Source organism: Flavobacterium sp. UMI-01 (assembly GCF_019656315.1).
Taxonomy (GTDB): Bacteria; Bacteroidota; Bacteroidia; order Flavobacteriales; family Flavobacteriaceae; genus Flavobacterium.
Genome location: NZ_BPLU01000007.1, coordinates 13,313 through 70,983 on the forward strand (window position 1 = coordinate 13,313; position 57,671 = coordinate 70,983).

At 35.4% G+C, this 57,671-nt stretch carries 49 protein-coding genes and 1 tRNA gene (1 of these 50 cut by a window edge); 25 read left to right on the top strand and 25 right to left on the bottom strand.

Features of this window, described 5'->3' with window-relative positions; translation table 11 throughout:
* Positions 1 to 61: 61 nt before the first annotated feature.
* Positions 62 to 135: transfer RNA gene (locus K5R64_RS03350), tRNA-Ala, on the bottom strand.
* Positions 136 to 262: 127 nt separating this feature from the next.
* Here K5R64_RS03350 and K5R64_RS03355 point away from each other — a divergent pair.
* A complete protein-coding gene (locus tag K5R64_RS03355; RefSeq protein ID WP_220760889.1) occupies positions 263 to 1,030 on the top strand; it encodes an enoyl-CoA hydratase/isomerase family protein in 768 nt (255 codons plus the stop codon).
* A gap of 84 nt (positions 1,031 to 1,114) precedes the next feature.
* Here K5R64_RS03355 and K5R64_RS03360 read toward each other — a convergent pair whose 3' ends face one another.
* From K5R64_RS03360 to K5R64_RS03370, 3 genes are read right to left on the bottom strand one after another with little or no spacing between them, the layout of a single operon-like run.
* Positions 1,115 to 1,861, bottom strand: a complete 747-nt coding sequence (locus K5R64_RS03360; protein WP_220760891.1) for a succinate dehydrogenase/fumarate reductase iron-sulfur subunit — start codon at positions 1,859 to 1,861, stop codon at positions 1,115 to 1,117.
* 52 nt (positions 1,862 to 1,913) lie between these two features.
* Positions 1,914 to 3,914 (bottom strand): fumarate reductase/succinate dehydrogenase flavoprotein subunit, encoded by a 2,001-nt coding sequence (locus tag K5R64_RS03365; protein ID WP_220760893.1) that lies wholly within the window; start codon positions 3,912 to 3,914, stop codon positions 1,914 to 1,916.
* Between the two features lie 12 nt (positions 3,915 to 3,926).
* Positions 3,927 to 4,592 (bottom strand): succinate dehydrogenase cytochrome b subunit, encoded by a 666-nt coding sequence (locus K5R64_RS03370; RefSeq protein WP_220760895.1) that lies wholly within the window; start codon positions 4,590 to 4,592, stop codon positions 3,927 to 3,929.
* 426 nt (positions 4,593 to 5,018) lie between these two features.
* Here K5R64_RS03370 and K5R64_RS03375 point away from each other — a divergent pair, with 426 nt between their 5' ends.
* Entirely contained in the window at positions 5,019 to 6,311 is a 1,293-nt protein-coding gene (locus K5R64_RS03375; protein WP_220760897.1) for an aminopeptidase P family protein, read from the top strand.
* Positions 6,312 to 6,512: 201 nt separating this feature from the next.
* Positions 6,513 to 7,313: a TIGR00266 family protein gene (locus tag K5R64_RS03380; RefSeq protein WP_220760899.1), complete on the top strand. Its 801-nt coding sequence runs from the start codon at positions 6,513 to 6,515 to the stop codon at positions 7,311 to 7,313.
* A 157-nt stretch (positions 7,314 to 7,470) separates the two neighbouring features.
* Here K5R64_RS03380 and K5R64_RS03385 read toward each other — a convergent pair whose 3' ends face one another.
* Positions 7,471 to 7,995, bottom strand: a complete 525-nt coding sequence (locus K5R64_RS03385) for a ferritin (protein WP_220760901.1) — start codon at positions 7,993 to 7,995, stop codon at positions 7,471 to 7,473.
* 86 nt (positions 7,996 to 8,081) lie between these two features.
* Positions 8,082 to 8,438 (bottom strand): hypothetical protein, encoded by a 357-nt coding sequence (locus tag K5R64_RS03390; protein ID WP_220760903.1) that lies wholly within the window; start codon positions 8,436 to 8,438, stop codon positions 8,082 to 8,084.
* A gap of 227 nt (positions 8,439 to 8,665) precedes the next feature.
* On the opposite strand from K5R64_RS03390, the gene K5R64_RS03395 reads away from it, so the two are divergent.
* A complete protein-coding gene (locus tag K5R64_RS03395) occupies positions 8,666 to 9,448 on the top strand; it encodes an alpha/beta fold hydrolase (RefSeq protein WP_220760905.1) in 783 nt (260 codons plus the stop codon).
* A gap of 69 nt (positions 9,449 to 9,517) precedes the next feature.
* Here K5R64_RS03395 and K5R64_RS03400 read toward each other — a convergent pair whose 3' ends face one another.
* The 3 genes from K5R64_RS03400 to K5R64_RS03410 form a co-directional block, all read right to left on the bottom strand.
* Complete coding sequence (locus tag K5R64_RS03400; protein ID WP_220760907.1) at positions 9,518 to 12,280, bottom strand: PD-(D/E)XK nuclease family protein; 2,763 nt, start codon at positions 12,278 to 12,280, stop codon at positions 9,518 to 9,520.
* A gap of 63 nt (positions 12,281 to 12,343) precedes the next feature.
* Positions 12,344 to 13,768, bottom strand: a complete 1,425-nt coding sequence (locus K5R64_RS03405; RefSeq protein ID WP_220760909.1) for an OmpA family protein — start codon at positions 13,766 to 13,768, stop codon at positions 12,344 to 12,346.
* A gap of 263 nt (positions 13,769 to 14,031) precedes the next feature.
* Positions 14,032 to 17,301: an exodeoxyribonuclease V subunit beta gene (locus K5R64_RS03410; protein ID WP_255580287.1), complete on the bottom strand. Its 3,270-nt coding sequence runs from the start codon at positions 17,299 to 17,301 to the stop codon at positions 14,032 to 14,034.
* 170 nt (positions 17,302 to 17,471) lie between these two features.
* On the opposite strand from K5R64_RS03410, the gene rbfA reads away from it, so the two are divergent.
* Both rbfA and K5R64_RS03420 read left to right on the top strand, forming a co-directional pair.
* Positions 17,472 to 17,864 carry a 30S ribosome-binding factor RbfA gene (gene rbfA, locus K5R64_RS03415; RefSeq protein WP_220760911.1) on the top strand — a complete coding sequence of 131 codons (393 nt, stop codon included), beginning with the start codon at positions 17,472 to 17,474 and terminating at the stop codon, positions 17,862 to 17,864.
* A gap of 3 nt (positions 17,865 to 17,867) precedes the next feature.
* A complete protein-coding gene (locus K5R64_RS03420; protein ID WP_255580288.1) occupies positions 17,868 to 19,067 on the top strand; it encodes an FtsX-like permease family protein in 1,200 nt (399 codons plus the stop codon).
* Between the two features lie 9 nt (positions 19,068 to 19,076).
* Here K5R64_RS03420 and K5R64_RS03425 read toward each other — a convergent pair whose 3' ends face one another.
* Together K5R64_RS03425 and dusB are read right to left on the bottom strand one after the other, a co-directional pair.
* Positions 19,077 to 19,664 (bottom strand): DUF3575 domain-containing protein, encoded by a 588-nt coding sequence (locus tag K5R64_RS03425; RefSeq protein WP_220760913.1) that lies wholly within the window; start codon positions 19,662 to 19,664, stop codon positions 19,077 to 19,079.
* Between the two features lie 153 nt (positions 19,665 to 19,817).
* A complete protein-coding gene (dusB, locus tag K5R64_RS03430) occupies positions 19,818 to 20,810 on the bottom strand; it encodes a tRNA dihydrouridine synthase DusB (protein ID WP_220760915.1) in 993 nt (330 codons plus the stop codon).
* Between the two features lie 430 nt (positions 20,811 to 21,240).
* Between dusB and lepA the strand changes: the two genes are divergently transcribed.
* Both lepA and thiL read left to right on the top strand, forming a co-directional pair.
* On the top strand, positions 21,241 to 23,037 hold the full coding sequence (lepA, locus tag K5R64_RS03435; protein WP_220760917.1) for a translation elongation factor 4: 1,797 nt from the start codon (positions 21,241 to 21,243) through the stop codon (positions 23,035 to 23,037).
* Positions 23,038 to 23,197: 160 nt separating this feature from the next.
* A complete protein-coding gene (gene thiL / locus K5R64_RS03440) occupies positions 23,198 to 24,244 on the top strand; it encodes a thiamine-phosphate kinase (protein WP_220760919.1) in 1,047 nt (348 codons plus the stop codon).
* Between the two features lie 71 nt (positions 24,245 to 24,315).
* On the opposite strand, the gene K5R64_RS03445 is transcribed toward thiL, so the two are convergent.
* The 5 genes from K5R64_RS03445 to K5R64_RS03465 form a co-directional block, all read right to left on the bottom strand.
* Positions 24,316 to 24,999, bottom strand: a complete 684-nt coding sequence (locus tag K5R64_RS03445; protein ID WP_220760921.1) for a response regulator transcription factor — start codon at positions 24,997 to 24,999, stop codon at positions 24,316 to 24,318.
* A gap of 2 nt (positions 25,000 to 25,001) precedes the next feature.
* Complete coding sequence (locus tag K5R64_RS03450) at positions 25,002 to 27,065, bottom strand: tetratricopeptide repeat protein (RefSeq protein ID WP_220760923.1); 2,064 nt, start codon at positions 27,063 to 27,065, stop codon at positions 25,002 to 25,004.
* 119 nt (positions 27,066 to 27,184) lie between these two features.
* On the bottom strand, positions 27,185 to 27,466 hold the full coding sequence (locus tag K5R64_RS03455) for a hypothetical protein (RefSeq protein WP_220760926.1): 282 nt from the start codon (positions 27,464 to 27,466) through the stop codon (positions 27,185 to 27,187).
* 177 nt (positions 27,467 to 27,643) lie between these two features.
* Complete coding sequence (locus K5R64_RS03460; protein WP_220760928.1) at positions 27,644 to 28,477, bottom strand: LytTR family DNA-binding domain-containing protein; 834 nt, start codon at positions 28,475 to 28,477, stop codon at positions 27,644 to 27,646.
* Between the two features lie 357 nt (positions 28,478 to 28,834).
* Positions 28,835 to 30,376, bottom strand: coding sequence for a glycine--tRNA ligase (locus K5R64_RS03465; RefSeq protein WP_220760930.1), 1,542 nt, complete (start codon positions 30,374 to 30,376; stop codon positions 28,835 to 28,837).
* Positions 30,377 to 30,470: 94 nt separating this feature from the next.
* Between K5R64_RS03465 and K5R64_RS03470 the strand changes: the two genes are divergently transcribed.
* Entirely contained in the window at positions 30,471 to 31,154 is a 684-nt protein-coding gene (locus K5R64_RS03470; protein WP_220760932.1) for a ComF family protein, read from the top strand.
* A 121-nt stretch (positions 31,155 to 31,275) separates the two neighbouring features.
* Positions 31,276 to 31,884, top strand: coding sequence for a superoxide dismutase (locus K5R64_RS03475; protein WP_220760934.1), 609 nt, complete (start codon positions 31,276 to 31,278; stop codon positions 31,882 to 31,884).
* Positions 31,885 to 32,241: 357 nt separating this feature from the next.
* Here K5R64_RS03475 and K5R64_RS03480 read toward each other — a convergent pair whose 3' ends face one another.
* The 4 genes from K5R64_RS03480 to K5R64_RS03495 form a co-directional block, all read right to left on the bottom strand.
* Complete coding sequence (locus tag K5R64_RS03480) at positions 32,242 to 34,140, bottom strand: amidophosphoribosyltransferase (protein WP_220760936.1); 1,899 nt, start codon at positions 34,138 to 34,140, stop codon at positions 32,242 to 32,244.
* 78 nt (positions 34,141 to 34,218) lie between these two features.
* Positions 34,219 to 35,142 (bottom strand): PfkB family carbohydrate kinase, encoded by a 924-nt coding sequence (locus K5R64_RS03485; RefSeq protein WP_220760938.1) that lies wholly within the window; start codon positions 35,140 to 35,142, stop codon positions 34,219 to 34,221.
* Positions 35,143 to 35,217: 75 nt separating this feature from the next.
* Positions 35,218 to 35,697, bottom strand: coding sequence for a ribonuclease HI (gene rnhA / locus K5R64_RS03490; protein WP_220760940.1), 480 nt, complete (start codon positions 35,695 to 35,697; stop codon positions 35,218 to 35,220).
* Between the two features lie 48 nt (positions 35,698 to 35,745).
* Complete coding sequence (locus tag K5R64_RS03495) at positions 35,746 to 36,315, bottom strand: phosphoribosylglycinamide formyltransferase (protein ID WP_220760942.1); 570 nt, start codon at positions 36,313 to 36,315, stop codon at positions 35,746 to 35,748.
* 175 nt (positions 36,316 to 36,490) lie between these two features.
* Between K5R64_RS03495 and K5R64_RS03500 the strand changes: the two genes are divergently transcribed.
* The 5 genes from K5R64_RS03500 to pyk all read left to right on the top strand — a co-directional run bounded on the left by K5R64_RS03500 (position 36,491) and on the right by pyk (position 40,951).
* Positions 36,491 to 36,727 (top strand): acyl carrier protein, encoded by a 237-nt coding sequence (locus K5R64_RS03500; RefSeq protein ID WP_007137004.1) that lies wholly within the window; start codon positions 36,491 to 36,493, stop codon positions 36,725 to 36,727.
* A 180-nt stretch (positions 36,728 to 36,907) separates the two neighbouring features.
* On the top strand, positions 36,908 to 38,161 hold the full coding sequence (gene fabF / locus K5R64_RS03505) for a beta-ketoacyl-ACP synthase II (protein WP_220760945.1): 1,254 nt from the start codon (positions 36,908 to 36,910) through the stop codon (positions 38,159 to 38,161).
* Positions 38,162 to 38,169: 8 nt separating this feature from the next.
* Positions 38,170 to 38,913: a ribonuclease III gene (rnc, locus tag K5R64_RS03510; protein WP_220760947.1), complete on the top strand. Its 744-nt coding sequence runs from the start codon at positions 38,170 to 38,172 to the stop codon at positions 38,911 to 38,913.
* Between the two features lie 113 nt (positions 38,914 to 39,026).
* Positions 39,027 to 39,515, top strand: coding sequence for an IPExxxVDY family protein (locus tag K5R64_RS03515; protein WP_220760949.1), 489 nt, complete (start codon positions 39,027 to 39,029; stop codon positions 39,513 to 39,515).
* Positions 39,516 to 39,520: 5 nt separating this feature from the next.
* Positions 39,521 to 40,951, top strand: coding sequence for a pyruvate kinase (gene pyk / locus K5R64_RS03520; protein WP_220760951.1), 1,431 nt, complete (start codon positions 39,521 to 39,523; stop codon positions 40,949 to 40,951).
* A 101-nt stretch (positions 40,952 to 41,052) separates the two neighbouring features.
* Here the strand turns inward: pyk and K5R64_RS03525 are convergent, their stop codons facing one another.
* Complete coding sequence (locus tag K5R64_RS03525; protein WP_220760953.1) at positions 41,053 to 42,117, bottom strand: PAS domain-containing sensor histidine kinase; 1,065 nt, start codon at positions 42,115 to 42,117, stop codon at positions 41,053 to 41,055.
* A gap of 247 nt (positions 42,118 to 42,364) precedes the next feature.
* Between K5R64_RS03525 and K5R64_RS03530 the strand changes: the two genes are divergently transcribed.
* From K5R64_RS03530 to feoB, 5 genes are all read left to right on the top strand, one after another.
* A complete protein-coding gene (locus K5R64_RS03530; protein ID WP_220760955.1) occupies positions 42,365 to 43,189 on the top strand; it encodes an NAD-dependent epimerase/dehydratase family protein in 825 nt (274 codons plus the stop codon).
* Complete coding sequence (locus K5R64_RS03535; RefSeq protein WP_255580289.1) at positions 43,189 to 44,133, top strand: DMT family transporter; 945 nt, start codon at positions 43,189 to 43,191, stop codon at positions 44,131 to 44,133. The genes K5R64_RS03530 and K5R64_RS03535 overlap by 1 nt, the downstream gene beginning before the upstream one ends.
* Before the next feature lie 254 nt (positions 44,134 to 44,387).
* Positions 44,388 to 45,068: an SCO family protein gene (locus tag K5R64_RS03540; protein WP_220760957.1), complete on the top strand. Its 681-nt coding sequence runs from the start codon at positions 44,388 to 44,390 to the stop codon at positions 45,066 to 45,068.
* A 163-nt stretch (positions 45,069 to 45,231) separates the two neighbouring features.
* Positions 45,232 to 45,471, top strand: a complete 240-nt coding sequence (locus tag K5R64_RS03545) for a FeoA family protein (protein WP_220760959.1) — start codon at positions 45,232 to 45,234, stop codon at positions 45,469 to 45,471.
* 1 nt (position 45,472) lies between these two features.
* Complete coding sequence (gene feoB, locus K5R64_RS03550; protein ID WP_220760961.1) at positions 45,473 to 47,572, top strand: ferrous iron transport protein B; 2,100 nt, start codon at positions 45,473 to 45,475, stop codon at positions 47,570 to 47,572.
* Between the two features lie 212 nt (positions 47,573 to 47,784).
* On the opposite strand, the gene K5R64_RS03555 is transcribed toward feoB, so the two are convergent.
* The 4 genes from K5R64_RS03555 to K5R64_RS03570 form a co-directional block, all read right to left on the bottom strand.
* Positions 47,785 to 48,453, bottom strand: coding sequence for a hypothetical protein (locus K5R64_RS03555; protein ID WP_220760963.1), 669 nt, complete (start codon positions 48,451 to 48,453; stop codon positions 47,785 to 47,787).
* 55 nt (positions 48,454 to 48,508) lie between these two features.
* A complete protein-coding gene (locus K5R64_RS03560) occupies positions 48,509 to 49,162 on the bottom strand; it encodes a metal-dependent transcriptional regulator (protein ID WP_220760965.1) in 654 nt (217 codons plus the stop codon).
* Between the two features lie 94 nt (positions 49,163 to 49,256).
* Positions 49,257 to 51,128: an Nramp family divalent metal transporter gene (locus K5R64_RS03565; RefSeq protein ID WP_220760967.1), complete on the bottom strand. Its 1,872-nt coding sequence runs from the start codon at positions 51,126 to 51,128 to the stop codon at positions 49,257 to 49,259.
* 68 nt (positions 51,129 to 51,196) lie between these two features.
* The gene (locus K5R64_RS03570) at positions 51,197 to 51,580 is read right to left on the bottom strand and encodes a Fur family transcriptional regulator (RefSeq protein WP_220760969.1); all 384 of its coding nucleotides are present in this window, start codon (positions 51,578 to 51,580) and stop codon (positions 51,197 to 51,199) included.
* A gap of 94 nt (positions 51,581 to 51,674) precedes the next feature.
* On the opposite strand from K5R64_RS03570, the gene K5R64_RS03575 reads away from it, so the two are divergent.
* The 5 genes from K5R64_RS03575 to K5R64_RS03595 all read left to right on the top strand — a co-directional run.
* Positions 51,675 to 52,022, top strand: coding sequence for a hypothetical protein (locus K5R64_RS03575; protein WP_220760972.1), 348 nt, complete (start codon positions 51,675 to 51,677; stop codon positions 52,020 to 52,022).
* 202 nt (positions 52,023 to 52,224) lie between these two features.
* The gene (locus tag K5R64_RS03580) at positions 52,225 to 54,609 is read left to right on the top strand and encodes a TonB-dependent receptor domain-containing protein (RefSeq protein WP_220760974.1); all 2,385 of its coding nucleotides are present in this window, start codon (positions 52,225 to 52,227) and stop codon (positions 54,607 to 54,609) included.
* Positions 54,610 to 54,642: 33 nt separating this feature from the next.
* The gene (locus K5R64_RS03585; RefSeq protein WP_255580291.1) at positions 54,643 to 55,239 is read left to right on the top strand and encodes a type 1 periplasmic binding fold superfamily protein; all 597 of its coding nucleotides are present in this window, start codon (positions 54,643 to 54,645) and stop codon (positions 55,237 to 55,239) included.
* Positions 55,240 to 55,261: 22 nt separating this feature from the next.
* Positions 55,262 to 56,470, top strand: coding sequence for a hypothetical protein (locus K5R64_RS03590; protein WP_220760976.1), 1,209 nt, complete (start codon positions 55,262 to 55,264; stop codon positions 56,468 to 56,470).
* A gap of 74 nt (positions 56,471 to 56,544) precedes the next feature.
* A protein-coding gene (locus K5R64_RS03595) for a GTP-binding protein (RefSeq protein ID WP_220760978.1) crosses the window boundary here: on the top strand, positions 56,545 to 57,671 show its 5' portion. It continues 91 nt past the right edge of the window; only the first 1,127 of its 1,218 coding nucleotides appear in the window; it begins with the start codon at positions 56,545 to 56,547; its stop codon lies off the right edge, out of view.

The following is a 57,671-nucleotide window of genomic DNA, read 5'->3' on the forward strand; positions in this document are numbered from 1 at the left end:
GCTCTAGTCATTTTTCAATTAAAAAACAAAAAAACTCAAGCCAAATAACTTGAGTTGCTAGTGGAGAATACCGGATTCGAACCGGTCGCCTCTACGCTGCCAGCGTAGCGCTCTAGCCAAATGAGCTAATCCCCCAAACAGTTGCAAATATACTACATTAAATCATTCTCCAAACAACTTTTTTAGTTTACACTAGAAACTTTTGGAAAAGAATCATTTTCATTTTAAATTTCTAACTTTACATCAAACTCCTAGACATATTATGGCACCATCAGACAACAAAGGAACAGTAACAACTACAATAAAAAACACTATCGCGACCATTACTTTTGGTCACCCTGCCAGTAATTCGTTCCCGATAGCTTTATTAAATGCACTTATTTCAGAATTCCACACCCTTAGCAATAACACAGAGGTGAATGCAATTCTTTTACAAAGTGAGGGGGAAAAGGTATTTTGCGCAGGAGCTTCATTTGACGAACTTTTAGCCATTGAAACAACAGCACAAGGAATGACTTTTTTCTCTGGTTTTGCCAATTTAATTAATGCCATGCGCAACTGCTCCAAGATTATTGTGGGTCGCATTCAGGGAAAAGCTGTAGGAGGCGGTGTGGGACTAATAGCAGCTTGTGACTATGCTATAGGAACCGAAGCTAGTATTATAAAATTATCCGAACTATCCATCGGAATGGGTCCATTTGTCATTGAACCAGTAGTAAGCCGCAAAATAGGCAAAACAGCACTTACGGAAATGACTTTAGCCCCACACGCATGGAAGTCGGCACAATGGGCGTACCAAAAAGGTTTGTTTGCCGAAATCACTCCAGATATCGAAAGTTTAGACCAATCCGTGACAACATTCGTAACCCAACTAGCGTCATACCATCCTGAGGCCTTAGTTGAAATTAAAAAAATGATTTGGGAAGGAACGGACCATTGGGAAACGCTATTACCAGAACGCGCACAAATCACAGGCCGACTAGTACTTTCGGATTTTACCAAAAACGCATTGAAGCAATTTAAGAAGTGATTTTCTCTTTATACAAAAAACCGCATTCAAATCAATGAATGCGGTTCTTATTATTTGAACTCCCTTTGGGGACGAGTGAGATTATTATCCTTTCAAACTAGCAGAAAGATATTCTCTATTCATACGAGCAATGTTCTCTAGAGAAATTCCTTTTGGACACTCGATTTCACAAGCTCCAGTGTTGGTACAATTACCAAAACCTTCTTCGTCCATTTGTTTCACCATATTCAGTACACGCTCAGTAGCTTCTACTCGACCTTGAGGCAATAAAGCAAATTGAGATACTTTAGCTCCCACGAATAGCATCGCTGAAGAGTTTTTACAAGTAGCCACACAAGCTCCACATCCAATACAAGTAGCCGCATCAAACGCTTTATCAGCATCGTTTTTATTTACTGGAATCGTATTAGCGTCAATCGTGTTCCCTGAAGTATTTACTGAAATAAATCCTCCTGCGTGTTGGATTCTATCAAAAGAACTTCTGTCCACCACTAAATCTTTTACCACTGGGAAAGCCGCAGCACGGAAAGGCTCAATAGTAATAGTATCTCCGTCTTTGAACATACGCATGTGCAATTGACAAGTCGTTACACCACGGTCTGGTCCATGAGCTTCTCCATTAATAAACAACGAACACATTCCGCAGATTCCTTCACGACAATCGTGGTCAAAAGCTACTGGCTCTTCACCAGCATTGATTTGTTGTTCGTTGAATACATCAAGCATTTCAAGGAATGACATATCAGGCTCTATTCCGTCGATTTTATAATCGACCATTCTTCCTTTATCTTGAGCGTTTTTTTGACGCCATATTTTTAATGTAAGTTTCATCTTCTCTAAGTATTAAGTATTAAGATTAAAGTTTTAAGACTTTTTCAAAATACTATTTATAACTACGTTGTACTAATTTAATGTTTTCGTAATTCAGAGGTTCTTTGTGTAATACCGCATCACTTGGTTTTCCTTTGTATTCCCAAGCTGCTACATAGGCAAAGTTTTCGTCATCACGAAGGGCTTCTCCTTCTTCTGTTTGGTATTCTTCACGGAAGTGACCTCCACAAGATTCTTTACGGTGTAAAGCATCTTTAGCAAATAATTCCCCTAATTCTAAGAAATCGGCAACACGAATTGCTTTTTCTAATTCTTGGTTGAATTCTTTATCTGTTCCAGGCACTTTTACATCTTTATAAAACTCTTCACGTAAAGCAGCAATCTCTTCAATAGCTTCTGTTAGTCCTTTTTCGTTACGAGCCATACCTACTTTATTCCACATAATTTTACCTAATTTTTTGTGGAAATAATCAACAGAATGTGTTCCTTTATTGTTGATGAAGTTAGCGATTAATTCTTTCACTGATTTTTCAGCCTCTTCAAACTCAGGTCTATCTGTAGAGATAGGTCCCATTTTGATATCTGGAGCTAAATAATCACCAATAGTGTAAGGCAATACGAAATATCCATCAGCCAAACCTTGCATCAAGGCCGAAGCTCCAAGTCTGTTCGCTCCGTGGTCAGAGAAGTTAGACTCTCCAATTGAGAAACACCCAGGAATCGTAGTCATTAAGTTATAATCTACCCATGTTCCACCCATAGTATAGTGAACTGCTGGATAAATCATCATTGGTGTAGTATAGGGATCCTCGTCAACGATTTTGTAATACATTTGGAATAAGTTTCCGTATTTACTTTTTACGATTTCAGTACCTAATTTAGTTACCAAAGCTTTATCGTCAGCATTTAATCCTTTTACATAAGCCGCTTCTTTACCGTAACGTTGAATCGCTGCAGCAAAGTCTAGGTAAACTGCCTCACCCGTTTTGTTTACACCAAAACCAGCATCACATCTTTCTTTTGCAGCACGAGAGGCTACGTCACGAGGTACTAAGTTACCAAATGCTGGATATCTTCTTTCTAAGAAATAATCTCTATCTGCTTCAGCAATATCAGTTGCCTTTTTCTTTCCTTCACGAATCGCTTGTGCATCTTCTAATTTTGCAGGAACCCAGATACGTCCGTCATTACGTAATGACTCAGACATCAATGTTAATTTAGACTGGTGGTCACCTGAAACTGGGATACAAGTTGGGTGAATTTGTGTATAACAAGGGTTTGCAAAGAATGCCCCTTTTTTGTGGATTTTCCATGCTGCAGTAGCATTCGAACCCATAGCATTTGTTGATAAGAAGAATACGTTTCCATAGCCTCCAGAGGCAATAACCACAGCATGCGCTGAATGTCTTTCTATTTCACCAGTAATCAAGTTACGAGCGATAATTCCTCTTGCTTTTCCGTCAATTTTCACTAATTCAAGCATTTCGTGACGGTTGTACATTTTAATTTTTCCACGTCCAATTTGACGGTTCATTGCAGAATAAGCCCCTAACAACAATTGTTGTCCAGTTTGTCCTTGTGCATAGAACGTACGAGAAACCAAAGTTCCTCCAAAAGAACGGTTATCTAGTAATCCACCATACTCACGAGCCAATGGCACCCCTTGAGCCACACATTGGTCAATAATATTAGCAGAAACCTCAGCTAAACGGTACACGTTTGCCTCACGAGCACGGTAATCTCCTCCTTTTACAGTATCGTAAAACAATCTGTGGATAGAATCCCCGTCACCTTTATAATTTTTTGCTGCATTGATTCCCCCTTGTGCTGCGATAGAGTGCGCACGACGTGGTGAATCTTGAAAACAAAATGCTTTTACGTTATATCCTAACTCTGCCAATGTAGCAGCCGCTGAACCTCCAGCTAATCCTGTTCCTACAACGATAATATCAAGATTACGTTTGTTAGCAGGGTTCACTAAATTAATATGATCTTTATAATTTGTCCATTTGTCCGCAATTGGGCCAGCTGGTATTTTTGAATCTAATGCCATTATAATTGAATATTAATGATTGAAATGATGAAAAAGTGCTATAAATACAAATCCTAAAGGAATGATGATGGAAAACCAAAATCCAAATCCTTTTAAACCTTTAGTGTATTTATTGTTTTGCCCAATGGATTGAAAAGAAGAGCTAAAACCGTGTTGCAAGTGTAATGACAACAAAATAAATGATAAGCTATACAATCCTGTACGTACTGGACTTACAAACTTCTCTGCTAACTCATGAAAATACCTAGTCTCATCAGCAGGATTACATTCCACATACTTGTACACCATCTCTGGTACCCAGAAATCATAAAAGTGTAAGGCTAAGAATGCCAAAATCACAGAACCTGAGACAATCATGTTACGAGAAGCCCAACTTGCATTAGCTGCTCCATTATAACTTGCATACCCTACTGGCCTTGCTTTTCTGTTTTGAATATCCAATGTAAAACCCATGATAAAGTGAAAAATCACCCCAACGATAAGAATTGGCTGAATCACAAACTGAATCAATGGATTAGTTCCCATGAAATGAGAAATAGAATTGAATACTGACTCACTGAAAACAGAAGTCATATTAATAAAAAAATGCTGCGCTAGAAACAACATCAAAAAAAGTCCTGAAAGTGCCATAGCTATTTTTTTAGCTATTGACGATTTCAATAATCCAGATTTTGCCATAATATTTTAGAATATAATTTAAAAAGTACACAAAAATAAACCAAAAAGCCACGCACTACAACCTTTTCGTTATTATTTATAATCATTTTAAAGTGTTTAAACATGCATTCTTAAACAACCCCATAAAAAACACCTAAACCATTGACTATTTGATAATTAAATAAAAAAATACAAACCACACTCAAAAAACAGACCTAAAAAACGATTATCGAATTACCAAATATTCATCATAAAAAATAACAATATCATAATTTTTACGGTCTTATTTTTTAAATTCATAAACACACAAAACCAAGCGATTTTGTGTATAAAACCAAAATGTTAAGTCATCGTTTCTTTTAGTATCTTTCTGTTAAAAAATACCAATCACAACAGTCGCATTGAAATAAATCCAAATGATTAAATTTGCTCTTTAAACATTCCTTTATGAAATACCATCCTATAGATTCTCAATTATTCATAAAAAACCGTCGCAAATTTGTTAGCCAAATGAAACCTAATAGCATTGCGGTTTTCAACTCCAATGACATTTATCCCGTAAGCGCAGACAGCACACTGCCATTTGCGCAACACAGGGACATCTTTTATTTAAGCGGTATCGACCAAGAAGAAAGCATTCTACTCCTATTTCCTGATGCACCTTATGATCACCAAAAGGAAATGTTATTCTTAAAAGAAACTAGTGAACATATCGCTATTTGGGAGGGCGCAAAATTGAGTAAGGAAGAAGCATTCGCCGTTTCAGGCATTCAAAATGTGCATTGGCTACACAATTTTGAAAAAATATTGGCCGAACTGATGTCGTATGCCGAAACAATATACATCAATACCAACGAACATTACCGCGCTACGATTGAAACGGAAACCCGAGAAGCCCGATTTGTAAAATGGTGGAAATCCAACTATCCTGCGCATCAAGTAGCCAAAAGCAACCCTATCCTACAGCATCTTCGTTCAATAAAAGAACCTGAAGAAATCGCTTTGATTCAGCATGCTTGTAAAATCACCGAAAAAGGTTTTCGTCGTATTCTGCCTTTTGTAAAACCAAATGTAATGGAATATGAAATCGAAGCCGAGTTGATTCACGAATTCATCCGCAATCGTTCTAAAGGATTTGCTTATAAGCCAATCATCGCATCGGGGAATAGTGCCAATGTGTTGCATTATATCGAAAACAATAAAGTGTGCAAGGCCGGCGATTTGATTTTAATGGATGTCGCTGCCGAATATGCCAATTATTCCAGTGATTTAACCCGAACCATACCCGTTTCTGGACGTTATTCTGACCGACAAAAAGCGGTTTATAACGCCGTATTAAGAGTTAAAAACGAAGCGACTAAAATGCTACAACCCGGGGTACTCTGGAAAGAATACTCCGCAGAAGTGGGTAAAATCATGACTTCCGAATTACTAGGATTGCAACTGCTTGACAAAGCCGATGTACAAAATCAAAACCCCGATTGGCCTGCTTACAAAAAATATTTCATGCACGGCACCTCTCACCACATGGGACTTGACACGCATGATTATGGATTACTTCACGAACCCATGCAAGCCAATATGGTCTTTACTGTGGAACCAGGAATTTACATCCCCGAAGAAGGTTTTGGAATTAGAATTGAAGACAATGTGGTCGTTCAAGAAAAAGGCGAACCATTCAACCTGATGCAAAACATTCCGATAGAAGTGGATGAGATTGAGAGTTTGATGAATCGATAGAAAAGTTTAAAAGTTTAAGGTTTAAAAGTTTAAAGTTTTCAGATTGTCTGTTCGTACCTGAATGGAGGACTAAAACGGCAAAAAAATATTATAAAAAATCCGTTTTTATCCGCGTTTTGCTTTGGCAATCCGTGTCATCCGCGTCCCAATCGACCTGAGTAGAGTTATAATTTTAGAAATAATTTTAGAAAAATAAAAAAAATGAGAGCACACGAAATAGATTATGAGATTTTTGGAGAAGAAATGCAATATGTCGAAATCGAACTCGACCCACAAGAAATAGTCATTGCCGAAGCGGGTAGTTTCATGATGATGGACAATAACATTCAGATGCAAACCATTTTTGGTGATGGCTCAGAACAACAATCAGGCATATTTGGCAAATTACTCACTGCAGGAAAGCGCGTTTTAACAGGCGAAAGTCTTTTTATGACCGCCTTTATCAACCAACACCACAGCAAAGCCAAAGTTTCTTTTGCTTCGCCTTATCCCGGTAAAATTTTGCCGATTGACTTAACACAATACAACGGAAAATTCATTTGTCAAAAAAGTTCGTTCTTATGTGCTGCCAAAGGCGTTGCCGTAGGAATCGAATTCTCAAAAAAACTCGGTCGTGGTCTTTTTGGTGGTGAAGGGTTTATTATGCAAAAAATTGAAGGCGACGGCATGGCATTTGTACATTCTGGAGGCACGATGGCCAAAAAAGAATTAGCCCCAGGCGAAATCCTAAAAGTTGATACAGGTTGTATCATTGGTTTTACTCAAGATGTGGACTATGATATTGAATTTATTGGTGGCATCCGAAACTCTATTTTTGGTGGCGAGGGATTATTTTACGCCACTCTTCGTGGTCCCGGAACGGTGTACATTCAATCCCTACCCTTCAGTCGATTAGCCGATAGAATCATCGCATCTGCTCCAAAATCAGGAGGAGAAAGCCGCGGCGAAGGCAGTTTATTGGGAGGATTAGGGAATTTATTGGATGGAGATAATCGATTTTAACTATTCAACTAGTTTGTCATTTCGAGGAATGGGGGTTTCATTAACTAGATTTTTTTATCCAAAATTCTGAAATAAAACTTATAAACTTTTATACTAAAAAAACCCTTGATAATTCAAAACTATCAAGGGTTCTTTAGACTTAATTTTATTCAGAGATTTATGCTTCTCCTATTTTGGCAATTTGCACATCCAAGGCAAATTTTCCTGCGGCTTCGTTTTCATTGATTAATTCGAAAAGTTCCAAAGCTCTACGAGCATTTATCTCTTCTTCTCTTTGCTCAGCCACATACCACATCATAAATTCTTCTGTAGCATAATCATTTTCAGCTCTACACTTCGCAATTATTTTATTAATAGCTTTTGTAACAGCAATTTCGTTTTGCAAAGCAATTTCGAATACTTCTTTAAAAGAAGCAAATTCTTGCTGTACCTCACCTACAGTTGGAGTAATAGCAATCCCCCCCATCTCTGTAATATATTTAAACACCTTTAAAAAGTGCTCACGCTCTTCTTCGGCTTGTTTGTATAAATAAGAAGCTGTATTTGCAAAACCATTTCTATCCAACCATGCCGCCATAGCTAAATATTTATTAGAAGCATCGCTTTCAATTTTGGCTTGTAAATTCAATAATTGCTCGATTCCCTCTGATAATGAAGTCTTGGTTCTAAGTAAATCTTTCATAACCTTAAATTTTTATATAGTAAAGCTACAAAATCTTAGGGAAATAGGCTAAATGTGGGAGAAATTTGTATTTATTCTAATTAAAATCAAGCCACAGTTGCCTGCAGTACGTCACATAACATAGAATGCAAATTCAATGTAAACTTGGTTCCATTTAACAATTCTCGAAGTTGAATTATTTCGCAAATGGTTAATTTGTGGGAAAAATTTCTTTTGGTTGTTTCAATCAACTGTGCATCGGACTGGTCCGACAAATCATAAAGCATATCCATGATATTAACGCTATTTACTTTTCGTTGAAATATCAAAAACTCGTGGATTTTATATTTCGAAACGCTATCTGCAAAGTTGATAACGATGCTTTCCGTTTCGTCACATTGGTAACTATAGCCTTTTTCAGTTTCAAATAAAATGTTGCTGGTTAAATCACTAATTTGCTTCATTGGGTAAAATAATAACGGCACAAATTTAAATAAATAAATTGGATTTACATGTAATTAAGACTGAATTAAAATAACAAAATTGTATTTTATCCTTAAAAAATGAAAAACAAACTTCCACTAACCTCCTGAAAGCATTCTATTTATTAGAAAAAAACACAAATACAAGTAGAAACTTATTGGTAGTACTTGGATAAATTTTATTTTTGTACCAACCTAAATTACATCCCTTGAATCAGATTTGCTACAAACACACAAACATCTCGTTTACCGATTCTGGAAAAGGAACGGCAGTAGTACTATTGCATGGGTTTTTGGAAAATCAAAAAATGTGGGATACTTTAAAACCAGAATTTTCTAAAAAGAACCGTGTCATTACCATCGATTTATTAGGACATGGTGAAACCGAATGTATGGGATACGTACATACCATGGAAGATCAAGCGGATATCGTTCATGCAGTACTCACACAATTACGCATCCGAAAAGCGGTATTCGTAGGCCATTCTATGGGCGGATATGTGGCTTTGGCTTTTGCTGAATTGTATCCAGATAGTGTCAAAGGGTTAGTCTTACTCAATTCAACTTCAAGAGCAGATAGCGAAGAGCGAAAATTAAACAGAGACCGCGCCATCAAAGCCGTAAAACAATCGTACGCCAATTTTATTTCGCTTTCTATAGCCAACTTGTTCAGTGAAGACAATAGAGAACGTCTAGCTACTCAAATTGAAACTGTTAAAAAAGAAGCATTAAAAACACCGCTACAAGGTATCGTCGCAGCATTAGAAGGTATGAAAATAAGACTCGACCGAGAAGTTTTGCTTCACCTCACTCCTTATCCCAAAATGCTCATTTTAGGACAAAAAGACCCTGTATTACCTTATGAGGAAACCAAAGCTCAAATTGAAGAAACACAGGTTCAACTCGTTACCTTCCCTGACGGACACATGAGTACTATTGAAAACCAAACAGAATTGACAGCAGTACTGCTTCGGTTTTTCAAAGGGCTATAAACTTCTATTACCTTCGTTTGAACTAAATTCCTTTATCAATAAAATTTGATTTAGCGCCAACCCTATAACTTAGATTTTCTCTTCAAAAGGAATATGTTCATCTAGTATAATCCCTAACAACATTATGATTTGTTCTAAAAAATTATCCATTATAGTTGCGTCTATTGTGTAGTTATCAATTTTTCCTTCTTTAAAATTAAACGGCAAAAAACCAGATTTTAAATTCTTAAAAGAAATGATTCCAGCTTCCATTGGTTTATCCTCAACGTGTGGCTGGTACATATAGGCATACGCCAAAACTTGAATAATCTTATCGTATTTGATATCATCAATTAGCCCTTCCCATGATTTCAATGCAACCGAAGATTTCTCAACTTTACCCGTTTTATAATCGACAATTCGAATGATGCCATTACGCTCTTCGATTCGGTCCACATTTCCTTTTATCAACACTGGAAATGGCAAAGATGAATGGGTAATCCAACGCTCAAAAGTAGTTTCGAGTGCCTTAATTTTAACCGCATCCCCGGCTTCAAGTTGTTCTAATTCGACTTTCAAAAAATTGGTCACATTTCGTTTCGCTACTTCAAAAGCCAATAAATTTCGTCCTTTTTTAATTTCACCTTCTTTATACACAATCTTAAATTGTTTCAACACTTCAGCATCGACCAACTTAAACATCTGATCTATACAGGTCACTGACAAAAATTGATTCACATAAGGCTCATATAAAACTCTTAGCGTTTCGTGAATAATAGTCCCTAGGGTATTCAACGCAATATTCTCTTCTACCTCTTCTACTTCCCGAATACGAACTACCTTTTGAAAATAAAATTGCATTGGGTTGCGTATATAGCTTGTCAATGCCGAGGGCGAAAAACCAGTAGAGGCAATTTCATGTAACCGTTCCATCACCAAAGGAGACTTTTCGACCTTCATAGGCGTATAAGCCGTTTCTGGAACTATGGCATTAAAAATTTCATGTGACAATTGGTGATTGGGTTGTTTTTCGACTTCGAGTTGGGTGATAAAACGGCTGCGTTCACCTGCATCTAATCCATCACTTTCTGTATTATAAAGCAAATAAACATTTTTGGCGCGTTGTAATAAATGGTAAAAGTGATAAGTATAAATCGCATCTTTTTCCTTGAAAGTGGGCAAACCTAATTCTCGTTTCACATCATAAGGTATAAAAGAATTTTGTGATTTACCAGCTGGAAATTTCCCTTCGTTCATAGAGGTAACAATAACGGTATCAAAATCAAGCACACGACTTTCCAACACTCCCATAATTTGTAAACCATTCAAAGGCTCCCCTTCAAAAGAAACCTCAACCAAATCCACCACTTGCTTATAGATAGCATGAAGCGTATCAATTGCGTTAATTGCAGGATGAGCCACATAATAATTAATAAGTTTATTGATTACCTTGAAAATGGCATACACAAAAGATTTTGTAATCTTATCTTCCTCATTATCATTGCTCAAATTGTTTTTGATGGTAATTAACAAAGTCGCAACCGATTCTAAAACAGTAACCGCTCCTTGTTCCCACTTTTGAAATAGAAGTAAAAACAAGTCCGAGGGAGCCATATTGAGGTCAAACATCTTCTGATGCGTGATAAAGGTGTAATTGTTCTCATTAATAATTTTGACCAAGGCTCCTGCGTCCGCATAAGGCTCAATCAAAGGATGCGTCAAAACATCCAACACATCTTTATAATAAAACACATAATTTTTGGCATTTCTGGACAAGGCATTGGTATGCATTTTAAACAACTTGGCTATCAGAATTTGAGCTGGATTGTTCTTTCCAGAATACCCCATTGTAATATTTAAAGCCCCGACAGTTGATGGCAATGCATACAACAACGGAATCAACACATTTTCCTCTCCCAATACAACAGCCACTTTATCCAAAGGAGCTGTAGGATTTTCGATAATTATTTTTTCAATAATACTTCCTGTGATTTTAGCTTGACCAATGGTTTTAGGAGTTCCAATTACCTGAATGTTTTTGGCTCCCGAGAATTCATCAACCACCCATTCGAAAGGATGCTTTTTATACTGTTTCCACGAACTTTTAAAACGACGAAGGAATAAACCCGCATCATGAAATGGATCGTTCAAAAAAGTTTGATCAGCATCCCATAAAATTTCGGCTTTATCGTTAGCTATTAAATGTTGGATAATTGTCTCTTCAGAAGCATTGAGTGCGTTGAATCCTGCAAAAAGATAAAAGCTATCCTTTTTAGCGTGTTCAAAAGCCTCTAAATTACGAACAGCTTCACGGTAAATCAAACCTTGGTACCCTACTTTTTTGGCAAGCAAATGTGTGTATAATGCTTCATAATATTTAGGTAATAATTTCCAAAAATCGATGTAATTTTCCAGTAATTTGGTTTTATTTTCTACTTCGATTCCCCATTTTTTAATATCTTCAATGTCTTTCAAATAAGACAAAACATGTTGAGGGTCTAGCAAATAGCGGTCGATTTCATTAAAATCTTGTAGTAAGGTTTTGGCCCAATTGGCAAACAACTCAAAAGATTGTTGTTGTGATTTTTCGGTTATTGACAAATAAACTTCATAAAATTCAAACAACAATGCAATGGGATCAATAGCGCGAATGGACGCAATATCCTGAATAAACTCCTCGATACTTATAATATGAGGAGCACAAATATTGTTCGTAATTTGTTTTTTGAGCACCTCTAACAAAAAAATTTTAGCTCTTTTGTTAGGCAAAACCACAACAGTATTATTAAACTGATTCTTGCCTTTACTCCATAAATGAGCAGCAATTTTATCTAAAAAAGAAGTATTAGTCATGGTATAAAAATAAAAAAACGCCCCGATAAATCGGGGCGCTTTCCTTAAAATATTTTAGAGTAATTAATTGCTCTTAATCAAAGAAACTTCAACTCTTCTGTTATTTGCTTTTCCTTTAGCTGTTTTATTAGTATCGATTGGTTTAGTTTCACCAAAACCAGTAGATTTTAATCTTTCAGCACTGATACCATTTTCAATCAAATAGTTTTTCACTGCAGCAGCTCTGTTTTCAGATAATGTTTGGTTTAATTCGTTACTACCGTCACTATCAGTGTGTCCTTCAATCATAAAGTTTGAGTTAGGATACTCTTTCAAGATGTTCGCAATAGATTGCAAAATTGAATACGATTGTGATTTGAATGAAGATTTTCCAGAATCAAACAAAATTGTTTTACCATACTCGTTCAATTGCTTGATTACTTCAGTAGTTACTTCTGGACATCCTCTATTGCTTTTTGGACCAGCCACTTTAGGACAATCATCGTCTTTATCTAAAACTCCATCGTTATCAGAGTCTGGCCATGGGCATCCTCCATTTTCTTTAGGACCTTTTACTTTAGGACATTTATCATCTTTGTCAGCAACTCCGTCACCGTCAGCATCTGGACAACCTTTTAAAGCTTTAGAACCAGCTTCTTTTGGACAAGCATCTTCAGCATCTGTGATTCCGTCACCGTCAGCATCTGGACAACCATTAAGTGCAGCAATACCAGCAACTTCTGGACATGCATCATCTTTATCAGGAATTCCATCACCATCAGTATCAGGACATCCGTTAAATTGTTTCAAACCTTTAACATCTGGACAAGCATCATACTTATCGTAGATTCCATCACCATCAGTATCTTTACCTCCAAATTTGAATGTAAGACCTACAGTGTGTAAGAAATGACCTGGCGCATCAGGAGTGTTAGAACCGTCAACACGGTCACCACCTAATAAATCTCCACCTTTATAAGTAGTTCCTAAAGCCAATCCTACTACATCAGAAAACCAAAAATTAATTCCAGCTCCTAAGTTCAAAGTTCCATAACTACTATCTCCTAAGAAAGTATAACCTCCTCCAAGACTTAAATTAGGATCGATTACTTTTGATTTAATCAAATTCATAAAGCTATATTTCACAGCTCCATCAATTCCATAATACATCAAATCACCAGGATTAGAAGTCACATAGTTTCCTCCTGTATATTCAACAAATTTTTCAATTTTGTTTACAGATCCCTGTACTCCAAAACTAAAATTATTCCCTACATAACGAGATACATTAATGTATGAGATAGAAGGAAGAATATTCCAATTTTCTTTTACATTGAATGGTTGAGAGAAATGGTTATCAATAAACCCTTTGCTTCCACCAGCACTAACTCTGGTATCCACTGCATTTACCCCAAAAGAGACTGCCCATGGGTTATTACCGTCTTGTGCTTGAGATGTCAATCCCGATACCATCAATACAGTAACTAAAAGTTTGTTAAGATGTTTCATACTTATTTATTTTAATTACAAATTAGTTAATTGCAAACAAAAGTAACACGTAATTTTCTAACAACAAAATAGATTGTTAAAAAAAACCTATCAAAAAACATAAAAAGTACATATTTTATGTGATAATACTACCCTAAACTCAAAAACACATGAAATTATTATGCTAAATCAACAATTTTATAAAAATTTAATAGGTCAAACATCCCTCTAAAAACGATTACTTTTTAAAACAATAAGTACTCCGTATGCTCACCATTTCCAATTTAAAAAGGGACTACTTTTATAGTTTCTCCAATATACACAAGTGCTTTTTGAACAACCGAGTACCCCATTAATTCTATTGCTTCTTGGTATAGTTCCAGTTGTTTTTGGTATTTGGGTTGGTGTGCACCAGTTTTATAATCCAACAATAGCATTTGGTTTTGAGGCGTTATTACCATTCGATCAGGCTTCACTGTTTTTCCTTCTTTTTGCAAAATAGTTTGTTCGTTCATCACCACATTCCCTTCTGAAAAAAAAGGAATTAATTCCTGATGATATACAATCTCTTGTAAGGTTTTGGAAACTAAATCCTTTTGTCCTAGGTGAATCAATCCTTCTTCAATGCCTTTTTCTAAGGCAAACTCCAAATCGTTATTCGTTTTTACAAAAGATAAAATTTCGTGAATTACATTTCCATACGCAATGGATTCTTGTTGATGTGTCCCCCACATCAAAGCTTCCCTTTGGGCAATTTTAATATTTTTAAAATGCAAAGCTTCTTTCACAACCGGAATGGTTCTGGTAGTATCTTCATGCTTTTGAGTTGCCGAAATCTTAGTAGGATTCCCCCATTGATAAACTAAATGAGCAACATCAAAATCAGCATACTTTTTACAATAATCTACAAAAAAAGCTGCCATATTATTTTCCTTAGCTTCTCCTTTACTGTTCAAATTCATGCTAGAAATAATATACAGTTGTTCTTCGGCACGTGTTAAAGCCACATATAAAACATTAATATTATCTAATAATTCTTCTTGTTTTTTTTGATCATAAATCAATTTTGCTTCGGCACCAAAACCTTCAACCGCTTTATTGTTATCTACCAACACCTTTGGCAGCCCCAACTGCGCATCATTGGCATCTAGCCATAATTTATCCTTAGGCTTTTTGGCGTAATCTTCCTCTGCAAATGGAAAAATTACCACGGGAAATTCTAATCCTTTGGACTTATGAATGGTCATAATCCGAACGGCATTATTTCCCTCTGGTGAAGGAATACTAAACTTTGCTGCATTTTTTTTCCAAAAAATTAAAAAATCCGCGATTCCAGCTTGATTGCGCACATCACGCTCCAAAACAATATCCAGGAAATACTGCAAATACGCTGTCCCGAGTGCATCGCCTTCTAAAACAGACTCCTTTGAAGTATATATTAATTGAGAAACAATGCGCTCCACTGCTTCATACAATGATTTTTTACGAATGTCTTGAAAGGAAAAGAAGATATCAAAAGAAGCCAACCATGCCTCAAAATCATTTTCATTCTTCAGTTCCATCCCTTTCAAAATAAAATCATGAGTAGGGATGCTTTTTTGATTGTGTTGTGCTAGAAAATATAAAAAATGGGCCTTCGCTTCAGCATCTGAATTGTTATTAAGGTATTGCAACAAATGGATAACGAAACGAACTTCGGTGGCATTTTGAATCATTAAAGTTTCCGAAGAAAGCAACGGAATTTTGTTCTCCGTCAAATAGTTAGCCACTAACACTCCCTGCCCTCTTTTTCGAGTCAAAACAACAATATCTTTGTACTCAAATCCTTGCGCAATAGCTTTTTCTATAGTATCAAGTGTAGCTTGAACATACAATTCATCCTTACTAACTATTTCTTCATCATTATCTTGTTCTTCTGTTTCTGGTAAAAAGGATATAGAAACATAGCCACCTATTTTATCATTTGTTTTTTGATGTGAATGGTTCTCGTATAAATCTTTATAATCCGCATGTTCAAATTGAGCGGCTAATAATTTGAAAAAAGCATTATTAAAATTGATAATTTCAGCAAAGCTTCGGTAATTTTTATCCAAATGCACCAGATTTTTGTCTGGATTATTAAACGGATTCCAATCCTTACTCAAATCAATAAATTGTTCTGCTTTCCCCCCACGCCAGCGGTAAATAGATTGTTTAGGGTCACCCACAATCATCAAGGTTCCCTTGTTGCCATAATCATCCTGCCCAGAAAGGGCATTGTCTATCAGTGGGATTAAATTTTGCCATTGCATTTCAGAAGTGTCCTGAAACTCATCAATAAAAAAATGACGGTATCGTTCTCCCAAACGTTCATATATAAATGGTGCGGGTTGGTTTTGAATTTCGCGGTGGATGATGGCATTAAATTCAGCTATCGAAAGCACATTTTGCTCTGCTTGTATTTTAGCCAACTCATTGCTCACGGTATTCAACAATGACAAAGGCGTTATGTTTTTTAAAAAAGCCGAATAAAAATCTCTCTTTCCAAAATTTTCATAAACAATAGACAACTGTGCTATCATTTCAGGAAGTACAGCTTCAATAATCGCTCTATCTTTAGCCGTTTTATTAATTGAAACATCATTGCTGTCATGAAACATTTTATTATTTGGATTAAACTTCCCCTCTTTTATGCTTGTCAAATGATTTGGAAAAGTCCCTCTAGAAAATGATTTCACATCAATCCCTTTTTGTTCTATTAAATCCAATAACTGCTGAGCAAACTTTTGATTTTCTTGTTCTAATTCTTTACACAGCACTTTGAGTTTCTTTTTTATCTCGACAAATTCAGTAATGTTTTTATCATGAAAACTCACAATTTCATTGCGATGATTTTCATTCAAAACCAATTTTCCCGTTTCTAAAATTTCGCGCGATATATCCCAAGACTTATCATCATCTGTTTTTTCCATTGTAAAATCAACCAGCAAGTTGGTCAACGTTTCATCCTCACCAGCTTGAGCTATCAAGGCATCCACAGCTTCAATTAATAAATTTTCAGTATCCAATGTGACTTCAAAAGTCATTGGCAGATTCAAATCATGCGCAAAGGCACGAATGACCTTATGCGTAAATTTGTCTATGGTCGAAATATCAAAGGCGGCATAATTATGAATAATATGTTTAATAATTTGTTGTGCCTTAGTTTTGATTTGGATAAGGGAAAGTTTTGTTTCCCACTCTGCTGTATCTTTGACTAAATCATGCATCAGTGATAACGCTTTCGGCGAAGGTTCGTCTTTGGCAAACTCAGACAGACTCCCCACAATACGCGATTTCATTTCGTGCACTGCTTTGTTTGTAAACGTTATGGCAAGGATGTTTCGATACGCATCATTTTTGGGAGAAGTCAGAATGATTTTAAGGTACTCTTTGACCAAATTATAGGTTTTTCCAGACCCCGCTGAGGCGTCGTATATCGAAAAAGAATGCCTCTCAGCTCCACCCGCAGAGGAAGATGACAGATGGTTTTTATGTTGTAAATTGCTACTGTTTTCCATTATTATCTTGTGCATGAAACACTTATTTGAAAAATATTTTCTGATTATGGCAAATCCTATTCATTTACTAAGAATCCGTTATTGATTACCCCATTGCATAGCTTAGACCTGACAGCAGAAAACTTCAAAAAAATGAGAAATTATAAAATTGCGTATATAATGCTTAAAAGTAGTATTTTTGCAGTATGGAAACAAACAGACAGAAAAAAATAGGTGGGGTAATCCAAAAAGACTTGGTGGATATCCTACAAGGCGAAATAAGAAAAAATGGAGTGACTAATCTTGTTATTTCAGTGTCTAAGGTTGCAGTAACTACTGATTTGTCTGTAGCTACAGTCTATTTAAGTATTTTTCCTCAGGAAAAAGCACAAGAAACATTAGAAGGCATCAAATCAAATACTGCATTAATCAAACACGATTTAGCGCAACGCGTTCGCAAACAATTGCGCAGAGTACCTAATTTGGTTTTCTTTATTGATGACTCTTTAGACTACATCGAAAAGATTGACAACGCTTTGAAAAACAAAGAAAACCCTATTGAAAACAGGGATTTATTAGACAAAAGAAGACAGTTCTAACCATTGAATTTTCCGCTTTACATAGCCAAACGCTACATTCGTAGCAATAGTAAAAATAGCGCCATCAATATCATCAATCGCATTGCGAGTATGGGAATTATTGTGGGAGCTATGGCATTGTTTGTGGTTTTATCCGTTTTTAGCGGATTAAAAGTTTTTAGTCTATCGTTTACCAACAACATAGACCCTGATTTAAAAATAAGCAGTACCCTTGGCAAGTCCTTTACCATTAATCCCAGTCAAGAGGAACAACTGAAAAAAATAAAAGGCATTGCTTCCTACTCAAAAATTATAGAAGAGCGTGTCTTATTTGTTTATGGCGACAAACAAGAAGTAACCTATCTAAAAGGGGTTGACACCCAATTTAGACAAGTAAATCCCATTGAACAAACATTATACAACGGACAATGGTTTGCTTACAATACCGCACAAGTAGTACTCGGGTATGGACTAGCCCAAAAACTTTCTATTGGACTAATGGATTACAATACCAATCTCGAAGTTTTTGTACCTAAACCTGGCAAAGGTGGCATAAGTACACCCGAAGGCGCCTTTAATAAAACAACTATTTTTCCAATTGGAGTCTATGCAATCAGTGAGGATTTGGATTCCAAATATGTTTTTGCTGATTTAGGTTTAGCTCAAGATTTATTAGAATACGACCGAAATCGCATTTCAAGTATTGAAATCAAAGAAAAAAACGATGCTGATGAAACCACCATTATCTCAGAATTGAACCGAATTTTCAACAAAAAAATCACGGTCAAAAACCGAGCACAACTCAATGAATCCTTATACAAAATGTTGAATACCGAGAATATTGCGGTCTATTTAATATTTACTCTTGTCATTATCATTGCCCTTTTTAACTTAATTGGAGCATTGATTATGATGATTCTCGATAAAAAAGGAAACCTTAAAACGTTATTTAACCTAGGGGTTGAAATCAAAAGTTTACGTAAAATATTCTTATTACAAGGTACTTTACTGAGTTTCTATGGAGGATTGATTGGTTTGGCTTTAGGAATTGTTATTGTGCTCCTACAACAACATTTTGAATGGATTATGATTACCGCAACACTTGCCTATCCTGTGGTTTTTTCGCTAGAAAATGTGGCAATCGTTATGACTACCATTTTAATTTTAGGATTTATCGCTTCATGGATTGCGAGCAGCAGGGTGAGTGAAAAACTTTTAGAATAATTTTTCAAACTAAAAGTTATACCCAATTCGCGCTTGAATATCTACAACTGTATTATTATGTTCACAAGTACAACCATCTGATTTGCTAAAAATATTATATCTATAACCTACACCTCCTGAAAATTCATAATTAAATTTTTTAGCAAATGATCTTCTGATTCCGTATTTTGGAATAACAGAAACATAGGACACAACATTAAAATCTCCTGTATTTAAAATAGGTTTTTCACCTAAGTTATATCTTATAGATAAAGCAAGAAAATTAGAGCTATTACGACTTATGTTTCTCCCAAGTTTGTTACGTCTGTCTATACCGTAATACCATCTTGGCTCTAATGTAACGTAGGGCGCAACTACAGTAGCTTTTTGATCTTTACTATCTGGATTTTCAAATTCCCTTGTAGCATATCCTAATTCAAAACCTAGTTCGCTCAATAATGTGATTTTTCGATCTAATTTGGTTTCGTATTGAAAACTTAAGTTAATTGCTCCTAATTGTAAACCGTACAAATTCTTTTCTACAGAAACTTTTTCTGTCTCTTGTGCATTTGTCACAAAGAAAATGGCAACAAAAACAAGTATAAAACCTTTTCTCATTTTTATTTTTTCGCAAAAGTAGTATTTATTATACAAATCAAAAATAAAAATAACATTATAAGAATTCAAAAAAATTAGATTATAGCTTTTCAGCCCATTAAGTCATTAATTTACAAGGAACTAATTCACTAATTCTAGATTAAAAAAAGAAAATTACACCGACTCGTAGTGAGCGTAAGCCTCTTCAATTTCACTCAAAATAGCAAACAATTCTGAAGGATTGTCCTCGGTTACTAATTTTTGTTTATAGGTTTTGAACGAATGAATCCCTTTGAAATAATTCGTATAATGCGGACGAGTTTCTACAATCCCGAGACGCTCTCCTTTCCAATCCATCGCCCAGGTTAAGTGATTTCGCACGGCTTCTACTCTATCCACAACAGTAGGTTTAGCCAAATGCTCTCCTGTCTTGAAGTAATGTTTGATTTCATTAAAAATCCAAGGATAACCAATAGCAGCACGACCTATCATAATACCATCAATACCGTATTTATTTTTGTATTCCAACGCTTTTTCAGGACTGTCGATATCTCCATTCCCAAAAATAGGCATGGTAATGCGGGGATTGTTTTTTACTCGGGCGATGTGAGACCAATCAGAGTGCCCTTTGTACATTTGAGCACGAGTACGCGCGTGAATGCTTAATGCGGCTACGCCAATATCTTGTAAGCGTTCAGCAACTTCATCAATATTAATGGAATTGTCATCCCAACCCAAACGGGTTTTTACCGTCACGGGTAGATTAGTACTATCAATCACGGCCTTTGTCAATCGAATCATCAAATCAACATCTTTCAAAACTCCGGCTCCGGCCCCTTTACAAACTACTTTTTTTACGGGACACCCAAAATTAATATCAATCAAATCAGGATTAACCGTTGTTACAATTTTAGAAGACAAAGCCATCGCTTCTTCGTCACCACCAAAAATTTGAATACCCACTGGACGTTCGTAATCAAAAATATCCAATTTCATTCGGCTCTTAATTGCATCCCGAATCAAGCCTTCTGACGAAATAAATTCAGAGTACATCATATCAGCACCATGCATTTTACAAAGTCGGCGGAAGGGCGGATCGCTCACGTCCTCCATAGGAGCCAGTAATAACGGAAAATCGGGTAATTCTATGTTGCCTATCTTAATCATCTGCTGAAATTTGGTACAAAATTACATTTTTTAGATTAAAAGAAACAAAAAGAAAGTTAAAAGACTCAATTTCAATACATTTAAACAAAATATTTCGAATCTTTTTATTCAAAATCCACTAAACAATTGAATCAACTCAGTCTAATGATTCTAATTTGTCAAAATTTTAAAAATGATTCTCCTTAGATTGTTCCATAACGCTTTGAAGCTACCGAATTTAGCGTATATTTGCAGATTAATCGACTAGTTTTTTTGCGTGAGGGATAGCAGTGGAAAGCCCACAGTACTGATGGAGCGTAGCGGAATCAGTACGAGGACTTGCAACGAATAGCCCGACCTAGCTGGAACGATAGTGGAAGCTAGGACACGCCCATACTTTGACTATGCTCAGTATGACCTAACACAGACATCATAAGAGACCAAAAAAAGAATGAAACACATAAGAAATTTTTGCATCATTGCTCATATTGACCACGGAAAAAGCACCTTGGCGGACCGTTTATTGGGAGCAACTCAAACGGTAACGGCACGTGAGGAAAAAGCACAATTGCTAGACAACATGGACTTAGAGCGTGAGCGTGGGATTACCATTAAGAGTCACGCCATCCAAATGGAGTACAAATACAAAGGGGAGGATTACATCCTGAATTTGATTGACACTCCGGGACACGTGGATTTCTCTTATGAAGTTTCCCGTTCGATTGCAGCTTGTGAAGGGGCGCTATTAATTGTAGATGCCGCACAGAGTATTCAGGCACAAACGATTTCCAACTTATATTTGGCTTTAGAAAACGACTTGGAGATTATTCCTGTTTTGAACAAGGTAGATTTACCAAGTGCTAATCCTGAAGAAGTAAGCGACGATATTATTGATTTATTAGGCTGTAAGCTAGAAGATATTATTCATGCCTCAGGAAAAACAGGTTTTGGGGTCGAAAATATTTTGGCTGCCATCATCGAGAAAATCCCCGCTCCAAAAGGAAACAAAGAAGAACCTTTACAAGCCTTGATTTTTGATTCTCATTATAACCCATTCCGTGGAATTGAAGTTATCTTCCGTGTAGTAAATGGGGAAATCAGAAAAGGACAAAAAATCAAATTTATGGCTACTGGCAACGAATATTTTGCCGATGAAGTAGGAACTTTGAAATTGAATCAAGTCCCTAAAAATGTCATTTCAACAGGTGATGTGGGGTATTTGATTTCAGGAATCAAAGAGGCCAAAGAGGTAAAAGTGGGTGACACTATTACCGATGCCAAAACGCCAACCACCAATATGATTACCGGTTTTGAGGATGTAAAACCAATGGTATTTGCTGGAATTTACCCTGTAGATACTGAAGATTATGAGGACCTGAGAGCTTCGATGGAAAAATTACAGCTGAACGATGCTTCATTAGTATTTACTGCTGAGAGTTCAGCCGCTTTAGGCTTTGGTTTCCGTTGCGGATTTTTAGGTATGTTGCACATGGAGATTATCCAGGAACGTTTAGAGCGCGAATTTAACATGACCGTAATTACTACGGTTCCTAACGTTTCTTACTTGGCTTACACCAAAAAAGAGCCAGATACCGCTATTACTGTAAACAACCCGAGTGATTTACCTGATGCCACAAAATTAGACCGAGTAGAAGAGCCTTATATCAAAGCCACTATCATTACCAAAGCGGATTTTGTGGGTAACGTAATGAGTTTGTGTATTGAAAAACGCGGACAAATTACTAACCAAACCTATTTGACAACGGAGCGTGTGGAATTGAATTTTGACATGCCGTTGGCTGAAATTGTATTTGATTTTTACGACCGATTAAAAACGGTTTCTAAAGGATATGCCTCATTTGATTATTCTCCAATTGGAATGAGAGAATCAAAATTGGTAAAAATGGATATTTTACTAAATGCAAATCAATTGGATGCGCTTTCAGCATTAATACATGCCGATAATGCTTATACTATAGGTAAGAAAATGTGTGAAAAACTGCGCGAATTAATTCCACGTCAACAGTTTGAAATTCCAATTCAGGCATCAATTGGTGCCAAAATTATTGCTCGTGAAACCATCAAAGCCCTTCGTAAAGACGTTACGGCCAAATGTTACGGTGGAGATATTTCGCGTAAGCGTAAATTATTGGAAAAACAGAAAAAAGGAAAGAAACGTATGCGCCAAGTAGGAAACGTAGAGATTCCTCAAGAGGCGTTTATGGCAGTATTGAAGTTGAATGACTAATTTTTTAAAATATTAAGATTTAAGTACAAAGTATTAAGACAGGAACCTGACAATGTAAAAATTGCCAGGTTTTTTTGTTTAAAAAATCAGCAAGAATCCTTGTGATCTGTGGCTTAAAATCTTTGTACCTTTGCAACTTAAAACTTTGCAACTTAAAACAATGATTGAAGATAAAAACCCACAACGTACCAGCATTGCTCAATTGGGCGAATTTGGATTAATAGACCATCTGACCAAACATTTTGAAATTAATCAACCTTCAACCTTAAAAGGAATTGGTGACGACGCTGCTGTTTTGGATTTTAAAGACAAAAAAGTAGTGATTTCCACTGATATTATGGTCGAAGGAGTCCATTTTGATTTGGCCTATATGCCGTTAAAACATCTGGGCTACAAGGCGGTGGTGACGAATGTATCGGATATATGTGCCATGAATGCCAAGGCGACCCAAATTACCGTTTCGATAGCGGTTTCTAACCGTTTTACACTTGAAGCATTAGAGGAATTGTATGCAGGAATTGCTTTAGCGGCTACGGAATACAAAGTGGATGTGATAGGTGGAGATACCACTTCATCTCAAAAAGGTTTAATCATAAGCATTACCATTTTAGGGGAAGCTGACGAAGAAGAAATTGTGTACCGAAATGGCGCAAAACCCACCAATTTATTAGTTGTTACGGGCGATATTGGTGCGGCTTATATGGGATTACAAGTGTTAGAAAGAGAGAAACAAGTGTTCCAAGTAAATCCCAATTCGCAACCCGACTTAGAGCTCTACACCTATTTGATTGAACGCCAATTAAAACCTGAGGCACGTAAAGACGTACGTACATTATTACATGCTCTGAAAATCAAACCTACCTCGATGATTGATATCTCAGATGGTTTGTCTTCAGAAATTATCCATTTGTGCAAACAATCTAATGTGGGTTGTAATCTTTATGAAGACAAACTACCGCTTGATCCGCAATTCATCAATGTGTGTGAAGAATTTAATATTGACAGCACCACTGTAGCCATCAATGGGGGTGAAGATTATGAGTTGTTATTCACCATCCCTATCGAAGATTTTGACAAGATTAAAGGAAATCCAAATTTCACCATCATAGGTCATATGACTGAAGAAAGTGAAGGAATCCATTTGGTTACGCGTGCCAATACTAAGATTGCGTTAAAAGCTAGAGGCTGGAACGCTTTGAGCGAATAATCTCTAGCAATAGCCTTTTATTTCTATAAAAAACCGCAAGTCAGTTATTATGCTGCTTGCGGTTTATCTTTTTAAAATAACAATCCTTTGCTTTTGGCTGCTTTTACTAAATCAGCATCTGAATCGGATGTAACGTTGAGAACTTCTTTCAGGTTGCCTCTTCTCACTTCGATTGCATTGAGTGAAATAGGCACAAATTGCGGCAAATCTTTGAGCTTAGTCCCTTTGGATAAATGAAAAAGAATTTGCTTGTCAAACAAATCTACCTCAATAGTATTGTCATGAGCTTCTAGCATTTCCTGGATGGACTTACTATAATAAATATGATTCTTAATAACTTTATCAAAAGCAAATAGCAACTCGTCAAAAGTCAAATCATTTTTTATGACTAGCCCCCTAGGTTTTATACTATTTATTAATGTTTTAAGCTTTAAAAACTCTGTAAACATCGTCAACATAATGATTTTACAATCGGGCATGTATTCAATGATTAACTTGGCTACGTCTTCACCCGAATATAGTTTTTTTTCCTCGTAAGCAGGCATACTGATATCTAGAAAAGCAATATCAAAATGATGCTCTGGATTGGTAATTACATGATAAGCCGATTCACAATCTTTTGCTTCAGAGATAGCAAACTCAAATTGATTGGGTTCATAGCGAGTAATTGCATTTTTATATCCTTGAATGATAAAAGGATGGTCATCAACAATTAAAATTTTCTTTTTAGTTTTAGAAACAGATTCGATTGTCATTGCTATGCTGGTATTTGTTTTTGTTCTATTGGCACTATTACTGTGATTTGAGTTCCTTCCCCGTTTTTGGATTTTACATGAAACTCGCCTTTGCATTCTTTCACTCGGGCAATCATATTTTGCAATCCAATTCCTTTTTTCTTTGTATTTACATTAAACCCTACTCCGTCATCCTGAATGGATAAATTAAGATTTTCGCTTATTTTCTTTATATCAACTGTAATCAAACTAGCTTTTGCATACTTATTACAATTTTGCAATGATTCTTGAATAATTCGGTACAAATTAATCTTAATCGCATTGGGTATGCTATCCCAATTGATTGACTTATCTATATTGGAAACTAATTTAGCACCAAAGGTTTTTCGTTGTTCTTCAAATAAATTATCGACAATCGCAACGAAGTTATTAATTAATTCTGATTTTTCTCTGTTTAAGTCATGTGAAATTTCACGAATATCTTGTTCAATATTTTTAAGCTCTACTATATAATTCCGTCTTTGCTCAATAGCCAAATCATCATTAAAATTGTTTAAGCCTTCCAAATTCATTCGAACTCCAAACATCCTACCCAAAACACCATCGTGTAATTCCTGCGCCACTCTCTTTTTTTCTTCCACCCTACTGAGTTCAATAGTGTTTTGCTGACTGATAATTAAATTATAAATATCTTCATTGGCCTGTTGTTGTTGTTGCTTGTATTGAAGTTCTCTGTTTTTAGCTTTTTGAGCATTAATAATATAAATAAACAACCCTACTATAATAAAGAAACTAAATACGTAAACAAGGTTTCTATTTTTAGATTCTAAATCGCTATACTCCCCTTTGATAACATCCGTTTCGTATTGAATACGCGAGAATTTCTCCCCCACTTTACGCTCTTCTTTTTGCAACTTATCATTAAGAGCGATGTATTCCTTGGTGTATTTACTAGCGTTCTTCGCATCAATAGTTGTAATATGTTTTAGTGACATTAAAATTTCACGAGGAGCATTTACATTTCTTGCCATTTGAAGTGCCTCATTAGCATACCGTAAAGCTTTCATCTTATCATTTTGAGCATGATAGTATTCAGAAAGATGAATTTTATTTTGAGGAATCTCTGTTTTTAAATTTAAATCTTCTCTAATTTTCAAAGACTGTAAAAACAAATCGGGTAACCCCTCTTGATCATTTAATTTAAACTTAGCATATCCTAAATTATCTAATAGTAGTGCATGAATATTAGGGTCTTGATTGTCTAAATTTTGTTGTTCAATCCCTTTGAGAAAATATTCCTTGGCCACTTTGAACTGTTTCATACTCTTATAAACCAATCCTAAATTTAAATAAGAAATGGCTTTTGTCTGACTTTTACCAAAAATATTACTTAAATCAATTACTTTTAGCGCTTTATTGTGGTACAAAATAGCATCTTCGTACTCCCCCAAACCTTCATATACCATACCTAAAAGATTATAGGCATCATACTTAATCTCTTCCACTTCCTGATTAGAATCATCTTTTAGAAATCTCAACACCTTAAAAACCTCTTTTTCACTACCAATAAAATCACCGACTCTAAACATCAATAATGCTTTATTAATTAATGTTTTAGACAAATCATATTTATTATTTAATTTATCATATAATTTTTCGGCCCTATAGTAATACAAAAAAGAAGAATCCGAAACGGCTTTTACCTGAAAATAGTCGCCTAAATAACCATACGCCTTTGCCATACTAACTGTATCACCTGCTTTTTCAGAATTTTCTAAAACCAAATTTACGGTTTCAAAATATTCTTTTATGGAATTGGTATTGTAATATCGGTTAGCTACTTTAAAAAGATTCACACGGTTTAAGGAATCATTGTCATACCGTATAACAATTTCATGAGCTTTTTTGGTATAAGTATATCTTTTCTCAAGAGGCAAATTAAAATCATTAGCTAATGAAAAATAAATTGACAAACTATCCTTTGCTTTATCAATAAGTTTATCTTTTGACTTCTTTTGCGAGCAACTAATCAGCACAAAAAAAGACAACCAAAAAAAACTTTTTCTTACAACAGTCTTCAATAGCATTTTTAATTTTATCAAAAATACTAATTTAAAATTACCAGCATAAAAAAAGACCATCATTTTGATGGTCTTTTTTTACATCACTATTACAGTGAATCTATATTTTTTATTTTATCTAAAAATTAATTATCAGATTTAAGCTGTCTGCTTCCTCCTGAATTCAAAGTATAATCAGATTTAAGTTGTCTGCTTCCTCCTGAGTTTTCTGTAAAGTCAGATTTAAGTTGTCTGCTTCCTCCTGAGTTTAAAGTATAATCAGATTTAAGTTGTCTGCTTCCTCCTGAGTTTTCTGTAAAGTCAGATTTAAGTTGTCTGCTTCCTCCTGAATTATCATCAGAAGTTGTGAAAGAAGTTAAAACCATTACTAAAGCTAATAATCCGATAGATGCGATTGAATTTTTCATAATCTGGGGTTTTATGTGTTTATATTGTTTTACTTAGTTAATGACTAGCATCTGTTGCTTAATCATGATGTAAAACTACACAGCAAACCCCAACTAACCTCACAAAAACAAGGGCTTATGGTGGATGCACCTCGTTTGATAGTGAATGACACTCAAATTTGGGTGAATGGATGGATTTTAAATTTCAAGGTAATTCCCGCTCGAAATTTCAGCAATAATGAGATCAATATTGCCTTTGTAAGACTTAGAGAACGGCAATTTTATAGCTGTGTTCTTAATGTAGCAAACAGAATTACCGGTATGTATTCTTGAAATACAATTGCTATTTACAATATAACTATTATGAATTCGCACAAATGGATAAGGTAATACGCCTTCAAAATGTTTTAATGTCTTGAAAGCCGTTATCATTTCCCCATTAGTTAAATGAATGTCTGTCGAATTGTTATCGGCTTGAAAATAGGCAATATCTCTTGTATCAATATAGCGGTAATCTCCATACGACTTAACACATAAGATAAGCGGTTCTACTGTTGTCACAGCTTCCGTCTTCATCATTGTAGATTCAATAGCCGGTATAGGCTCATAAGTAGGGTGTTTAATCCCCTCAGGAACAACTACTGCTTGGCTATTATTATTTGACTTTTCAATTTTTAACAATGATTTCACCATGTCAATACGAGTAACTGGCTTGATAAAATAATCGGCCACCTCATATTGAATTGCTTCAAAAGCCAACTCTTTTTTAGAAGTTGTTACTATAATTTTTGGAACCACATTTAAATAGCGATACAATTCACTTATAAGTGCTAATGATAAATTGCTTTTTTTATCAGCCGGCTCAATTTCTAGAAAAATTAATTGCGGCTTGTGTTCGAGTATTAAATTAAGTCCTTCATCATAAGTACTGGCAATACCCAAAAAAGTAAGCTCCGAAAAACCATCAGTGATGGATTTCGTCTTTTGAGCACTTTCTTGATGATCATCAATTATAATATATGAATAGGTCATGTATGGCAATTCCTAAATTAATTAGGCATAAATAGCTATTGTGTTTGAAACATTATATGTTCCAACCATTATTAGAAAATTAATTAGGTAGTTTTGGGGAAACTAAAGTGAAAATTTGGTTAAAAAACCAAAACTTTCACCAAGCTAAAAATAAACAATTCACTTATTTATTTAATTGGTTCAGAAGATTAATCGATGAAGTGTTAATACTATTTGATAAACAGTAAATAAATCCGACCAAGAACAAAATAGCCTTACATTTTTTAGCAAAAATTAACAGTTTTTTCTTAGTTAAATTTGATAAAAACAAAAAAAGCTCTCCAAAACGGAGAGCTTTTAGCTAATTTCTATTAAAATTTACATTTTCATTAACCAATTTTTCATAGCCACTTCATTTTCTATAATGGCTTTTAAATCGGTAATTGCAACACGATCTTGCTTCATTGAGTCACGGTGACGTATGGTCACGGTTTGATCCTCTACTGTTTGATGATCCACTGTGATACAAAATGGCGTCCCTAATGCATCTTGTCTTCGATAACGACGACCTACCGCATCTTTCTCGTCATAGGACACATTAAAATCCCATTTCAAGTCCGCTATAATTTGTTGTGCAATTTCAGGCAAACCATCTTTTTTAACCAATGGCAATACTGCCGCTTTGGTAGGAGCTAATACCGCTGGTAGTTTTAAAACTGTTCTTGAAGAACCATCTTCCAATACTTCTTCTTGTAAAGAAGTCGCAAAAACAGCCAAGAACATTCTATCTAATCCCACGGATGTCTCCACCACATAAGGAACATAATTTTGATTCAATTCGGCATCAAAATATTGTAATTTTCTGCCAGAATATTGTTCGTGTGCTTTTAAATCAAAATCAGTACGAGAATGAATTCCTTCTAATTCTTTGAAACCAAAAGGAAAATCAAATTCAATATCAGCCGCCGCATTAGCATAGTGCGCTAGTTTTTCGTGGTCATGGAAACGGTATTTTTCTTTCCCTAAACCTAATGACAAATGCCATTTCAAACGGGTTTCTTTCCAATGTTCGTACCATTTGATTTCATCACCTGGACGCACAAAAAATTGCATTTCCATTTGTTCAAATTCACGCATACGGAAAATAAACTGTCTTGCCACAATCTCGTTTCTAAACGCTTTTCCTGTTTGAGCAATTCCAAAAGGAACTTTCATTCGGCCTGACTTTTGAACATTTAGGAAATTCACAAAAATTCCTTGCGCAGTTTCTGGACGTAAATACAAATCCATAGCCGAATCCGCTGAAGCACCTAATTTAGTTCCAAACATCAAATTGAATTGACGTACTTCGGTCCAATTTTTAGAACCTGATTCTGGACACGCTATACCCAATTCTTCAATCAAAGCTTTTACATCATCCAAATCTTCTTTTTCCAATGAACGAGCCATTCGCTCTAAGATTTCTCTCTCCTTAGCTTTGTATTCAATTACTCTTGCGTTGGTCGTTACAAATTCTTGTTCATTGAAAGCGTCACCAAAACGTGTTCTGGCTTTTTCAATTTCTTTAACTGCTTTTTGATTAAGCTTTTCAGCATAATCTTCAATTAACACATCCGCTCTATATCGTTTTTTCGAATCTTTATTATCAATCAATGGGTCGTTAAACGCATCCACGTGACCAGAGGCTTTCCAAGTAGTTGGATGCATTAATATTGCAGCATCAAGGCCTACAATATTTTCGTTCATCTGAACCATGGATTTCCACCAATACTCACGGATGTTCTTTTTTAGTTCGACACCATTTTGTGCATAATCATAAACTGCACTTAAACCATCGTAAACTTCGCTTGACGGAAAAATAAAACCGTACTCTTTTGCGTGCGAAACTACATTCTTAAAAATATCTTCTTGTTTTGCCATGGTGCAAAAATATAAAAAGTGCACATAAAAAAAAGAAAATAGGTAAAGTTTGAATCTTTGATTTTCATATTTTTATAAATAAATATGCAGTTATATGTTGAAATCGATTTTAAATTTATTTTTCCCTCCTATTTGTACGGGTTGCAAGACCCTGCTTTTATCCAATGAAAAAATAATTTGCACTCATTGTCGGCATGAAATCCCTCTAACTCACCACCATCTGATCAAAGAAAACGAAGCTTTTAAGAAGTTTTATGGCCGAATTGATATCGAACATGCTTCGGCACTTTATTATTTTCACAAAAAAGGAATTGTTCAAGAACTTATCCACAATTTAAAATACCGAGGTCATGAAGAAATTGGCACTATGATTGGCGAATGGTATCTTGATGATTTAAAAAAAATACCTTTACTTACGACAGCCCACGCCATTATTCCAGTACCACTTCATCCTAAAAAATTAAAAACGAGAGGCTACAATCAAGTAAGTCAATTTGGAAAAACCTTATCCAAGGGACTCAAAATTCCGTATAAAGAAGATATCTTATTTAGAAAGACTCACAACAAAACCCAATCAAAAAAAAACCTTATCAGCCGAACGGAGAATATCGAAAATATTTTTGATGTTCATTATTCTGAAAATGAACACCAAAACCATTTTATACTTATAGATGACATCCTTACTACAGGGGCAACCTTAGAAGCCTGTTGCAGGGCTTTACAAAAAATTCCCGAGGCAAAAATCAGCATTGTTTGCATGGCCATGGCACAATCCTAAAACGAAGTTTTACAACAGTTTATACCTTATTAAACAAATTATAACAAAATAGGGGTTTCAATTCCAAAGTTAAATGTTTAAATTTGGATAAAATTTTTATAAATCTTTAAACACAAATAAAATGGCTTTTGAATTACCACAATTACCTTATGCGTATGACGCTTTAGAACCACATATTGATGCTAGAACAATGGAAATCCACCATTCTAAGCACCACAACGCCTACACTACCAATCTAAACGCTGCTATCGCAGGTACAGATATGGAAGGAAAAACTATCGAAAACATCCTTATCAACCTTGACATGAGCAATGGTGCTGTTCGCAACAATGGTGGTGGATTTTACAACCACAACTTGTTCTGGACTGTAATGGCTCCTAACGGTGGCGGACTTCCAACTGGAGATTTATTAGCTGCAATCGAAAGTGCTTTTGGTTCATTTGAAGAATTTAAAGCAAAATTCAGCAAAGCTGGTGCAACACAATTTGGTTCAGGATGGGCTTGGTTATGTGTTCAAAAAGGTGGAAAATTAGACGTTTGTGGAACTCCAAATCAGGACAACCCATTAATGCCAGGCGTAGGTTGTGGCGGTACTCCAATCTTAGGAATGGATGTATGGGAACACGCTTACTACTTGAACTACCAAAACAGAAGACCTGATTACATCGAAGCTTTCTTTAATGTGATCAACTGGACTGAAGTAGCTAGAAGATACGCTTTAGAAAAATAATCTTATTGCTAAAGAAAACAAAATATAAAAGAGGAAATAGACAGATGACTGAAAAGTTGTTTGTCTATTTTTTTTTATCGGTTTAATAGTCAAAAATAGTTGGTAAAAATACCATATCCCAATAAAAAAAGACAAACAAACTAAATAGCTCATTCGTCTTTATCCTAACTCCTTTTCTCTTTGATCTCTCTTTTTTCGAAACTTTATTCCAATAAAAAAGGTGGAATTGCTTCCACCCTTTTTGCCCCAAATCTACCATAAACTTAACCTACTAATGTTATGGTGCTTCAAAGTTATTCTAGACATCCTTCTAAAACAAAAAATTCAGATGAATAACCCATAAAACCGATTAATTACCTAATAAGCTCGAGCGTCTTTCCCTTCGTAAAAATTCATGAAGGCTCTGTTAACCACTCGGTTACCTCCAGGAGTAGGATAATCTCCCGTAAAATACCAATCTCCTAAGTTTTTAGGACATGCAATATGTAAATCTTCAACCGTTTGGAAAATAATTTTCACCTCTGCTTTAATTTCAGGCGAACTTAACATCTCGGCTATTTTATCTGAAATCTCCTGAGCTGTAAAAGGCTCATAAATTGCTGTTACATAATTTACCACATCAGTATCTTTATAGCTTTCTTGCGCTTTACATTTAGTATATACTTCATCTACTATATGATACAAGTTTCTTTCTTTTAAAAGCTCTAAAGCCGCTCTAAATGCAACCAAACCTTCTAATTTTGCCATATCAATTCCATAGCAATCAGGAAAACGAATTTGTGGTGCCGACGAAACAATAACAATACGCTTAGGATTCAATCGATCCATCATTTTGATGATACTCTTTTTAAGCGTCGTTCCTCTTACAATACTATCATCAATAATAACTAAATTATCTGTAGGTTTTATGACTCCGTAAGTTACATCATACACATGGGCAACCAAATCGTCACGACTACTATCCTCTGTAATAAAAGTACGTAACTTAGCGTCTTTTATCGCCACTTTCTCTGTACGGATTTTTACCGCCAACAACTCTTTCAAACTGTCTTCAGTAAGGGTGTGACGATTTTCTAAAATGTAATTGTTTTTTCTTTGATTTAAGAAATCCTGAGCTGCTTCTACCAAACCATAAAATGAGGTTTCAGCAGTATTAGGAATATACGAGAACACCGTGTTATCCGTATCTTGCTCAATTGAATTTAACACTGCTGGCAAAATCAATTTTCCAAGGTTTTTTCTTTCTTGATAAATCTCTGCATCACTACCTCTAGAAAAATAGATACGCTCAAATGAACATGATTTTTTAACGGTAGGTGTCACAATTTCCTTCATGGAAACGTTTCCGTTTTTCTTAATTATCAAAGCGCTCCCTGGGTCAATTTCTTGTACTTTTTCGAATGGAATATTAAATACCGTTTGGATTACAGGTCTTTCAGACGCCACCACTACTACTTCATCATCTTGATAAAAATAAGCCGGTCTAATACCTGCTGGGTCTCTAAAGACAAAAGCATCACCATGTCCCAACAAACCCGCCATAGCATAACCTCCATCTAAATTTTTAGCCGAACGAGCCAAAATTTTAGCTACATCGAGTCTTTCAGCAATTACTGGCGAAGCATCTTGTTTGGAATACCCCTCGGCTTTGCAATCCTGATACAATTGCATCACTTCTTTATCTAAGAAATGTCCAATTTTTTCCATTACAGTAACAGTATCAGCCATTTCTTTTGGATGCTGACCTAATTCAACCAAATTTTGAAATAGCTCTTTTACATTGGTCATGTTAAAATTTCCAGCCAAAATAAGATTACGATGCATCCAGTTACTTTGTCTTAAAAAAGGGTGAACGCTTTCGATACTGTTTTTTCCAAAAGTTCCGTAACGCACATGACCTAAAAACAATTCTCCTATATAAGGGATGTTAGCTTTTTGAGCTGCTACATCATCCGCATACTCGGGATGATTAGCCATCTCTTCATTGATTCTTTCATTGATTTGAGTAAATACATCCTGAATGGGTTGCGATTGATTAGAACGAACTCTACTAATGTATCTTTCGCCGGGTTGTACATCCATCTTAATGCTTGCAAATCCCGCACCATCTTGCCCACGGTTATGCTGTTTTTCCATCATCAGATACATTTTTTGTATCCCATAAAAAGCAGTTCCGTACTTTTCCTTATAAAATTCAAGCGGTTTAAGTAGTCTAACTAAGGCTATTCCACACTCATGTTTTAATGCATCGCTCATTACTGTATTATTTGTAGTATTATTATTTAAAAACCTATTAGCAAACAAAAAAGCCCCGTTTTTAGGGACTTTTTGGCATTATAATTCTATATCAAATTGTGTTAAGGACTTAAATTGTTTTAGTCTTGACACTACCTCGTTCTTATCTAACCCAATCATTCTTTCGGTACCAAATTTCTCCACGCAAAACGAAGCCAAATTGGAACCATGAATAATGGCATTTTTCATATTTTCGAAAGAAACATTTTCACTTTGAGTGATAAACCCTGTAAATCCACCTGCAAAAGTATCTCCAGCCCCTGTTGGGTCAAAAACTTCTTCTAATGGCAATGCTGGCGCAAAGAAAACCTCTTTACCATGAAACAGCAATGCTCCGTGTTCCCCTTTTTTGATTACTACATATTGTGGCCCCATTTCTTGAATTTTAGCAGCGGCTTTCACGAGTGAATATTCTCCAGAAAGCTGTCTAGCTTCTTCATCGTTGATGGTAATCACATCTACCCTCTTCATTACTGCTAATAATTCAGGCAAAGCACAATCCATCCAAAAATTCATAGTATCTAATACTACTAATTTAGGTGAAGCTTCTAATTGGTCCAAAACACCACTTTGTACCAAAGGATGTAAATTCCCCAACATCACCACATCAGCATTTTTATAATCTTGAGGCACTTTTGGTTGGAAATCAGCCAAAACATTTAATTGCGTTTCTAAGGTATCTCTCGAGTTCAAATCGTTATGGTAACGACCACTCCAAAAAAAAGTTTTTCCTCCTTTTACCACTTCGATTCCAGAAATATCAATATTTCTTTGGGTCAATAAATCTAAATATTCTTGGGGAAAATCGTCACCAACCACAGAAACGATTGCAGATTGTAACTTAAAAAAAGCTGCGGAAAGCCCTATATATGTTCCTGCACCTCCTAAAATTTTATCGGTTTTACCAAAGGGAGTTTCAATAGCGTCGAAAGCGACTGTTCCAACAATCAATAATTTGTTCATTCTGTGAGTTTCGAATTAAAGTGCAAAGATAGTTCATAAGTTTTATAGTTGCAATGATTAAAACCAGCAAAGTTTTCATAAAATTTCACCCTCTTCTTTTTCGTAAAATTCATCTACCGATAAGGACTTATTTTGCGAAGCCATCACAGCCAACTGATCACATCTTTCATTTTGAGGGTGATTATTATGCCCTTTAATCCACTTAAAATCAACCTGATGCTTTCTATAACTCACTAAGAACCGTTTCCAAAGGTCTGGATTTTTTTTCCCCACAAAACCTTTTTTTTCCCAACCGAAAACCCACTTTTTTTGAACCGAATCGACCACATATTTTGAATCCGAAACGACTAATACTTTGGTATTGGGTTTTTTCAATTTTTCAAGCCCCACAATAACAGCTAACAACTCCATTCGGTTATTAGTCGTATGACGAAACCCTTCGTAAAATTCTTTTTTATAGGGAGTCCCTACCATTTCCAAAATCACACCATAACCCCCATTTCCAGGATTACCTTTGGCCGCACCATCTGTATATATATGAACTTCGTACTGCAATGCAAAGGGGTTTTAAATTAAGCGTTTACGTTTATTGGGGCTAAGAAATTAGTTTTTTGAAAACAATAAATCTTCAATCACTTCTGGAAAGTGTTGATATTCTAATTCGTGGATTTTAGCCGCCACTTCTTCTGGAGTTTCAATTCCTGCTAATTCAAAGCTTTTTTGAAAAATAATAGCTCCTTCATCATAATTTTCATTTACATAATGAATGGTGATTCCCGTTTCTTGCTCTTTATTTTCTACAACAGCACGATGCACATGCATCCCATACATCCCTTTACCACCATATTTAGGCAACAAAGCAGGATGTATATTTATCACTTTATTTGGATAATCAGCAATAATAGCCTCAGGAAACTTCCATAAAAAACCAGCCAATACGATTAAATCAGCATTGAATTTATTTAAATTTTGCAAAAAATCACTTTCATATAGAGCTGTTTTGGTAAAAACTTGAGCTTCTAAACCGTATTTTTTAACTCTTTCAATTACTCCAGCATTAGGATTATTTGTATAAACGGCCACTACCTCAGCTTTACCATTGGAATTAAAATACTGTATAATATTCTCAGCATTAGACCCCGAACCAGAAGCAAAAACAACTATTTTCTTCATTATTACTCATTATTTATAACGCAAAAAAAGGAATAAAAAATGAAAATAAATAACTTATGCCCCCCTTTGTTTAAATTTATTTTATAAATTAGTTGACACATTTATCAACATATTGATTGTTTTAAAATAAAGTTTTTTATTTTTGCGGTCAAATTAAATTCTAAAATTAAAGATTATGTCAGACATTGCATCAAGAGTAAAAGCGATTATCGTAGACAAATTAGGCGTTGACGAAAACGAAGTTGTAACAGAAGCAAGCTTCACTAATGATTTAGGAGCTGACTCGTTAGACACAGTTGAGCTTATTATGGAATTCGAAAAAGAATTTGACATTCAAATTCCAGACGATCAAGCAGAGAACATTGCTACTGTTGGTCAAGCTATTTCTTATATCGAAGAAGCTAAAAAATAATAAATTATACACCCGTTAACACTGCTTGTTTACGGGTGTTTTATTATTTTACAATAATGAACAAAGATTGATTATTCAATCCATTAAAGATATTTACAATGCAACACCCACTGCTTTTTTGTAATAAACAAAAAGAAATAGTGGGTTTTACTTGTTTAAAGCTAACAAAATAAACAGTTTATGGAATTAAAGCGAGTTGTAGTAACAGGTTTAGGCGCTCTTACTCCTATAGGAAACACTATTGAGGAATACTGGAACGGACTTATAAATGGGGTTAGTGGTGCTGCTCCTATCACTTATTTTGATGCTTCAAAATTTAAAACTCAATTTGCCTGCGAAGTTAAAAACTTTAACGTAGAAGATTTTATTGACCGCAAAGAGGCTCGTAAAATGGACCGTTATGCACAATATGCAATGGTTTCATCAGAAGAAGCAATGAAAGATGCCAATTTCAATTTAGATAAAATTGACAAAGATCGCGCAGGTGTAATCTGGGGTTCAGGAATTGGTGGTTTAGAAACTTTCCAGATTGAGGTATTAAATTTTGCTGCGGGCGACGGTACTCCAAAATTTAATCCTTTTTTTATCCCAAAAATGATTGGAGATATTGCCTGTGGACATATTTCTATCAAATACGGATTTAGAGGTCCTAATTTTGGCACAGTATCTGCCTGTGCTTCATCTACAAACGCCATTATTGATGCATTCAATTATATTCGTCTAGGCCATGCAGATATCATGGTTACTGGAGGTTCAGAAGCAGCTGTAACTATAGCAGGTATGGGAGGTTTTAATGCACTACACGCTTTATCTACCAGAAATGACGACCCAAAAACCGCTTCAAGACCAATGGACAAAGACAGAGAAGGATTTGTACTAGGAGAAGGTGCTGGAGCTTTAATCTTAGAAGAATACGAACACGCGGTCGCTCGTGGTGCTAAAATCTATTGTGAAATAGGTGGTGGCGGTATGTCAGCCGATGCGCATCATATTACAGCTCCTCATCCAGAAGGTTTAGGTGCACGAAATGTAATGTTGAACTGTTTAAGAGACGCTGGTTTAAAACCAACTGATGTTGACGGTGTTAACATGCATGGCACTTCAACCCCTCTAGGAGATTTAGCTGAATCTAAAGCTATTTTACAAGTTTTCGGAGAACATGCTTACACCATGAATCTGAACTCAACTAAATCAATGACTGGCCACTTATTAGGTGCAGCTGGTGCTATTGAAACCATATCGACAATTCTTTCAATGAAGCACGGAATTGTACCTCCTACCATCAACCACTTTACTGATGACGAAAACATTGACTCTAAATTGAACTTTACATTTAATGTAGCTCAAAAAAGAGAAATGAATGTCGTTATGAGCAATACTTTTGGTTTTGGCGGACACAATGCTTGTGTTTTAGTGAAAAAATTAGAATTGTAATTATTCTTATGCGTATTTTTAAGAAAATATTTTCAAAATCCCGTCATTCTAATGAAGACGGGATTTTTTTTGATGCCATCCATAACATCTTAGGATTCACACCAAAAGATATTGAACATTATAAAAAAGCATTTACCCATCGGTCTGTAAACAAAGTAAACCAAGATGGCAATCCCATCAATTATGAACGCTTAGAATTTCTAGGCGATGCCATGTTGAGTGCGGTAATTGCCGCCCACTTATTTAACGAAGCTCCTTTGGGAGACGAAGGTTATCTAACAAAAATGCGTTCTAAAATTGTTAGTAGGGAACACCTAAACGAGTTAGGAAAAGACCTTAACTTAATTCAGTTTGTACAAAGTAAAGTACCTATTCAACATTTTGGCGAAAACATACACGGAAACATATTTGAATCTTTAATAGGGGCTATCTATCTGGACAAAGGATATGTTTTTTGTGAAAAATTCATACAACAAAGGGTTATCATCCCTTATGTTGACATTTCACGATTAGAAGGAAAAGTAATCAGCTATAAAAGTTTGGTTATTGAATGGTGTCAAAAAGAGAAAAAGATATTTCACTACGATATATTTGAGGACAATGCTATAGACGGGCAACGTCTTTTTGGTGTAAAGCTGAGCATTGATGACAAAGTCATTTCAAAAGCAAGAGCGACCTCCAAAAAGAAGGCAGAAGAAAAGGCATCACAGCGTGCCTATTTTGCATTTCAATCTCAAATTGACAAAAAGTAGGAAAAACAAACCAAAACTACAACGTTTGCGTTTATAATTTAACGAAATCATTACTATATCAGTACTTTTACTTAGATAGAAATACTATATTTACATCTTGATTTGAAATCACTATGGCTGTTCATAAATTAGAAATCGGCGAGTTTGACGAAATAGATTATCATCTAATTGCCATTCATACGTCATTAGAAGATTATCGATTAGCCTATTTCATCAATCAAAAATTGCCCATCAATTTAGGCAAAAGCAAAGACGAAGTGCACATTCAGGTAAAGGACGGCGAAACAATGTTTTCCAGATTTTATTATGATGATACTGAAAATAGTATCGCGTGGAATTTGATACAAAACATAAATGAAGTTTTTCATCAAAATAGAAAAGCCTCACTTGATTTGTTTTCTGACACTCCCTTTGAAGTCTCCACTAAGGTCTATTTGCTCCCTGAAATTAAAAAGGCAGATTATTTTTTAAAAATTGAAAACTCAAACGATACAATAGATGTATCCAAAATAAATCAAACAATAAACACTATTGAAGGTGTAACAACAGCTTATACTGTAGCTACCCATCAAATAAAATCAAAAAACAATTTAATTTTCTAACAACAATGAGTACAAACAAAAAAACCAAAATTGTAGCCACCCTTGGGCCATCAACAAGCACAAGAGAGATTATCAAAGATATGATTGAGGCTGGAGTAAATGTCTTCAGAATCAATTTTTCTCATGCGGATTATGAAGGGGTAAAAGAAAAAATAAATATCATCAGAGGTCTTAATGAAGAATTTGGATATAGAGCTGCAATTTTAGGAGATTTGCAAGGACCTAAACTTCGTGTAGGAGTTATGGAAGAAGGAGTTGTAGTGAATGATGGAGATTTAATCACTTTTACAACCGCAGAAGACATTATTGGAACTGCTGAAAGAGTGTTCATGAAATATAAAAACTTTCCTAATGATGTAAATCCTGGAGAAAGAATTTTACTTGATGACGGAAAACTTATTTTTGAAATTGTTGAAACGGACAAAAAATCAGAAGTAGTAGCAAGAGTCGTACAAGGTGGTGAATTGAAATCTAAAAAAGGCGTTAACCTTCCTAATACTAAAATTTCGTTACCAGCTTTAACTGAAAAAGATATTGCGGATGCCATATTTGCAATTGAACAAAAAGTGGACTGGATTGCGCTTTCTTTTGTAAAAACACCACAAGACTTAAAAGACTTGCAAGATTTAATTGCAGAGCATTCAGAAGTTAAAATTCCAATTGTTGCCAAAATCGAGATGCCAGAAGCTCTTGAAAACATGGACAAAATTGTAGCTTACTGTGATGCATTAATGGTGGCACGTGGAGATCTAGGAGTTGAACTTCCTGCTCACGAAGTACCATTAGTACAAAAAGACTTAATCCGTAGAGCCAAAATGGCTCGCATCCCTGTAATTGTTGCCACACAAATGATGGAAACAATGATTACTAGCCTTACTCCAACTAGAGCTGAAGTTAATGACGTAGCCAACTCTGTAATGGATGGTGCTGATGCGGTAATGCTTTCAGGAGAAACGGCTGCAGGAAATTACCCAGTACAAGTAATCCAAAAAATGACTCAAATTCTTGAAGCAGTAGAAAATTCTCCACTAATTCAAGTACCACAAAACACACCACAAATTAGAACCAAACGTTTTATTACTAAAACTATTTGTCGTCAAGCAGCACTTATCGCCAATACCATTGGAGCTAAAGCCATTTGTACCATGACCAACAGTGGTTATACGGCTTTTCAAGTGTCGGCATGGAGACCTAATTCGCACATTTTAGTGTTTACTCCTAACAAGAGAATACTAACACAATTGAGCTTGCTTTGGGGAGTAAAAACTTTTTACTACGACAAAGACGAAAGCACGGATGATACCGTAACTGACGTAAACAATATCGTAAAAGAATCAGGACTCGTGGAAACAGGAGATTTCCTTATCAACCTTGCTGCTATGCCAATCAAACAAAAAGGTATGGTCAACACGCTAAGAGTATCTGAAATAGAATAATTTTTTTGAACTTGAACTAAAAACTGAAAAATCCGTTTAGTCATCGTACTAAACGGATTTTTTTACTTGCACAATCAAAAAATCTTATCCTGTCCAAAAAACTAAACAGCAATTCTTTTTTGAACAACTCCAACTTTATTCATTTGTTTTTTATTTGGAATTACCAAAGAAACCATAGTTCCCTGATGTAAAGTACTCTTAACACGAATTAATCCCTTTAATTTAGTCACACATTTTCGGACACTAAATAACCCTAATCCTGAACCCGTATTTGTGCAATTAGCTTTAAAAAAAATTCTAAAAAGATTCTTTAAGTGCTTTTCAGGAATACCAGTCCCATTATCTTCAATCAAGATCCTAGTATTTTTAGAGCTTGATGATATAGTAATACGCACTCTTTTTTCTTCAAAAGTACTTTTTTGAAAGCGTATGGCATTATCGATAACATTTAATAAAATACTACTTAAAATCATTTTATCGGAATAAAAATCAACTTTGGATTTATTCTCAACTAAAAATTCTATTTGCCTAAAATTAGGCAAATGACTCAAAGATTTTACAGTTTCATGAACTAGTTTGTCAATATCAATCTTTTCATATTGAAGTTGAGCAAACCGAATAGAATTTATAAAAATAAGATTCAACAAAATTTTATCTAATTTTTGAGCTTCTAAATGTAACAGTTCAATTAAATTTTCTTTTTCTACTTCTTCACTTTGCAAATACACATTCAAAAGCCCTAAAATATTGAGTACTGGATGGCGTAAATCATGCGATCTTTTGTATGAGAAAGTTTGTAACTCATCTTTGAGGATGACTTTCTCAGACTCATTTGTCACAACTAAACCCACTCCATTTTCCATTTTGAAAGCTTTAATTGTCAAATCCAAAGCCCCAATTCTTGGATGTACTATATAATCTTCAATTACAATACTCTCTCCAGTTGAAATAACATTCAACAACATATCAAAATAATTACTACCAAAGGAAAAATTAGGAAACAAATCATTTATTTTTTTACCATAAATAAAAGATTTATCAACCTTGAATGTGTCGAGTGCAGCATCATTAACTTCAACCAAATTCAGTTGATTGTCACAAACGACAAAAAGATCATTAGATTTATTAAAAAACTCTTTACAGTAGTATGTATTATTCAACTCCATAAATAAATAATATTAAATAATAGGTAAAAATCAGACCTTCCCCCTATTATTTCACCTTTAAGTCAAATTTAACATATTATCTTATAAAAATTAAAAAATGTATATTTTATTTTACAAAAAAACCTTTTAAAAAAAAAGAGAACTACAAAAATAATTTAACCCCATGCTCTTATAAAAAAACACTAAGCCTAATTCATAAATAACCTTAGCATTTTACACTACTTTTGTACACTCAATTCAAAATAAAATGAAACAAATAAGCATACTAGGTTGTGGTTGGTTAGGATTGCCTTTAGCAAAAGCATTACGCCATAAAGGGTATGCCATAAAAGGCTCAACTACCTCAGAAAACAAAAAAGAAATTCTAGAAAGTTTTGGCATTTCTCATTTTGCAATTGCCTTAGAAACTGATCATACTTCGGAAAATCTTCCTGAGTTTTTAAAGGGGAGTGACATCTTAATTATTGCCATTCCCCCTAAATTAAGAGGAAAAAACAAGGATTATTCAACTGCCAGTTCCAATTCATTTGTCAAAAAAATAGAAAACCTAGTGCCTTTAATCGAAAATGCGACCATTGACAAAGTCTTGTTTATAAGTTCGACAGCGGTGTATGGTGATGCTAACACTACCATTTCGGAAGATTCAGCAATAGCACCCGTTACCGAAAGCGGCAAACAATTAGCTCAAATCGAGGATATCATTATGCAAAACCCTGCTTTCAAAACGACTGTTTTACGTTTTGGTGGATTGATAGGTCCTGATCGAAATCCTGCTCGTTTTTTAGCAGGTAAAGAAAACGTGGAGAATCCAAAAGCTCCTGTGAATTTGATTCACCTTGACGATTGTATTGGAATCATTGAAAAAATCATCGAATTAGACCATTGGAATACGTATTTCAATGCTGTATCGCCTTATCATCCCACCCGAGAAGATTATTACATTCAAAAAGCATTGGAACAAAATCTAGTCCCTCCTACTTTTAATCATGACATCCCTTCGGTAGGTAAAACAATTACTTCTGATAAGGTACTAACACAACTCCATTACACATTTTCTCAACGCAACTTATAGTGTTTACAAAAGTTAAAAACATATTCTCCTCTACCACACAAGCCATTGGATTGCCCATTTTGGCCTTACTTTGGGTTGGATTTTTCTGGGGCACTACTTGGATAGCGTCCAAAGAGGGCGTACGTTATATTCCCGGAATTCAAATGGCAGCTATCAGGCAATTCTTGGCGGGATTTTTATACATAGCCTATTTCCTTACTACCAAAACTCCTTGGCCCAAAGGAAAACAATGGAAGACCATCATAATATTGGCCTTACTTAATTTTACCTTAAGCAACGGACTAAGCACCGCTGGAGTCAAATACATCAGTAGCGGATTGGGAGCCATTATCGCTGCCATTTTCCCAATATGGATAGTCATCATTTCGTTCTTTAGAGGCGAAAAAATGGCCAAACTTGCCGTAACGGGACTATTGATAAGTTTTGGAGGTATCTGCATTATTTTTTACGAACATTTAAGTGATTTTTTAATTCCTGATTTTAGACTTGGTATTTTATTATCAGTTTTGGCCACCATCACTTGGGCTTTTGGTACGTTATACACGAAGAAAAAAGCCACTTCTTACAGTCCTTATTTTAGTTTAGGCTTCCAAATGTTTATTTCAAGTATTTTATTATTTGCCTTCAATGGTGCTACAGGAACTTCAATTAATTTGACCGAAATCCCCATGGAGACTTGGCTAGCGATTGCTTATCTTGTGGTTATAGGTTCGTTAGTTACTTTTACTATTTTCATTTATACCTTACAAAATTTACCACCTGAAATGAGCAGTTTGTATGCTTATATGAATCCGATAGTTGCCGTATTATTAGGCGCTGCATTATTTGACGAACCTTTGACTATTTCCATTGCTTTGGGAGGAGGAGTCACCCTTATAGGACTCTATTTAGTGAACAAGTCCTTAAGGCAAAGCCGTAAAAAGACCAATATTTTAATCAAATAAGGTAGTGCTTTTTTAAACATAAATTGGTGAAAATTTAAAAAACCTCTTTGATTGTATCAATTCAAAACTGATAAAATGGATTGGCTAAACAATAAAACAGATGGTTCTAAATGTTTGCTTTTAGAGCTTAATACACCATCATTTTCGTTTTGCTTTTCGTGGAATTGTACTAATTTACAAAGCAACTAGATGACAAATTATAATTTGTATAACATCAATTTTCGAACTGCTTTTGTACTTTTGCCAAAAAAACAATGACACCCAACCTTTATAAATACCGAAAATTTATAATACTCTTTATCGTATTTTCAGCTGTTACCCTATTTTTATTTTATGGGGCACTGAAGCCTAAAAAAACCTTACCCATCTACAGTCCCGCCGATGTTAATCCTGAATTAGTGGATAGTACTGTACAGTATGTGAGCAAATACCATACAATAGCTGATTTTTCATTTGTAAATCAAAATGGCGATACCATTACCCAAAAAGACTATGAAGGCAAAATTTATGTAGCCGATTTTTTCTTTACAACCTGTGGCTCCATTTGTCCAAAAATGACAAAAAACCTATTTGAAGTTCAAAAAGCCATTCTCAACAACCCGAAAGTGATGCTATTATCCCATACGGTATTCCCTGAAACGGATAGTGTGCCGGTATTAAAAAAATACGCTATCAAATATGGTGTCAAAGACCACAAATGGAATTTTGTTACTGGTAGTAAAAAAGACATTTACACCATGGCTCGCAAATCGTACTTAGCTGTTAAAATGGGAAAACCCAGCGAATTATTAGACATGGTACATACTGAAAATTTTGTGTTGGTCGATGAAAAACGACGCATTCGTGGATTTTATGATGGCACCAAAGAAGAAGACATTCAACGATTAATTGAAGATATTAATTTTTTGAGCGAACAAGAAAGTGACAGTAAATAATCTATTCCGTACATTAGTACACAACAGCCTTGAATACTTCTTTTGAAACTCCAAACCACTTATTCCAAAACTCAGAGGGATACAATACTAAAAAATGACAAATATCATTTGTATTCGCTTTATAATATGTATTTTTGCAATCTTAATTCAATCTAAATAAGACTTGCGCACCACGATTAATTCTCTCAAGAAAGGCGAAAAAGCCATTATCAAAGACTTTGATATTGATGTTATTCCATTAAAACTACTCGAAATGGGCTGTTTGCCGGGCAGTGCTGTTGAGCTATTACAAATTGCCCCATTTGGCGATCCTTTGTATTTGGATATTAATGGTTCCCATCTCGCCATTCGTGTGGAAACGGCCGCTGAAATTGAAGTTGAATTAGTTCAAATCAAACTTTAAAATGAGTAACGAGAATATCAATGTTGCCTTAATAGGGAATCCCAATGTAGGGAAGACTTCGGTTTTCAATCAATTGACAGGTTTAAATCAGCAAGTAGGTAATTATCCTGGAATTACGGTTGAAAAAAAGATTGGTTTTTGCAAATTACCCAATAACATCAAAGCCAACATTCTCGATTTACCTGGTACCTATAGCCTCAATGCAAGTTCGATTGACGAGAATGTGGTTATCGAATTATTACTGAATAAAAACGACAAACTATACCCTGATGTAGCTCTAGTGGTAACTGATGTCGAGAATTTAAAACGCAACCTACTCTTATTTACCCAAATCAAAGACCTTGAAATCCCTACTATCCTAGTCATCAATATGGCCGATAGAATGGAACAAAAAGGAATTACACTCAACATCCCCTTTCTAGAAGAGCAACTAAAAACCAAAATTGCCTTAGTGAGTTCCCGAAAAGGTTTTGGGATAGCCGAATTAAAAAAACTCATTACGACTTATAAAACCATATCCAGCGAACCCTGCTTGAATGCTTCGGTTATCGACACCGAATACTTTGACAGTTTGCGCAAAGCGTTTCCCAATCAATTGTTATACAAACTTTGGTTGGTCATTACCCAAGATGTTAATTTCTTGAATTTGGAACGAAAAGAAATCCAAAGTTCGTTTACCAAATCCCATTCTGACTTAAAACGTTTGCAACAAAAGGAAACCATCAAGAGATACCAGTTTATCAACGAAGTCCTCAAAGAAGGATTACAAGTAAACACTGCCAAGGCGCGAGATTTTCGCAGTAAACTCGACCGAGTATTAACGCATAAAGTTTGGGGTTACGCTATTTTCTTTGCCATATTGTTTATCATTTTTCAATCTATTTTTGAATGGTCACAGCTCCCTATGGACTTGATTGATGCCTCTTTTGCCACGTTAAGTACTTGGGCATCTAATCATTTACCTGAAGGCGTTTTTACTAGTTTATTAGCCGAAGGAATTATTCCGGGAATTGGTGGCATACTCATCTTTATTCCCCAAATTGCTTTTTTGTTTTTATTCATTTCCATTTTAGAAGAAAGTGGTTACATGAGTCGCGTGGTGTTCTTAATGGATAAAATCATGCGAAAATTTGGTTTGTCAGGCAAAAGTGTGGTGCCTTTAATTTCCGGAACAGCCTGTGCCATTCCAGCTATTATGGCCACTCGAAATATCGAAAACTGGAAAGAACGATTAATTACCATCTTAGTAACCCCATTTACCACTTGTTCAGCTAGATTACCTGTATATGCCATTATAATTTCTTTGGTAATTCCAAACAACTATGTTTTAGGTTTTCTTAATCTACAAGGACTAACCTTGATGTTACTATATCTATTAGGATTTGGAATGGCTATCTTATCCGCTTATATCCTAAATAAGACTATGAAAATTAAGGGCAAAACTTTTTTTGTAGTAGAAATGCCCAATTACAAATTACCCCTACTCAAAAATGTAGTCATTAATGTGGTCGAAAAAACCAAAGCATTTGTTTTTGGAGCAGGTAAAATTATCTTGGCTATTTCTATTGTTCTTTGGTTTTTGGCCTCTTACGGGCCAGGCAAAAACTTTAATGAAGCAGATACTATTTTGCGCTCTAGAACGGAGAACCAACAGCTAGATGAAACAACGCTAAACAATAAAATTGATGCTTACAAACTAGAGAATTCCTATATTGGTATTATGGGAAAAAGCATTGAACCTGTCATTTCACCTTTGGGTTATGATTGGAAAATTGGCATCGCCATCATTAGTTCGTTTGCTGCAAGAGAAGTATTTGTAGGGACATTGGCTACCATTTACAGTGTAGGTGGTTCAGATAACGAAGAAACCATCAAAAACAAAATGGCAGCCGAAATTCACCCCACAACTGGAAACAAAATTTTTAATTTTGCGTCTGGTATTTCTTTGTTGTTATTCTATGCCTTTGCTATGCAATGCGCCAGTACTTTAGCCATCACCCGAAAAGAAACCAATTCATGGAAATGGCCGTTAAGCCAATTGCTATTTATGAGTGGTTTTGCCTATATAATCGCTTTGATTGCTTTTCAACTTTTAAAATAGAACCATGCAAGAAATTTTAGCTTTTACAGCCCTTGGTTTTGCCGTTGCATTTTTGATACGGAAGTTTTTTTGGAAAAAGAAAAAATCAAAAAAAAACTGCAACAATAATGATGACTGTGGTTGTCATTAATTTTCTTTAACCCAATACCAAAATAAAAAAATGCCGTAATTACGTTTCAGTATTTACGGCATTTGCTATTAAGATTGATTTTTTATTGAATGAATTGTGCTTTTTGATTTTGTAATTCAATCACTTTTTGACGTTGGGTTTCAATTTCGCTAGTTTTTGTTTCTAACATTTTTAGATTCTCTTGAATCGCCGACTCTTTTTTGGCTACTAAATCCTTAGCTTTTTGAATATCTTTGGCCTCTCTTTCGTTTTCTTTTAGTAAATCTTTTTTATCATCTTCTAAGTTTTCTAAAATTTTGTTTTCATCTTTTAAGATTTCATTCATTTTTAATTCAGAAGCTCTTAAGGCAATCCGTTTAACGATAGACATGGCATACGTAAATTTTTCCGTACTATAAGCGCTATCTAAGAAAATCCCACCCAAATTAAAAAAAGCAGTGTACTTATACCCATCACCTTCTTTTCGCATGAATTGATGAATATCGATGGTGTTGGCACTAATTTCACTAATTAAGGCATCATCAATAAAAGTTTCATCAGTACGTTTCACTTTTTTACATTTTCCTTTGTAAGGCTTAGTAATATCCTTAATCGCATCTTCTAGATGATCATCGGATATGTTAGGAATATAAATTTCAATTCCAGGTTGCATACCTTTACTCATATTTTGTGAAACAGCAACAGGAACTAAATTCTGTGCGTAACCCAAAAAAGAAGTAATCAAGACTAATAGTAAAATTTTATTTTTCATAATTTCAATAATTTAGATGTTATCCCAATAATTTACAAAAAAAATCACAGATTTCCTAATTTGTTTTAACAAATATATTACTAGCAATTTTATTAGATATATTTAAAACCTTACCATCTACTTTGATTTTCAATGACAAATCAAACTCTTCTTTTTCAATAAATTCAATAGTTGAGCCAAGAGAAATTGCTTGTTTGTCCAAATATTTTAAAAATTCAGAAGAAGTATCTTTTACCCCCACACAAATTCCGCTTTGCCCTTTTATGAGTTCAGATAGCAATTGCTTTTCAATTTTTTGTATCATGCCTTGCGCATCTGGAATGGGGTCTCCATGAGGGTCTTCAGTAGGATTACCTAGAAAATTATCCAACTTGTTAATCAATTTTTCTGATTTAATATGCTCTAATTGTTCGGCAATATCGTGTACTTCATCCCAAGAAAAATCTAACTTTTCCACCAAAAAAACTTCCCAAAGTCGGTGTTTGCGTACAATCATTTTTGCAGCCATTCCTCCTTTATCTGTCAACAAGACGCCTTGGTATTTTTTATAGTTAACCAAATCCTTATCGGCGAGTTTTTTTAGCATATCCGTAACGGAAGAGGCTTTCGTTTCCATTGTTTCGGCAATGGCATTGGTACTCACGTGCGAGTTGGTACTCGCTGTCAAGTGGTAAATAGCTTTGAGATAATTTTCTTCTGAATGCGTCATTTTTACAGGAGGTGCTAAGGTGCTAAGATTCTGAGTTACTAAGCAAGAAAAGTCAAAATATTCTTAATACCTTAGTGACTCAGGATCTCAGAGCCTATTTTTTTACAATCAACAAAGGTATTGAAATTTTATGGCGTAATTTATCTACTGTTGTACCAAAAATCAAATCTTTGAAACCTGTATGTCCATGCGTACCCATTACTAACACATCAAAATTACTTTTATTAATAAGCATGGGGATGACTTTATCTGGTGTCCCAAAACCCAATTGAGAACTCACCTTAAACCCTTTTTGAAGTAACATTTCTTCGTATTGACGTAACAATTTTTCATCAATAGATGTTTCATGATCATCAGCATCATCTCCATATACTAGTGCCCCAACAGTTTCTACAACATGAATCAAAGTATAATGAGCCTCTTTTCCTCCCAACTCAAAAGCACTGTTTAAGGCTACTTCATCTGCAGACGAAAAATCTACTGTCACTGTAATGGTTTTTTTTGAATATACAGCTGCCTCTGAAAATTGTAATTTCAAATGATGAGGCGAATGGTTTTGAATGCCTAATTTTGCTTTGGTAAAAAAGGGTTTGAACACAATATAAAGTAACAAAATCAAGAACCCAATAGCCAACGGAACCACTGTAACCCACAATACAGTTGGATTTTCTGAAATTTCTAACCAGCCTTTGATTTCATCATAAACCAATTTGGCATTCAACACCACAATAATAGAGGCTACAATCCAAGAAGCTGTTTGGGTTATTTTGCCAATATGATGCCCTTTCATCTTAGTCTTATCACTCACAAAGTGAATCAACGGAATTATCGCAAAACCTAATTGCAAACTCAAAATCACCTGACTTAATATCAGCAATTTCCCCGTAACTTCTTCACCAAATAGGGTAATTACAATCACCGCAGGTACAATGGCTATTAGTCGTGTGATGATTCGACGTACCCAAGGCTGGATTCTAAGATTCAAATACCCCTCCATAACGATTTGACCTGCCAATGTCCCTGTAATAGTCGAACTTTGTCCCGCAGCAATTAAGGCCACTGCAAATAAAATTGGCGCCCATTTGGTCCCCAAAAGTGGTTCCAAGAACTGGTGTGCATCTTGGATTTCTGCCACTTCAAACATCCCATTTCTGTAAAAAGTTGCAGCAGCTAATATCAAAATAGCAGCATTGACAAAAAAGGCCAGATTCAACGCAATTGCCGAATCAATAAAGTTGTATTTTAAAGCTTGTTTGATACCGCTTTTTGAACGGTCAAATTTTCGAGTTTGAACTAAGGAAGAATGCAAGTATAAATTGTGAGGCATGACCGTAGCTCCAATGATACCAATGGCAATATACAAAGCCGTTTCAGTAGGCATAGACGGAATCAATCCCAACATCACTTTATCCATTTCAGGCTGTGCAAAAATCATTTCAAAAATAAACGAAATTCCAATCACAGATACCAATGCAATTATAAAGGCTTCCATTTTTCGAATGCCTTTATTAATTAAAAATAACAGCAAGAAAGTGTCCAAAACCGTTATGATCACCCCTTCAATTAATGGAATATCAAATAGTAAATTAATCCCAATAGCCATCCCCAATACCTCAGCCAAATCACAAGCAGCAATAGCTATCTCAGCTAAAAAATACAAAATATAATTGATAAAAGGCGAATACGTTTCTCGTGAGGCTTGTGCTAAATCGCGTTGGGTTACAATACCCAGTCGCGCACTCAAACTTTGCAATAACAACGCCATGATGTTGCTCATTAACAACACCCAAAGTAATGAATAACCAAACTGGCTTCCACCTGCAATATCTGTCGCCCAATTCCCAGGATCCATATACCCCACGCTAATTAAGTAGGCGGGACCAAAAAAGGCTAATATTTTTCTAAAAACCGATTTTTGATTGTGTACCGATACGGATTCGTTTACTTCTTCTAAAGACTTGCTCATTTTTAACAGTTTGAGGCAAATATATTGAAAATTACATTAATCAAATTATTTTTTTAGCCAAGACTAAATTATATGCACACTGGACACAATCCAGATAATGTAAAGTTTACTTCCTTCACTAAATAATTTTGAGGAACGGTATAAGTAGGTTGAACCGAATCCAAACAAACTACCGAATGGCATTTTTCACAACTAAAATGCACATGATTGTGAATATGATGCTCTTCATCATGATGATGATGACAGGCTGCGTATTTCACAGTTCCTTCAGGAGTAGCTATTTTATGAATGTTATCTTCGGCCACCAAGCGATCCAAAATTCTATAAACAGTAACTCTATCGCACAATTCTTGATTGGCTTTATGAATTTCGGCATGGGACAAGGCTACAGCTGACTGACTAATCAATTCTAAAATAGCGGTCTTAGCGAGTGTATTACGCGTTTTTTTCATTAGTAAACAAATTTTAACGCAACATTGTTGCATTTGTAAATAGAATTCATACATTTGCAACATAATTGCATTAAGCAAAGATAGAAGAAAAGGAATGAAAAAGAAAGGCGTCATCTTACATGTGCTACTCACTCTGATACTATTGTTCCCGATAGTATTTCAGCTAGTACATATTTATGAGCATCATTCTGAACAAAACAAAAAGCAACTAGAACTAGTATCCAATTCAAACTCTGGCAATCAAAGAATAGCTGACGATACGCTGTCTGAAGATTGTTTTGTATGCGATTATACCTTCACCGTTCAATCTTTAGCAACTCTTTTTAGCTATAGCTTCTCTTACGATTGCGCTGTTGTTGCTACATTATTACTTTACATCCCCACCGCCGTTGTCTTTTACTGCGGTAGCCTATTTTCTCTTCGGGCACCGCCAGTATTGTAATTCTTTAAATTGTATTTAGAAAATTTAACAAACACTACTATACACACCGTTCTCTCATTTGCAAAAAAATGACTAAAACAAGGTGCAGTTATAGCATAATCATGTTTTGTTAGACCACAAATACATGTTCATGTTTACTAGAATCAAAATCAATTGTCTTTACTAAAAAGACGACAATCCTCTATTTTTTTAATTGAAAATCATGTCAAAAAAAACTATCGTTTTTTTCTGGCTCTTGTTGTTTTGTAATACGATTTATTCACAAAACAAGCTGAGCGGAAAAATACATTGCAAGGAGTCCATTCACTTCTCTGACATTCATATTCATATTGGCAAAAAAATCATCAACGCTGATGCCTTAGGCAATTATAGCGCAACTGATTTACCTAATGGCAAGATGGCCATTTATATCTCCTACTTGGGTTATCAAACAATTGACACCATTATTGAACTAAAAAATGATTTAAAAATTGATTTTGAATTAAAACGTAACACCACACAGCTTCAAGAAATTGTCATCCAACAAAAAGGGATTCATGCTGACGTAGCTGTGGTTGAACAAATACTTAAATCTAATATAATCGAAAAATACAGCAACCAATCCTTGGGCGATGCCTTGAAGGAAATAGCCGGAATTGCAACCTTAAAAACTGGAAACACCGTAGTGAAACCCATCATTAACGGCTTGTATGGCAGCAGAGTAGCGATACTAAACAACAACGTAAAACTTGAAGACCAACAATGGGGTACAGAGCATGCACCCAATTTTGACATTAATGCGGCCAATAAAATCACAGTTATTAAAGGAGCCTCGGCCTTGCAATATGGCGGAGATGCTATTGGGGGGATTGTGCTTTTGGAATCTTTAAGTGTTGGCCGAGATAGTTTGTTTGGAAAAACAATTGCCACTTATAATTCTAATGGCAAAGGAGGTGCAATTAGTACCGATATTCACAAAGGGAATAGTCAAGGATGGAGCTGGGATGCTTTAACTAGTTTCAAATATATGGGAGACAAAGAAGCGCCCGATTATGTACTCTCTAATACAGGAAACAGAGAAGTAAATTTCTCAGGAGATTTAAAATACAGTGCACAAAAATTCAACACCGCCGTATTTTATAGCTTATACAAGGCTTCAATAGGGATTTTGAGTGCTTCGCATACCGGGAATGTGAATGATTTGTACCAGTCTATAACTAATAAAATTCCATCAATTATCAATGATTTTAGGTATTCCATTCAAAACCCAAAACAAGAAGTTACACATCATATTGGTAAATTCAACTTTAATTATCATTGGAACGAGGCCGAAACACTCTCGTTTCAATATGCTTTTCAATTCAACCAAAGATTAGAATATGATGTTCGCAGAGGCGATTTTAAAAAAACAGCTGCCTTAGATTTAGATTTAAAAACACATTCTTGGAATTTGGATTACCAAAAAATCAATCACGATTGGACCATCAAATCGGGTATGAATGCTGTTGCTCAAAATAATTATGCCAATCCAGCCACAGGCGTAAGACCTTTAATTCCTAATTATGACAAAATAGATGCGGGTGCTTATGGACTGGCTCATTATAATTTTTCAGAACATTTTTCGGTAGATGCAGGATTGCGTTATGATTTTTCGAAAATGGATATTACCAAGTATTATCAAAAATCAAGATGGGATGAAAGACAGTACAACGACTCATTTTCAAAATTTATTATTAGCGATTATGGTACGCAATGGCTTACCCAACCGCAGTTTGTTTTTCATAACCTAGCTGCTACAGTAGGTATTCGTAAACAACTTAGCAATCAATGGCAATTGTACAGCAATCTGAGTTATGCTTCTAGAAACCCTAATTCTTCAGAGTTTTTTAGTGATGGATTGCATCATGCAACGGGTGTTATTGAACTAGGCGATTTGAATTTGAAAAAAGAAAAAGCAACAAAAATGTCTTTGACCATCCAAAAGAAATCCAAAACTTTTTCTTTGGAACTCAACCCATACGTCAACCGCATTCAAGATTATATTTATTTAAAACCCATTGGTTTTGAAACCACCATCCGAGGAGCTTTTCCGGTTTGGGAATACCAGCAAACCAATGCGCAACTGTTCGGAATCGATTTACATACCCAATGGGCTATTAGCAATCAATGGCAACATTCCTTTTCGGCAGCTTATGTGCACGGAAAAGAGCTAGCTACCAACAACGCTTTAATAGATATGCCCCCTCTGAATTTGAGCAACAAAATTAGTTTTTCAAAGAAAGAATGCCACCAGCTTGTTTTGGAACTCAAAAGCGAAACCGTACTCAAACAAAATCAATATCCAGATAATAATTTTTACACCAATATCATCAAAAATAATGAACTAGAATCGGTTTTAGTTGATATAAGCACGCCTCCACCCGCCTATCAATTGTTTCATTTTTATGGCGAAATGCAGCTCCATATTTTCGAAAAAGCACGAACTAAAGTTGCACTCGGTGTTCAAAACATTTTCAATGTTTCCTATCGAGATTACTTGAACCGACAACGTTTTTTTGCTGATGAAACAGGAAGAAACATTCATATCCAACTCAAATTCAATTATTAAACTTTAATAACAATCCATTTAAATTAGAACAAAATGAAAACAATTCAGAACTCCAAACCAATTAAATCTTTCGCTCTTGCAATGGTCGCTGCATTAACTTTTTCTTCATGTAGTAACGATGACAATCCTGCTCCGCCAGTAAACGAAGAGGAATTAATAACTACGGTCACAGCGGTTTACACACCCGTAGGAGGCGGCACAGCCATTACGCTACAGTACAAAGATTTGGACGGTGAAGGTGCTAATGCGCCAGTGATTACGGTATCGGGCAATTTTGAAAAAAACAAAACCTACAATGGGGTGATAACATTCAAAAATGAACTAGCAAACCCCGCAGAAGACATCACACCCGAAATTATTGCTGAAGGAACAGAGCACCAAGTATTTTATCAAACAACAGGAACATTGAACGCCTTTAGTTATGGTATGGCAACTAGCAATTTTGACAGCAATGGCAAACCTATTGGCCTACAATCTGTATTTACCACCACTGGGGCAGCCACAGGCACACTTACTATTACCTTAAAACATGGCCCAAATAAAGCCGCAAACAATGTAGCCTCAGGAGACATCACCAATGCTGGCGGCTCTACAGATGCTCAAGTTTCTTTTACCCTTACTGTTTTGTAAATAATTTTAAATCCAAATAACAATGAAAAACAAACTCAACAAATTATTATTTTTATTCGCTTTTGCTTCCATCGCCTTTTCATGTACCAATGACGATGACCATGATGATCACTCACAAGAGGACTCGCAAGAATTCAAATACTTGAGAGTATTGGTTTCTGACGAATTAACCAAAGAACTTTCGCTTATCAATCCTTCTAGTGCTACGGTTAGTTTTTTTAATGCGAAATTCCCAAAATCAGCCTTGTACACTACCGAATCTGGACGATTTGCAGGAATCATCCATAGAACTGACAACACGGTAGAAACCTTTGACAGCGGATTTGAATTTCACGGAGACCATGTGGACACCAAAGGAACCCCAAAATTTGGTGCTCTAACAGGAAGTTCGCTTATGCCTACCCATTTCAAAAGCAAATTTGGCGAAATTTTGACTTTTAATGATGGAGATGGTACATTATCCGTAGCCAAAGAATCGGATGTACATACTGCCAATGCTACGTTTACAACCATTAACGCAGGTCTTTTAAAACACCACGGTGCGATGGCTAGTTTCTCAAACGGAACTTATGCTATTACAGAGAAAGACAATACTATCACTGGAACCTTACCCGAAAAAGTAAAAATTATAGACCGAACTGGTAAAACAATTCATGCTGCAAAACAGGCCACTCAAGGAATACATGGCAATGCTTCTGATGGTACTTATGCTGTATTTGGGTCTGCCAGTGGTATTTTGGTGGTAGAAAGCAATGGGAATCAAAAATTAATTGCGCACCCTACCGCTTTTGGAACATCTTGGTTTGGTAATATTTTAGAAACCGCCAACAAAGGAAAATTTGTGGGATACACTGCGGCAAAAGGAGCTTTTTTGATAGATGTGGTAGCAAATACAGTAACGCCTATTTTTGAAAACACCAACATTATGCAATGCAAAGTAAGTTATAATCATAAAAAATTAGGGATTTTATTGCATTCAGGTGAGTTTAAATTATATGATTTAAGCAGTAACCAACTCGAAAAAAGCGCAAAAATCATTGACGAAACTCTGACTACATCCACTCAAAAACCGCAGTTAGAATTGACCCAACGCTTTGCGTATATCACTTTGCCAACTTCTGGCGAATTGCTTCAAGTAAATCTTTCAACTTTGGTATCTACAAAAATAAAAACCTCAGCTACGCCTTACCGAATTACCATTTTTGGTCATGAGAATAGTGCTGCGCATTAATGAATTCTAATCTTAAAACTAGAAAAGGCATGCAATTTTGTATGCCTTTTTTGCACTCAATAAAACAAAATTAAATGAAAAAACTACCCGTAACCGTACTGTCAGGTTTCCTTGGCGCAGGAAAAACCACTTTGCTTAATCACATCCTTCATAACAAAGAAGGATTAAAAGTCGCCGTAATTGTCAATGACATGAGCGAAGTTAATATAGATGCCCAATTGGTAAAAAACGAAATGACGCTCTCACGAACCGAGGAGAAATTGGTTGAAATGAGCAACGGCTGTATTTGTTGCACCTTGCGAGAAGATTTGATGTTGGAAGTAGAAAAACTAGCCAAAGAAAACCGTTTTGATTATTTATTAATAGAAAGCACTGGTATTAGCGAACCCATTCCGGTGGCACAAACATTTACTTTTGTCAACGAAGATGAGAACATCGATTTATCGCGTTTTAGCTACATTGACACCATGGTGACTGTGGTCGATGCCTTTAACTTTTTTAAAGACTTTGGCTCTGCTAAAACACTCGAAGACATTCAGGCAACCAACATCGAAAACGACAATCGAACCATTGTAAACCTATTAGTTGACCAAATTGAGTTTGCAAATGTAATTCTACTTAACAAAACGGATTTGGTTGCTCCAAAAGAACTGAATATCCTGCAAGAATCCATAAAAAAACTAAATCCAGTAGCCAAAATAATATGTTCTGAATTGGGTAAAATCAATCCAAATGAAATTATAAATACAGGTCTATTCAATTACGAAGAAGCCGAAACTTCAGCAGGCTGGATACGCGAACTCGAAGGGATACACACACCCGAAACGGAGGAATACGGCATTGGTTCTTTTGTTTTCAGAAGTGAAAAACCGTTTCATCCGTACCGATTTTGGGATTTTCTAACGCAAGATTTCCCTTTGAGCATTCTCCGAAGCAAAGGATTATTCTGGATAGCCTCGCGTCCAGACCAAGCCATTAATTGGAGTCAGGCGGGTGGTTCTATGAAAGCCGAAAATGCAGGTGTATGGTGGGCAAGCATGCCACTAGGAGAGCGAATGAATTTTGATAGTTTTGTCCAAAATCAAGACATCATCGAAGAACGTTGGACTACTGAATTTGGGGATAGACTAAACGAATTGGTATTTATTGGTATTTCATTAGATGAAAAAAAGATTCGTCAACAACTCCAAGATTGCATATG

Coding starts and splice junctions, on each gene's coding strand:
- K5R64_RS03355 (WP_220760889.1), top strand. CDS start 263: ATGGCACCATCAGACAACAAAGGAACAGTAACAACTACAATAAAAAAC.
- K5R64_RS03360 (WP_220760891.1), bottom strand. CDS start 1,861: ATGAAACTTACATTAAAAATATGGCGTCAAAAAAACGCTCAAGATAAA.
- K5R64_RS03365 (WP_220760893.1), bottom strand. CDS start 3,914: ATGGCATTAGATTCAAAAATACCAGCTGGCCCAATTGCGGACAAATGG.
- K5R64_RS03370 (WP_220760895.1), bottom strand. CDS start 4,592: ATGGCAAAATCTGGATTATTGAAATCGTCAATAGCTAAAAAAATAGCT.
- K5R64_RS03375 (WP_220760897.1), top strand. CDS start 5,019: ATGAAATACCATCCTATAGATTCTCAATTATTCATAAAAAACCGTCGC.
- K5R64_RS03380 (WP_220760899.1), top strand. CDS start 6,513: ATGAGAGCACACGAAATAGATTATGAGATTTTTGGAGAAGAAATGCAA.
- K5R64_RS03385 (WP_220760901.1), bottom strand. CDS start 7,995: ATGAAAGATTTACTTAGAACCAAGACTTCATTATCAGAGGGAATCGAG.
- K5R64_RS03390 (WP_220760903.1), bottom strand. CDS start 8,438: ATGAAGCAAATTAGTGATTTAACCAGCAACATTTTATTTGAAACTGAA.
- K5R64_RS03400 (WP_220760907.1), bottom strand. CDS start 12,280: ATGACTAATACTTCTTTTTTAGATAAAATTGCTGCTCATTTATGGAGT.
- K5R64_RS03405 (WP_220760909.1), bottom strand. CDS start 13,768: ATGAAACATCTTAACAAACTTTTAGTTACTGTATTGATGGTATCGGGA.
- K5R64_RS03410 (WP_255580287.1), bottom strand. CDS start 17,301: ATGCACAAGATAATAATGGAAAACAGTAGCAATTTACAACATAAAAAC.
- rbfA (WP_220760911.1), top strand. CDS start 17,472: ATGGAAACAAACAGACAGAAAAAAATAGGTGGGGTAATCCAAAAAGAC.
- K5R64_RS03425 (WP_220760913.1), bottom strand. CDS start 19,664: ATGAGAAAAGGTTTTATACTTGTTTTTGTTGCCATTTTCTTTGTGACA.
- dusB (WP_220760915.1), bottom strand. CDS start 20,810: ATGATTAAGATAGGCAACATAGAATTACCCGATTTTCCGTTATTACTG.
- lepA (WP_220760917.1), top strand. CDS start 21,241: ATGAAACACATAAGAAATTTTTGCATCATTGCTCATATTGACCACGGA.
- thiL (WP_220760919.1), top strand. CDS start 23,198: ATGATTGAAGATAAAAACCCACAACGTACCAGCATTGCTCAATTGGGC.
- K5R64_RS03445 (WP_220760921.1), bottom strand. CDS start 24,999: ATGACAATCGAATCTGTTTCTAAAACTAAAAAGAAAATTTTAATTGTT.
- K5R64_RS03450 (WP_220760923.1), bottom strand. CDS start 27,065: ATGCTATTGAAGACTGTTGTAAGAAAAAGTTTTTTTTGGTTGTCTTTT.
- K5R64_RS03455 (WP_220760926.1), bottom strand. CDS start 27,466: ATGAAAAATTCAATCGCATCTATCGGATTATTAGCTTTAGTAATGGTT.
- K5R64_RS03460 (WP_220760928.1), bottom strand. CDS start 28,477: ATGACCTATTCATATATTATAATTGATGATCATCAAGAAAGTGCTCAA.
- K5R64_RS03465 (WP_220760930.1), bottom strand. CDS start 30,376: ATGGCAAAACAAGAAGATATTTTTAAGAATGTAGTTTCGCACGCAAAA.
- K5R64_RS03470 (WP_220760932.1), top strand. CDS start 30,471: ATGTTGAAATCGATTTTAAATTTATTTTTCCCTCCTATTTGTACGGGT.
- K5R64_RS03475 (WP_220760934.1), top strand. CDS start 31,276: ATGGCTTTTGAATTACCACAATTACCTTATGCGTATGACGCTTTAGAA.
- K5R64_RS03480 (WP_220760936.1), bottom strand. CDS start 34,140: ATGAGCGATGCATTAAAACATGAGTGTGGAATAGCCTTAGTTAGACTA.
- K5R64_RS03485 (WP_220760938.1), bottom strand. CDS start 35,142: ATGAACAAATTATTGATTGTTGGAACAGTCGCTTTCGACGCTATTGAA.
- K5R64_RS03495 (WP_220760942.1), bottom strand. CDS start 36,315: ATGAAGAAAATAGTTGTTTTTGCTTCTGGTTCGGGGTCTAATGCTGAG.
- K5R64_RS03500 (WP_007137004.1), top strand. CDS start 36,491: ATGTCAGACATTGCATCAAGAGTAAAAGCGATTATCGTAGACAAATTA.
- fabF (WP_220760945.1), top strand. CDS start 36,908: ATGGAATTAAAGCGAGTTGTAGTAACAGGTTTAGGCGCTCTTACTCCT.
- rnc (WP_220760947.1), top strand. CDS start 38,170: ATGCGTATTTTTAAGAAAATATTTTCAAAATCCCGTCATTCTAATGAA.
- K5R64_RS03515 (WP_220760949.1), top strand. CDS start 39,027: ATGGCTGTTCATAAATTAGAAATCGGCGAGTTTGACGAAATAGATTAT.
- pyk (WP_220760951.1), top strand. CDS start 39,521: ATGAGTACAAACAAAAAAACCAAAATTGTAGCCACCCTTGGGCCATCA.
- K5R64_RS03525 (WP_220760953.1), bottom strand. CDS start 42,117: ATGGAGTTGAATAATACATACTACTGTAAAGAGTTTTTTAATAAATCT.
- K5R64_RS03530 (WP_220760955.1), top strand. CDS start 42,365: ATGAAACAAATAAGCATACTAGGTTGTGGTTGGTTAGGATTGCCTTTA.
- K5R64_RS03540 (WP_220760957.1), top strand. CDS start 44,388: ATGACACCCAACCTTTATAAATACCGAAAATTTATAATACTCTTTATC.
- feoB (WP_220760961.1), top strand. CDS start 45,473: ATGAGTAACGAGAATATCAATGTTGCCTTAATAGGGAATCCCAATGTA.
- K5R64_RS03555 (WP_220760963.1), bottom strand. CDS start 48,453: ATGAAAAATAAAATTTTACTATTAGTCTTGATTACTTCTTTTTTGGGT.
- K5R64_RS03560 (WP_220760965.1), bottom strand. CDS start 49,162: ATGACGCATTCAGAAGAAAATTATCTCAAAGCTATTTACCACTTGACA.
- K5R64_RS03565 (WP_220760967.1), bottom strand. CDS start 51,128: ATGAGCAAGTCTTTAGAAGAAGTAAACGAATCCGTATCGGTACACAAT.
- K5R64_RS03570 (WP_220760969.1), bottom strand. CDS start 51,580: ATGAAAAAAACGCGTAATACACTCGCTAAGACCGCTATTTTAGAATTG.
- K5R64_RS03575 (WP_220760972.1), top strand. CDS start 51,675: ATGAAAAAGAAAGGCGTCATCTTACATGTGCTACTCACTCTGATACTA.
- K5R64_RS03580 (WP_220760974.1), top strand. CDS start 52,225: ATGTCAAAAAAAACTATCGTTTTTTTCTGGCTCTTGTTGTTTTGTAAT.
- K5R64_RS03585 (WP_255580291.1), top strand. CDS start 54,643: ATGAAAACAATTCAGAACTCCAAACCAATTAAATCTTTCGCTCTTGCA.
- K5R64_RS03590 (WP_220760976.1), top strand. CDS start 55,262: ATGAAAAACAAACTCAACAAATTATTATTTTTATTCGCTTTTGCTTCC.